The 56,220-nt window shown below is 68.3% G+C and carries 54 protein-coding genes and 1 tRNA gene (2 of these 55 running past the window's edge); 31 read left to right on the top strand and 24 right to left on the bottom strand.

Going from position 1 to position 56,220, the window contains the following annotated elements:
• Positions 1-721, top strand: the 3' end of a protein-coding gene (locus AC07U0_RS11735; RefSeq protein WP_494720178.1) for a sodium-translocating pyrophosphatase. Its footprint begins 1,427 nt before the window's first position; 721 of the gene's 2,148 nt are visible here — the last part of the coding sequence; its start codon lies off the left edge, out of view; the stop codon is at positions 719-721.
• Positions 722-778: 57 nt separating this feature from the next.
• Here the strand turns inward: AC07U0_RS11735 and AC07U0_RS11730 are convergent, their stop codons facing one another.
• Together AC07U0_RS11730 and bamE are read right to left on the bottom strand one after the other, a co-directional pair.
• Positions 779-2,212 carry an FAD-binding oxidoreductase gene (locus AC07U0_RS11730; RefSeq protein ID WP_494720177.1) on the bottom strand — a complete coding sequence of 478 codons (1,434 nt, stop codon included), beginning with the start codon at positions 2,210-2,212 and terminating at the stop codon, positions 779-781.
• A gap of 61 nt (positions 2,213-2,273) precedes the next feature.
• On the bottom strand, positions 2,274-2,753 hold the full coding sequence (bamE, locus tag AC07U0_RS11725; RefSeq protein ID WP_494720176.1) for an outer membrane protein assembly factor BamE domain-containing protein: 480 nt from the start codon (positions 2,751-2,753) through the stop codon (positions 2,274-2,276).
• Positions 2,754-2,841: 88 nt separating this feature from the next.
• Between bamE and AC07U0_RS11720 the strand changes: the two genes are divergently transcribed.
• The 7 genes from AC07U0_RS11720 to AC07U0_RS11690 all read left to right on the top strand — a co-directional run bounded on the left by AC07U0_RS11720 (position 2,842) and on the right by AC07U0_RS11690 (position 7,084).
• On the top strand, positions 2,842-3,381 hold the full coding sequence (locus AC07U0_RS11720; RefSeq protein ID WP_494720175.1) for a ubiquinol-cytochrome C chaperone family protein: 540 nt from the start codon (positions 2,842-2,844) through the stop codon (positions 3,379-3,381).
• Entirely contained in the window at positions 3,378-3,917 is a 540-nt protein-coding gene (locus AC07U0_RS11715) for a YceD family protein (RefSeq protein ID WP_494720174.1), read from the top strand. The genes AC07U0_RS11720 and AC07U0_RS11715 overlap by 4 nt, the downstream gene beginning before the upstream one ends.
• 139 nt (positions 3,918-4,056) lie before the next feature.
• Positions 4,057-5,124, top strand: a complete 1,068-nt coding sequence (gene plsX, locus AC07U0_RS11710) for a phosphate acyltransferase PlsX (protein WP_494720286.1) — start codon at positions 4,057-4,059, stop codon at positions 5,122-5,124.
• Positions 5,121-6,098 (top strand): beta-ketoacyl-ACP synthase III, encoded by a 978-nt coding sequence (locus AC07U0_RS11705; RefSeq protein ID WP_494720173.1) that lies wholly within the window; start codon positions 5,121-5,123, stop codon positions 6,096-6,098. Before plsX ends, AC07U0_RS11705 begins: the two co-directional genes overlap by 4 nt.
• 100 nt (positions 6,099-6,198) lie before the next feature.
• Entirely contained in the window at positions 6,199-6,498 is a 300-nt protein-coding gene (locus tag AC07U0_RS11700) for an integration host factor subunit alpha (protein ID WP_492948443.1), read from the top strand.
• A 5-nt stretch (positions 6,499-6,503) separates the two neighbouring features.
• Positions 6,504-6,947, top strand: a complete 444-nt coding sequence (locus AC07U0_RS11695; protein ID WP_494720172.1) for a MerR family transcriptional regulator — start codon at positions 6,504-6,506, stop codon at positions 6,945-6,947.
• A 60-nt stretch (positions 6,948-7,007) separates the two neighbouring features.
• Positions 7,008-7,084, top strand: a tRNA-Pro gene (locus tag AC07U0_RS11690).
• A gap of 80 nt (positions 7,085-7,164) precedes the next feature.
• On the opposite strand, the gene AC07U0_RS11685 is transcribed toward AC07U0_RS11690, so the two are convergent.
• Positions 7,165-7,365, bottom strand: a complete 201-nt coding sequence (locus AC07U0_RS11685; protein ID WP_494720171.1) for a DUF2842 domain-containing protein — start codon at positions 7,363-7,365, stop codon at positions 7,165-7,167.
• The gene (locus tag AC07U0_RS11680; RefSeq protein WP_494720170.1) at positions 7,365-7,616 is read right to left on the bottom strand and encodes a transglycosylase; all 252 of its coding nucleotides are present in this window, start codon (positions 7,614-7,616) and stop codon (positions 7,365-7,367) included. The genes AC07U0_RS11685 and AC07U0_RS11680 overlap by 1 nt, the downstream gene beginning before the upstream one ends.
• 145 nt (positions 7,617-7,761) lie before the next feature.
• On the opposite strand from AC07U0_RS11680, the gene AC07U0_RS11675 reads away from it, so the two are divergent.
• Entirely contained in the window at positions 7,762-8,823 is a 1,062-nt protein-coding gene (locus AC07U0_RS11675) for a COX15/CtaA family protein (RefSeq protein ID WP_494720169.1), read from the top strand.
• Here AC07U0_RS11675 and AC07U0_RS11670 read toward each other — a convergent pair.
• The gene (locus AC07U0_RS11670) at positions 8,803-9,270 is read right to left on the bottom strand and encodes a low molecular weight protein-tyrosine-phosphatase (protein WP_494720168.1); all 468 of its coding nucleotides are present in this window, start codon (positions 9,268-9,270) and stop codon (positions 8,803-8,805) included. The genes AC07U0_RS11675 and AC07U0_RS11670 overlap by 21 nt on opposite strands.
• Complete coding sequence (gene mutL, locus AC07U0_RS11665) at positions 9,270-11,138, bottom strand: DNA mismatch repair endonuclease MutL (protein WP_494720167.1); 1,869 nt, start codon at positions 11,136-11,138, stop codon at positions 9,270-9,272. Before mutL ends, AC07U0_RS11670 begins: the two co-directional genes overlap by 1 nt.
• A 69-nt stretch (positions 11,139-11,207) precedes the next feature.
• On the opposite strand from mutL, the gene AC07U0_RS11660 reads away from it, so the two are divergent.
• Complete coding sequence (locus tag AC07U0_RS11660) at positions 11,208-12,053, top strand: hypothetical protein (protein WP_494720166.1); 846 nt, start codon at positions 11,208-11,210, stop codon at positions 12,051-12,053.
• On the opposite strand, the gene AC07U0_RS11655 is transcribed toward AC07U0_RS11660, so the two are convergent.
• Positions 12,054-12,938: a LysR family transcriptional regulator gene (locus tag AC07U0_RS11655; RefSeq protein ID WP_494720165.1), complete on the bottom strand. Its 885-nt coding sequence runs from the start codon at positions 12,936-12,938 to the stop codon at positions 12,054-12,056. It abuts the gene before it with no gap.
• A 77-nt stretch (positions 12,939-13,015) separates the two neighbouring features.
• Between AC07U0_RS11655 and AC07U0_RS11650 the strand changes: the two genes are divergently transcribed.
• Positions 13,016-15,118, top strand: a complete 2,103-nt coding sequence (locus AC07U0_RS11650; RefSeq protein ID WP_494720164.1) for a malate synthase G — start codon at positions 13,016-13,018, stop codon at positions 15,116-15,118.
• An 8-nt stretch (positions 15,119-15,126) separates the two neighbouring features.
• On the opposite strand, the gene AC07U0_RS11645 is transcribed toward AC07U0_RS11650, so the two are convergent.
• From AC07U0_RS11645 to topA, 4 genes are all read right to left on the bottom strand, one after another.
• A complete protein-coding gene (locus AC07U0_RS11645) occupies positions 15,127-15,342 on the bottom strand; it encodes a hypothetical protein (RefSeq protein WP_494720163.1) in 216 nt (71 codons plus the stop codon).
• A gap of 56 nt (positions 15,343-15,398) precedes the next feature.
• A complete protein-coding gene (locus tag AC07U0_RS11640) occupies positions 15,399-16,487 on the bottom strand; it encodes a PA0069 family radical SAM protein (protein WP_494720162.1) in 1,089 nt (362 codons plus the stop codon).
• 119 nt (positions 16,488-16,606) lie between these two features.
• Positions 16,607-17,752, bottom strand: coding sequence for an MFS transporter (locus AC07U0_RS11635; RefSeq protein ID WP_494720161.1), 1,146 nt, complete (start codon positions 17,750-17,752; stop codon positions 16,607-16,609).
• A 63-nt stretch (positions 17,753-17,815) separates the two neighbouring features.
• Positions 17,816-20,488: a type I DNA topoisomerase gene (gene topA / locus AC07U0_RS11630; protein ID WP_494720160.1), complete on the bottom strand. Its 2,673-nt coding sequence runs from the start codon at positions 20,486-20,488 to the stop codon at positions 17,816-17,818.
• A 156-nt stretch (positions 20,489-20,644) separates the two neighbouring features.
• On the opposite strand from topA, the gene AC07U0_RS11625 reads away from it, so the two are divergent.
• Positions 20,645-20,899: a hypothetical protein gene (locus tag AC07U0_RS11625; protein ID WP_494720159.1), complete on the top strand. Its 255-nt coding sequence runs from the start codon at positions 20,645-20,647 to the stop codon at positions 20,897-20,899.
• A gap of 3 nt (positions 20,900-20,902) precedes the next feature.
• Here AC07U0_RS11625 and AC07U0_RS11620 read toward each other — a convergent pair whose 3' ends face one another.
• Genes AC07U0_RS11620 through AC07U0_RS11590 form a run of 7 tightly spaced genes read right to left on the bottom strand, consistent with a single transcriptional unit; the run spans position 20,903 to position 24,213 of the window.
• Positions 20,903-21,523, bottom strand: a complete 621-nt coding sequence (locus tag AC07U0_RS11620) for a dihydrofolate reductase family protein (protein WP_494720158.1) — start codon at positions 21,521-21,523, stop codon at positions 20,903-20,905.
• 12 nt (positions 21,524-21,535) lie between these two features.
• Positions 21,536-21,940, bottom strand: a complete 405-nt coding sequence (locus AC07U0_RS11615) for a DoxX family protein (protein ID WP_494720157.1) — start codon at positions 21,938-21,940, stop codon at positions 21,536-21,538.
• Positions 21,940-22,383: a VOC family protein gene (locus tag AC07U0_RS11610; protein ID WP_494720156.1), complete on the bottom strand. Its 444-nt coding sequence runs from the start codon at positions 22,381-22,383 to the stop codon at positions 21,940-21,942. The genes AC07U0_RS11615 and AC07U0_RS11610 overlap by 1 nt, the downstream gene beginning before the upstream one ends.
• 32 nt (positions 22,384-22,415) lie before the next feature.
• Positions 22,416-22,841, bottom strand: a complete 426-nt coding sequence (locus tag AC07U0_RS11605; RefSeq protein ID WP_494720155.1) for a VOC family protein — start codon at positions 22,839-22,841, stop codon at positions 22,416-22,418.
• Between the two features lie 23 nt (positions 22,842-22,864).
• The gene (locus AC07U0_RS11600) at positions 22,865-23,347 is read right to left on the bottom strand and encodes an SRPBCC family protein (RefSeq protein WP_494720154.1); all 483 of its coding nucleotides are present in this window, start codon (positions 23,345-23,347) and stop codon (positions 22,865-22,867) included.
• Positions 23,348-23,357: 10 nt separating this feature from the next.
• Complete coding sequence (locus AC07U0_RS11595) at positions 23,358-23,876, bottom strand: SRPBCC family protein (protein ID WP_494720153.1); 519 nt, start codon at positions 23,874-23,876, stop codon at positions 23,358-23,360.
• Positions 23,860-24,213, bottom strand: a complete 354-nt coding sequence (locus AC07U0_RS11590; RefSeq protein WP_494720152.1) for an ArsR/SmtB family transcription factor — start codon at positions 24,211-24,213, stop codon at positions 23,860-23,862. Before AC07U0_RS11590 ends, AC07U0_RS11595 begins: the two co-directional genes overlap by 17 nt.
• Positions 24,214-24,345: 132 nt before the next feature.
• On the opposite strand from AC07U0_RS11590, the gene AC07U0_RS11585 reads away from it, so the two are divergent.
• The 4 genes from AC07U0_RS11585 to parC all read left to right on the top strand — a co-directional run bounded on the left by AC07U0_RS11585 (position 24,346) and on the right by parC (position 28,893).
• Positions 24,346-24,957, top strand: a complete 612-nt coding sequence (locus tag AC07U0_RS11585; protein WP_494720151.1) for a flavodoxin family protein — start codon at positions 24,346-24,348, stop codon at positions 24,955-24,957.
• Between the two features lie 59 nt (positions 24,958-25,016).
• Positions 25,017-25,583, top strand: a complete 567-nt coding sequence (locus AC07U0_RS11580; protein WP_494720150.1) for a nuclear transport factor 2 family protein — start codon at positions 25,017-25,019, stop codon at positions 25,581-25,583.
• The gene (recO, locus tag AC07U0_RS11575) at positions 25,583-26,314 is read left to right on the top strand and encodes a DNA repair protein RecO (protein WP_494720149.1); all 732 of its coding nucleotides are present in this window, start codon (positions 25,583-25,585) and stop codon (positions 26,312-26,314) included. The genes AC07U0_RS11580 and recO overlap by 1 nt, the downstream gene beginning before the upstream one ends.
• Before the next feature lie 374 nt (positions 26,315-26,688).
• Positions 26,689-28,893: a DNA topoisomerase IV subunit A gene (gene parC / locus AC07U0_RS11570; RefSeq protein ID WP_494720148.1), complete on the top strand. Its 2,205-nt coding sequence runs from the start codon at positions 26,689-26,691 to the stop codon at positions 28,891-28,893.
• 442 nt (positions 28,894-29,335) lie between these two features.
• Here parC and AC07U0_RS11565 read toward each other — a convergent pair whose 3' ends face one another.
• Positions 29,336-30,787, bottom strand: a complete 1,452-nt coding sequence (locus AC07U0_RS11565; RefSeq protein ID WP_494720147.1) for a cryptochrome/photolyase family protein — start codon at positions 30,785-30,787, stop codon at positions 29,336-29,338.
• A 234-nt stretch (positions 30,788-31,021) separates the two neighbouring features.
• Here AC07U0_RS11565 and AC07U0_RS11560 point away from each other — a divergent pair, with 234 nt between their 5' ends.
• The 4 genes from AC07U0_RS11560 to AC07U0_RS11545 are packed head-to-tail and all read left to right on the top strand — an operon-like array spanning position 31,022 to position 35,725.
• On the top strand, positions 31,022-32,113 hold the full coding sequence (locus tag AC07U0_RS11560; protein ID WP_494720146.1) for a glycosyltransferase family 9 protein: 1,092 nt from the start codon (positions 31,022-31,024) through the stop codon (positions 32,111-32,113).
• Positions 32,114-32,145: 32 nt separating this feature from the next.
• Positions 32,146-33,621: a D-glycero-beta-D-manno-heptose 1-phosphate adenylyltransferase gene (gene rfaE2, locus AC07U0_RS11555; RefSeq protein ID WP_494720145.1), complete on the top strand. Its 1,476-nt coding sequence runs from the start codon at positions 32,146-32,148 to the stop codon at positions 33,619-33,621.
• Positions 33,618-34,619, top strand: a complete 1,002-nt coding sequence (rfaD, locus tag AC07U0_RS11550; RefSeq protein ID WP_494720144.1) for an ADP-glyceromanno-heptose 6-epimerase — start codon at positions 33,618-33,620, stop codon at positions 34,617-34,619. Before rfaE2 ends, rfaD begins: the two co-directional genes overlap by 4 nt.
• On the top strand, positions 34,616-35,725 hold the full coding sequence (locus AC07U0_RS11545; protein ID WP_494720143.1) for a DUF3089 domain-containing protein: 1,110 nt from the start codon (positions 34,616-34,618) through the stop codon (positions 35,723-35,725). Before rfaD ends, AC07U0_RS11545 begins: the two co-directional genes overlap by 4 nt.
• Here the strand turns inward: AC07U0_RS11545 and recG are convergent.
• Positions 35,722-37,803: an ATP-dependent DNA helicase RecG gene (gene recG / locus AC07U0_RS11540; protein WP_494720142.1), complete on the bottom strand. Its 2,082-nt coding sequence runs from the start codon at positions 37,801-37,803 to the stop codon at positions 35,722-35,724. The two genes, AC07U0_RS11545 and recG, sit on opposite strands and share 4 nt — an antisense overlap.
• A gap of 98 nt (positions 37,804-37,901) precedes the next feature.
• Between recG and AC07U0_RS11535 the strand changes: the two genes are divergently transcribed.
• The 3 genes from AC07U0_RS11535 (at position 37,902) to mfd (ending at position 42,408) form a co-directional block, all read left to right on the top strand.
• A complete protein-coding gene (locus tag AC07U0_RS11535) occupies positions 37,902-38,597 on the top strand; it encodes a hypothetical protein (protein ID WP_494720141.1) in 696 nt (231 codons plus the stop codon).
• 73 nt (positions 38,598-38,670) lie between these two features.
• Positions 38,671-38,970, top strand: a complete 300-nt coding sequence (locus AC07U0_RS11530) for an FAD assembly factor SdhE (RefSeq protein WP_494720140.1) — start codon at positions 38,671-38,673, stop codon at positions 38,968-38,970.
• Positions 38,971-42,408 (top strand): transcription-repair coupling factor, encoded by a 3,438-nt coding sequence (mfd, locus tag AC07U0_RS11525; protein ID WP_494720139.1) that lies wholly within the window; start codon positions 38,971-38,973, stop codon positions 42,406-42,408.
• 6 nt (positions 42,409-42,414) lie between these two features.
• On the opposite strand, the gene AC07U0_RS11520 is transcribed toward mfd, so the two are convergent.
• Positions 42,415-43,755, bottom strand: a complete 1,341-nt coding sequence (locus AC07U0_RS11520) for a diguanylate cyclase domain-containing protein (RefSeq protein ID WP_494720138.1) — start codon at positions 43,753-43,755, stop codon at positions 42,415-42,417.
• Between the two features lie 193 nt (positions 43,756-43,948).
• Between AC07U0_RS11520 and AC07U0_RS11515 the strand changes: the two genes are divergently transcribed.
• Positions 43,949-44,902: a YihY/virulence factor BrkB family protein gene (locus AC07U0_RS11515; RefSeq protein ID WP_494720137.1), complete on the top strand. Its 954-nt coding sequence runs from the start codon at positions 43,949-43,951 to the stop codon at positions 44,900-44,902.
• Here the strand turns inward: AC07U0_RS11515 and AC07U0_RS11510 are convergent.
• On the bottom strand, positions 44,868-45,113 hold the full coding sequence (locus tag AC07U0_RS11510; RefSeq protein ID WP_494720136.1) for a sulfurtransferase TusA family protein: 246 nt from the start codon (positions 45,111-45,113) through the stop codon (positions 44,868-44,870). The genes AC07U0_RS11515 and AC07U0_RS11510 overlap by 35 nt on opposite strands.
• On the bottom strand, positions 45,110-45,601 hold the full coding sequence (locus AC07U0_RS11505) for a CinA family protein (protein WP_494720135.1): 492 nt from the start codon (positions 45,599-45,601) through the stop codon (positions 45,110-45,112). Before AC07U0_RS11505 ends, AC07U0_RS11510 begins: the two co-directional genes overlap by 4 nt.
• An 85-nt stretch (positions 45,602-45,686) precedes the next feature.
• On the opposite strand from AC07U0_RS11505, the gene AC07U0_RS11500 reads away from it, so the two are divergent.
• The gene (locus AC07U0_RS11500; protein WP_494720134.1) at positions 45,687-48,014 is read left to right on the top strand and encodes a spermidine synthase; all 2,328 of its coding nucleotides are present in this window, start codon (positions 45,687-45,689) and stop codon (positions 48,012-48,014) included.
• Here the strand turns inward: AC07U0_RS11500 and AC07U0_RS11495 are convergent, their stop codons facing one another.
• A complete protein-coding gene (locus AC07U0_RS11495; protein WP_494720133.1) occupies positions 48,015-49,178 on the bottom strand; it encodes a bifunctional 2-C-methyl-D-erythritol 4-phosphate cytidylyltransferase/2-C-methyl-D-erythritol 2,4-cyclodiphosphate synthase in 1,164 nt (387 codons plus the stop codon). It abuts the gene before it with no gap.
• 63 nt (positions 49,179-49,241) lie between these two features.
• On the opposite strand from AC07U0_RS11495, the gene dusB reads away from it, so the two are divergent.
• The 6 genes from dusB to hflX form a co-directional block, all read left to right on the top strand.
• A complete protein-coding gene (gene dusB / locus AC07U0_RS11490) occupies positions 49,242-50,306 on the top strand; it encodes a tRNA dihydrouridine synthase DusB (RefSeq protein WP_494720132.1) in 1,065 nt (354 codons plus the stop codon).
• Positions 50,303-52,585, top strand: coding sequence for a sensor histidine kinase NtrY-like (locus AC07U0_RS11485; protein ID WP_494720131.1), 2,283 nt, complete (start codon positions 50,303-50,305; stop codon positions 52,583-52,585). Before dusB ends, AC07U0_RS11485 begins: the two co-directional genes overlap by 4 nt.
• A gap of 9 nt (positions 52,586-52,594) precedes the next feature.
• Complete coding sequence (ntrX, locus tag AC07U0_RS11480; RefSeq protein ID WP_494720130.1) at positions 52,595-54,004, top strand: nitrogen assimilation response regulator NtrX; 1,410 nt, start codon at positions 52,595-52,597, stop codon at positions 54,002-54,004.
• On the top strand, positions 54,004-54,867 hold the full coding sequence (locus AC07U0_RS11475; RefSeq protein ID WP_494720129.1) for a D-amino-acid transaminase: 864 nt from the start codon (positions 54,004-54,006) through the stop codon (positions 54,865-54,867). Before ntrX ends, AC07U0_RS11475 begins: the two co-directional genes overlap by 1 nt.
• Positions 54,868-54,998: 131 nt before the next feature.
• Positions 54,999-55,244, top strand: a complete 246-nt coding sequence (gene hfq, locus AC07U0_RS11470) for an RNA chaperone Hfq (protein WP_131249128.1) — start codon at positions 54,999-55,001, stop codon at positions 55,242-55,244.
• A gap of 154 nt (positions 55,245-55,398) precedes the next feature.
• A protein-coding gene (gene hflX, locus AC07U0_RS11465) for a GTPase HflX (protein WP_494720128.1) crosses the window boundary here: on the top strand, positions 55,399-56,220 show its 5' portion. It continues 504 nt past the right edge of the window; 822 of the gene's 1,326 nt are visible here — the first part of the coding sequence; it begins with the start codon at positions 55,399-55,401; the stop codon falls past the right edge of the window.

Genomic DNA, 56,220 nt, shown 5'->3' with positions numbered 1-56,220 from the left:
TTCGGCTGGCCTCGGCGCCCTGGTGCTGTTCGCGGCCTATACCTCGGACCTGAAGTACTTCTCGGCCAATCCGGCGGACTATCCGTTCTTCGCCGGGATGGGCGAGGTCGCTTTCGATCTGACCAACCCCTATGTCGTCGTCGGCCTGCTGTTCGGGGGGCTCCTGCCATTCCTGTTCGGCGGGATGTCGATGATGGCGGTCGGTCGAGCGGCCGAATCGGTCGTCGCCGAGGTGCGTCGCCAGTTCCGCGAGAACCCCGGCATCATGACCTATCAGGTGAAGCCGGAATACGGACGGGCCGTCGACATCCTGACGAAAGCGGCGATCCGCGAGATGATCGTGCCGTCGCTGCTGCCGGTGCTGTCGCCGATCGTCCTGTTCGTCGCCATCCTGTTCCTGGCGGACAAGGCCAACGCCTTCGCGGCCCTCGGCGCCATGCTCATGGGCGTGATCGTGACCGGTTTGTTCGTGGCCATCTCGATGACCTCGGGCGGTGGCGCCTGGGACAACGCCAAGAAGGTGATCGAGGAGGGCTTCACCGACAAGAACGGCGTCGTCCACGGCAAGGGCTCCGAAGCCCACAAGGCCGCGGTCACCGGCGATACGGTCGGAGATCCCTACAAGGACACCTCCGGCCCGGCGGTGAACCCGATGATCAAGATCACCAACATCGTCGCCCTGCTGCTCCTGGCGGTGCTGGCGAGCGGCAAGATCGTCTGATCGGACGGTATCCCTGAACGAGGGGCGGCGCCGGTGACGGCGCCGCCCCTTTTCGTTTCAAAGGCCCATCGAAACCCAGTGGTCCCACATCTGGTTGCGGAAGCGCAGGTCGGGATCGTGACGCCGCTTGAAGGCCATCACCTCTGGCAACCCCGCATAGGCCTTCAGCAACTGATCCTGCCGGGCGTGCAGGCGGTAGGGCAGGTAGAAGCTCCCGCCGACGTCGAGCGCGGCGTCGATCAGGTCGCGGGTCATGGCCTGCATATCCGCCTCGTCCGCCGCCGAGATGCGCTGGCTGAACAGCATGACCAGGGCGATCCGGGGCTCGGGTGCGAAGGTCAGGGCGCTGAGGCGATCGGCCTCCACCCATCTCAGGGTCAGGTTCAGCAGGTCCTGCCGCGAGGCCGGGATGATCCGGCGGCAGTCGCCGAGGAAGGCGTTCAGTGCCTCGGGCGGGACGAAATACTCGTGCAGGATGTCCGTACGACGCGCGTCATGGCCGGCGAAGATGGCGACCGGCAGGTTCATCAGGCTGTTGCGGGTCGCTGTTGCGTCATCCGGGACCAGCCGGGTCTCGGCCCACCAGCGAAACCGTTTGCCGGCCTCCGATCCGGTCTGGGCCCGGAAGACCTGACGGACGAGCCCACCACCCGCGACCGTGCCGGTCATCGGGGGCAGTGCGCCGGACTGTTCGTCGAGGGGACGATGGGTGGTCAGCACCGCGTGTTCCAGAAAGCCGTCCCGGGCGGGCGACAGCCGTCCGTAGGCCAGATTGGCGTCGGGCTGGTGGACTGCTTCGACAAAGCGGGCGGAGAAGTCCGAAGAGGGCAGGCGAATCCGCGACGACTTCAGCAACCGGTTTGGAACCGCCTCCATCTCCGCATCCAGGATCGCGCCGAACAGGCCGTATCCCCCGATCACATGGCGAAACAGCTCGGCGTTCTCCGTCGGCGAGCAGGTCCGGACCTCGCCGTCGGCGCCCAGCAGGCGCAGGCTCCGCACCGTGGACCCGACCGGTCCCCGCGGAACCGCCCAGCCATGCGCATTGACGCTGATCGCGCCGCCGAGGCTGAAATCGTTGTTGGACTGGGTTACGGCGGGCGACAGGCCGTGAGGATCCAGCGCCCGCAGCACGTCCCGCCAACGCGCGCCCGCGCCGGCGGTGTAGCGGCGCGCGGCGGTGTCGATAGCGATGGGCGCGTCCGTCAGCTCGATCGCGACCCCGTCCCGGGGAGGCAAGGACTGACCGCCCATGGAATGCCGCGCGCCGCCGATGCAGAGCGGCTTTCCGCAGACGGCAGCCCGGCCGATGGCCGAGGCCGTGTCAGTGGCGGCCAGCGACAGGTTCGAGGATACCCGGGTCGCGTTCAGGCGGCTGGCGTCATCGAGAAGCCCCGGATCGGCGGAGACCGGGGGCGGCGGCAGGGTCGTGCATCCGGACAGGGTCAGCCCCGCGCCTGCGATGAATGTCCTGCGCGTCGTTTCGAACATGCCGACGGGTCCCCCTCCGATCGGAGGGTGGCGTGCCGACCCGTCTTTGGAAAGGCCTTGGTTAGTCCGGACGGCGTTGGCCGGGGACATCCTCTTCGGTGCGGGGCAGCTGGCCGCGGGCGACGTTGCCCAGCAGCTGTTCCATGACGGTCAGCGAACGGCCGCGCGTCGGGGTCTCGCGACGCTCCATGGCGATCTTCTGACCATCTTCGAGGCCCAGGGTGCGGACCGAGGCGACCTTGGCGTCGTCCTTGTTGAAGGTGATCTCGGTGACGCTGCGCTGCGAGATCTGCGGGCGGTTGTAGGTGTAACGCTCGCTGGTCTGGCTGATGTAGTACCAGACCTGCTGCGGTTCGAAGGTCGAGGTCGTCGACGGCGTGCCCAGACGGGCCAGAACCGTTTCCTTGGTGTCCGTGCCGGCGACGATATCGGACGGCTTGGTGTCAACGACCTGGAAGCCGTGCAGACCCACCACGGGGGCGCAGGCGGCGGCCGAAAGCGCCAGGGCGGCGACGGCGACGAGAGGGGCGATACGAAGCATTTGCGGGCGCCTGCGACAGAACAAGGTCTTTGACCTAACCGGACACGGGCTCTAGTTCAACGGCGCGGCGGAAAAGGGGCCGTGAAACATGCTGAAGTCACTCTTCCGGAAACATTCCGCACCGAACCCCGGCGACGCCCTCTATGCGGCTGTCGCGGCCCAGGCGCGCCAGCCGGCCTTCTATACCGCCTTGGGGGTTGCCGACCGGATCGACGCGCGGTTCGAGCTCTACACCCTGCACGCCCTGCTGCTGATCCTGCGTCTGCGCGACGAGGATGCGGATGGGGCAGGCGAGGGAGTGGACTGCGCCCAGGCGCTGTTCGACGCCTATGTTTCGGCCCTCGACAATGTCCTGCGCGAACTGGGCGTCGGCGATGTGTCGATGGCCAAGAAGATGCGCACCCTGGGCGAGGCCCTCTATGGCCGCATGACCGCCTATGAGACGCCCCTGCGCACCGGCGACGCCGCGGCCCTGTCCGCCGGGCTGGCGCGCAATGTCTTCGAGAGCGAGGAGGCGGAACGCGGCGCCGCGCTCGCCCGCTATGCCCTTGCCGCGCGTGAAGGTCTGGTCGCCCAGCCCTTCGCCGCCGTTCTGAAACAGCCGTCCTGGCCTGAGATCACTGCATGACCGTCGTTCTTCCCTTCAGCGAAACCGTCCGCCTCAATGAGATCGGCGCCGGGCTTCAGCGCACGCTGGAGCCGGACGCGGCCGTGCGCGCGAAGATCGCTCGCGCGCTCGACCTCGCCTCGCTCGACGCCTTCGAGGCCGAGGTGGCGGTGGCGCCGAACCCGGACCTTGGTCCTGATCTCGGGACCGGCGGCTGGCGGCTGACCGGCCGGGTCAGGGCCAGCGCGGTCCAGACTTGCGGCATCACGCTTGAGCCCCTGCCGGTGGAGATCGACGAGCGATTCGCCGTCGATCTGGTCGAACAGGCTCCGGAACGGCCTGAGGACGAAGAGTTCGAAATCGGCGTCGACGACGAGATCGCCGATGTGATCGAGGACGGCCGAATCGACCTGGGCCAATACGCCGTCGAACAACTGGCCCTGAACCTCGATCCCTTCCCGAGGAAGCCTGGCGTCGAGTTCGTCCAGCCCGAGGAACCAAAGGAAATCTCGCCCTTTGCGGTCCTGAAACAGTTCAAGCCGAAGGACGAAGCCTGAAAATCTTGACCTAAGGTCGCCTGCCTTTGCATCGACCTGTTGCAGGTCTATCGTGAACAGCCCAGATGAGCGTCGCGTCAGACGACGCCCCGGAGAGCGTAGCCTTTTGCCCACCCCCGTCCTGATTTCGCTCGACGCCATGGGCGGCGACCACGGTCCTTCCGTCGTCGTGCCCGGCATTCGGGAATACATCCGCCGCCACGGCGGTGAGAACGTCCGCTTCCTGCTGCATGGCGACCAGACCGCCATCGCGGCCGAGATGGCGAAGTGCAAGCTGACCGCCGAGGTCTGCGAGATCCGTCACACCGACAAGGTCGTGGCCATGGACGAAAAGCCCGCCACCGCCATGCGCCGGGGCAAGGGCTCCAGCCTGTGGAATGCCGTCGAATCGGTGAAGTCGGGCGAGGCGGGAGCCGTCGTCTCCGCCGGCAACACCGGCGCCCTGATGGCCATTTCCAAGCTGATCCTGCGCATGTCGGCGCCGGGGCTGGAGCGTCCGGCCATCGTCGCCAGCTGGCCGACCCTGAAGGGCGTCACCGCCGTTCTGGACGTCGGCGCCAACATCGAGAGCGACGCCGAACAACTGATCGAATTCGCCATCATGGGCGAGGCCTTCCACGCCGCCGTTCACGGCGTGAAGAAGCCGACCATCGGCGTCCTCAACGTCGGCTCCGAGGACATGAAGGGGCATGAGGAGGTGCGCGAAGCGCACGCCATCCTGCGCGCCGGCGGCCTGGACCTGAACTACCACGGCTTCGTCGAGGGCGATGACATCGCCAAGGGCACGGTCGATGTCGTCGTCACCGACGGCTTCACCGGCAATATCGCCCTCAAGACCGCAGAGGGTACGGCCCGCTTCATCTCGACCCTGCTCAAAGGGGCGTTGTCCTCCAGTGTCCAGTCCAAGCTGGGCGCCCTGCTGGCCATGCCGGCGCTCAAGGCCATGGGCCAGAAGATCGATCCCAACGCCATCAACGGCGGCCCCCTGCTGGGCCTGAACGGCATTGTGGTGAAGAGCCACGGCGGCGCGACGGCCCAGGGCTTCGGCAACGCCATCCGCATCGGCGTCGACCTGGCCCGCAGCGACTATCTGACGACGGTCGGCTCCAAGCTGGGCCGACTGGACGACATCATGCACGCCCTGCCTTCCGCCACTGAGGCCGGAGAGGCGGCGGCGCCCGCACCCTCCGGAGAGATTCTGCAGTGAGCGTTATCCGCAGCGCCGTCACCGGCGTGGGTTCCTATCTGCCTGAGCAGGTCGTCACCAACGCCGACCTGGCCGAATTCGTCGACACCAGCGACGAGTGGATCCAGGAACGCACCGGCATCAAACAGCGTCACAAGGCGCGCGACGACGAGCCGACCAGCGACCTCGCCGTCGAGGCCGCCCGCCGCGCCCTGGCCGACGCCGGCAAGACGCCTGCAGACGTCGACCTGATCATCGTCGCCACCACGACGCCGGACATGACCTTTCCGGCGACCGCCACCATCGTCCAGCGCAAGCTGGGCTGCCCGGTCAATATCGCGTTCGACGTTCAGGCCGTCTGCTCGGGCTTCGTCTATGCGCTCAGCGTCGCCGACGGCTTCGTGGCGCGCGGTCACGCCAAATGCGCCCTGGTCATCGGCGCCGAGGAGATGACCCGGCTGATGGACTGGTCGGACCGCACCACCTGCGTCCTTTTCGGCGACGGCGCCGGCGCCTTCGTGGTCGAGCCGCGCGAAGGGCAGGGAACCAAGGCGGATCAGGGCCTGCTCGGCTTCGCCCTGCGCGCTGACGGCTCCAAGACGGAACTGCTCTATGTCGACGGCGGGCCCTCGACCACCGGAAGCGTGGGCAAGCTGCGCATGCTGGGCAATCAGGTCTTCCGCCATGCGGTCGTGAACATCGCCGAGGCCATCACCGCCTGCTGCAAGGCCGCGAACATCGAGATCGCCGACGTCGACTGGTTCGTGCCGCACCAGGCCAACCAGCGCATCATCAAGGGGGTCGGCGACCGTCTGGGCCTGGACGAAAACACGGTAATCACCACCGTCGCCCAGCACGCCAACACCTCGGCGGCCTCGATTCCCCTCGCCATGGACGCCGCCATCAAGGACGGGCGCATCAAGCGGGGCGATATGGTCCTGCTCGAAGCCATGGGCGGTGGTCTCACCTGGGGCGCCTGCGCTTTCCGATTCTAGTTCCCATTTATGGTCAAGCTTGCCACTTGGGGCTTTCGTTTTGCTGGGTTTTCGCCTTTTATGACGCGCCTGCATATTCTGGAGACGGACCTTGGCTGAAGTGAGCACCCTGACCCGCGCGGATCTGTGCGAGGCCGTCCACGAAGAAGTGGGCCTGTCGCGGCAGGAATGCTCGTCAATGGTCGAGCGCACCCTGGATCTGATCGTCGAGTCGCTCGAGCGCGGCGAGACGGTGAAACTGTCCGGCTTTGGCGTCTTCCAGGTTCGTGAAAAGCGCGCTCGCATGGGCCGTAATCCCAAGACGGGTGAGCCGGCCGCGATCAACCCGCGCCGGGTGATCAGCTTCCGGGCCTCCCAGATCATGAAGTCCAAGGTCCACGACGCCGCCGTCGAGGCCTGATCGGAGTGGCCAAAAGCCCTCAGGCCTTTCGCACCATCTCCGAAGCGGCGGAGGCCGTCGGCGCGCCCCAGCATGTGCTGCGCTTCTGGGAAACCAAATTCACATTCATCGACCCGGTGAAACGGGCCGGCGGGCGCCGCTTCTACCGTCCCCAGGACGTGGTGGTGCTGAAAGCCGTGCGCCGCCTGCTCCATGACGAAGGTCTGACCATCAAGGGCGTCCAGCGCCTCTACAAGGACCAGGGCATCGCCCGGCTGGCCGCCTATGGCGATCCCGACGCCGCCTTCGCCATGGACGCCGATTCGGCTCTGGCGACCGACACGGCCCCGGACGCCGCCGCAAACGTTCCCACTGGTACTCCGAGCCCCGTTTCGACCGTCCGCCTGCGCCAGCTTCTGGTCGAGATCGAGAGCGCGCGGGCCCGTCTGGACGCCGTTCTGGCCGGTTGATCATAAAAGCGCGTTTTTGCGTTTGCGGCGGGCGGGTCGCCCCGCTATACGACCGCCTCTCGGAGCGTGGCGCAGCCTGGTAGCGCACTTGACTGGGGGTCAAGGGGTCGCAGGTTCGAATCCTGTCGCTCCGACCATCTTCCTCATCGAAGACGGTTGGTTGAAGGGGTCGCTTTCGGGCGGCCCCTTTGCAATTCCGCTTCAGACTGACGTCTGGCTACTTCGGCTTCTTCTCGGCCCAGCTCAGCAGGGGCAGAAGGGGGAAGCCCCAGGCGATGCCGGAAATGCCGTAGAACAACAGATGCACCAGCGGATGATCGGGCAGCATCGCCCCGATCGTGATCACCGCCCAGACGTAGAAGATCAGGAAGGCGCAGACGCCCAGCGCGGCGATGGCTCGACGCGTACGGGGACCCATCAGCGCTTGTTCCGGAACAGATAGTAGGCGACCAGGCTCAGGGCCGCGCCGCACAGGGCCCAAGCGACCCACAGCCAGCTGTCCATGGTGGTGTTGGCGAACACCCGGATCGGCAGGAACCAGCCGCACACCGCGCCCACGCCGGCGACGAGCAGGGCGGCGAAATAGCCGCGCTTGCCGCTCAGCAGATCGGCGATCCAGGCCACGGCCAGCACGCCCAGAACGGCGACGACGATATCGGCGTATTGCAAGCCCTTGTTCCTCCAACCGTGTTCGATTTTCGCGCCGCGACGGGCTGCGAAATCGTCTTTGATCTTGTCGCCCCGGGCGGGCATACCGCCACGGTCCGGGGTCCTTCTCGACCCCTAGCATAGCCGTCAGGACATCGGGCGTCGAATGAACCGTTTCGCGTACCGCGACCAGAGCCGTTCGGTCGCCATCTGGCTGTTTGTCTGCGCCGCCATGGTCTTCGCCATGGTCGTGATCGGGGGCGTCACCCGCCTGACCGGCTCCGGCCTGTCGATCACCGAGTGGAAGCCGATCATGGGCGCCATCCCGCCGATGGGCGACGCCGCCTGGGCCGACGCCTTCCAGAAGTACAAGGCCATCCCCCAGTACGCCCAGATCAACGCCGGCATGAGCCTGTCCGAGTTCCAGGGCATCTTCTGGTGGGAGTGGCTGCACCGGCTGGTCGGACGACTGGTCGGGGTCGTCTTCTTCGTGCCCTTTATCGTCTTCGTGGTCATCAAGCGCATTCCGCGCCGGCTGATCTGGCGCTGCCTGATCCTGTTGGCCATGGGAGGGCTGCAGGGGCTGATCGGCTGGTGGATGGTGACGAGCGGCCTGTCGGTCCGCGTCGACGTCGCGCCGGAGCGGCTGACCATCCATCTGGGCCTCGCCCTGCTGATCTTCATGGGCCTGATCTGGACCGGGCTGGAGGCCTGGGCGGGGCAGGAGCATTCGCGGTCACCCGAGGGCTGGAGCCGGGGCGCCACGGCGCTTCTGGTCGCCGTCTTCATCCAGTGCCTGCTGGGCGGCCTCGTCGCCGGGGCCAAGGCCGGTTTCGTCTATACCGACTGGCCGCTGATGAACGGCGGGTTCTTCCCGCCCGTCGAATGGGGCAAGGGAGCGATCGCCTTCCTGCATGACCAGGCGCTGGTTCAGTTCGATCACCGCATCTGGGCCTACGCCCTGCTGATCGGCGGCACGGCCTATGCCATCCAGGCCTGGCGCTGGCGGCTGGCCGAGGGGCTCGGCTTCTCCGCCATGCTGGTCGCGGGCGCCCTCTGGCTTCAGGCCCTGCTGGGAATCGTCACCCTGATCAACGCCGTGCCCCTGTGGCTGGGCGGGCTGCATCAGGCGGGCGCCGCCGTCGTCCTGCTGCTCGCCACCGCCAACCTCTGGCTGGTCCGCCGGTCACAACCGCGCCTGTTCATGTCAGGGCCGAGACGGCGCTAGTTCGTTCGCCAGCCCGGCCGCGCCCGCTGAAACCTCGCGCCAAGTGACCTCGAACCCGGCGTCATCGCCATAGTAGGGATCGGCCACCGACTGCCCCGGCCGCCCGGCGTGATCCAGCAGCAGGCTCAGAGACGCCGTCCCGTCCTTCGGCTGCAGCCGCTTCAGATTGGCCAGATTGTCGGCGTCCAGCGCCACGATATGGCTGAAATGACGGAAGTCCTCCGCCTTCACCTGCCGCCCGCGATAGCCGGAGATATCGACCCCGTGCCGCCGCGCCGTCGCCTGCGCTCGCGGATCCGGCGGATCGCCGACATGCCAGCCGCCGGTGCCCGCCGACTCGATCTCGATATCGAGCCCCACCCGCTCAGCCTCCGCCTTCATCGCCGCCTCGGCCAACGGCGAGCGACAGATGTTGCCAAGGCAGACGAACAGTACGGACGGGCTCATCACCGCCGCCCGAACAGCTTCTCGAGATCGCCCAGCTTCAGCTCGACATAGGTCGGGCGGCCGTGGTTGCACTGGCCGGAGTGGGGCGTCGCCTCCATCTGGCGGAGCAGGGCGTTCATCTCGGGTGCCGACAGGACCCGGCCGGCGCGGACCGAGCCGTGGCAGGCCATGGTGCCGCAGACGTCGCCGAGACGCTCGGTCAGGGCCAGGGCCGCCCCATGTTCGGACAGATCGTCGGCGATGTCGCGGATCAGCCCCTGCACATCGGTGTCGCCCAGCAGGGCCGGGGTCTCGCGCACCAGAACCGCGCCCGCCCCGAAGGCCTCGACGATCAGGCCCAGCTCGGCCAGCTCATCGGCCTTGGCCACGACCCGGTCGGCCTCGGATGGATCCAGCTCGACCACCTCGGGCGTCAGCAGGGCCTGCCGCGTCACCGATCCGGCGGCCATCTGGACCTTCATCTTCTCATAGACGAGCCGTTCGTGGGCCGCGTGCTGGTCCACCACCACGATGCCGTCCCGCGTCTGGGCGACGATGTATGTTCCGTGGACCTGGGCCCGGGCGGCGCCCAGCGGATGATCGACATAGTCGGGCGCGGCGCCGGATCCGGCCTGACTGGGCCATGAGGCGAAGCCCGGCGAAGCCTGTTCGACGCGCGCCGACTGTTCGTTCAATCCGGGCAGGACGCCGGTCGTGGGTCGCGCGGGCGGAGCCTCCCAGCCCTGCCAGCCGCTGAAGCTCGTCGCCGAGGGCGTCGAAGGGCTCCACGCGGGATAGTTCGGAGACGGCGCCCCCGTATGGGTCGTGAATCCCGCCAGAGCATCGGCCGCCACGGTCGTCGAGGCCCGGTGTCCCGCCGCCGCCAGCGCATGCCTCAGGCCGCCCACGATCAGGCCGCGCACCAGCGCCGGGTCGCGGAACCGCACCTCCGCCTTGGCCGGGTGGACGTTGACGTCGACGTACAGCGGATCGACCTCAAGGAAGAGCACCGCCGCCGGGTGGCGATCTCTCGCGAGGAAGTCGGCATAGGCACCGCGCAGCGCCCCCTGCAACAGCCGGTCGCGCACCGGGCGGCCGTTGACGAACAGATACTGGTGCGCCGCATTGCCCCGCGAATAGGTCGGCAGGCCCGCGTAGCCGCTGAGCCGGACGCCGTCCCGCTCCTGATCGATCAGCAGGGCGTTGGCCTCGAAATCGCGGCCCAGCAGGGCGGCCAGACGCTTCAGCCGGCCTTCGTCGCCCGGATGTTCGGCGGGCAGGCGCAGCACCGTCTTGCCGTCGAGATCCAGGGTGAAGGCGACGCTCTCATGCGCCATGGCCTGACGCTTGATTTCGTCGGAGATGGCCATGGCCTCGGCCCGTTCCGACTTCATGAACTTCAGCCGCGCCGGGGTGGCGTAGAACAGGTCGCGCACCTCGACCCGGGCGCCGTGCGGGCCGGGGAAGCCGGCGGGCGCCACCGCCTTCTGATCCCCGCCCTCGACGTGGATCATATGGGCGTCGCCGCCTTCCTTCGGGCGGCTGGTGATCGTCAGCCGGGCCACCGATCCGATTGAGGGCAGGGCCTCGCCGCGGAAGCCCAGGGTGTTGATCCGCAGCAGGTCGACGTCGCCGGCGTCGTCGGGCTCCAGCTTGGACGTCGCATGGCGTTCGACCGCCAGGGCCAGCTGGTCCGCCGCCATCCCGTGCCCGTCGTCGGCGATCAGGATGCGCGCCAGCCCGCCGCCGTCCGCCTGGACCTCGACCCGCCGCGCGCCCGCATCGAGCGCGTTCTCGACCAGCTCCTTGATGGCGCTGGCCGGCCGCTCGACCACCTCGCCGGCGGCGATGCGGTTGACGGTCTCGGGCGGAAGGCGGCGGATGGGCATACGGTGACGGTTCTGGCGCGGGAGGGGGCGAAGCACTAGCTATAGCCCAGATGGGGAAGGGCGACCTCGATGACCAGAATCCTGCTGCAGACGACGATCGGACCGGTCGAGGACGACTGGAATATCGGCCGATTCTCTCGCCTGACCGCCTTTCTCTCGGGCCTGCCGGGTGTTGAGGTCACGGCCCGCGACCGCGCCACGCCCGCCGGTGAGACCGACCCTGTGCTGGCCGGTCTGGCCGACGGCGACTTCGATCAGCTCTGGCTCTTCGCCGTCGATGTCGGCGACGGCCTGAACCCCGAGGAATGCGCCGCCATCAACGCCTTTCACGCGCGCGGCGGCGGCCTTCTGATCACCCGCGACCACATGGATCTGGGCTGTTCGGTCTGCACCCTCGGCGGCGTCGGCGAGGCGCACCATTTCCACACCCACAATATGGAGGCGGATACGGCGCGTCAGGTCATCGACGACGCCGTGACGACCTACATCTCCTGGCCCAACTATCACTCCGGCGCCAACGGCGACTGGCAGACGGTTACGGTCGAGGGCGAGGCCCATCCGCTGCTGCGTGACCCGGAGGGCGGGGTGCTGGATCGTCTGCCGGCCCATCCGCACGAGGGCGCGGTCTCGGCGCCGGCGGACCGCCCCGACGCCCGGGTCATCGCCACGGGCCGCAGCAAGGCCACCGATCGCCCGTTCAACATCGCGGTCGCCTTCGAGGGCGAGCTCGACGGGGAGGGCCGTGGTCTGGCCCAGTCCACCTTCCACCATTTCGCCGACTACAACTGGGACCCGCGCTCGGGCTGCCCGAGCTTCGTCGACGAGGCGCCCGGTGACGCCATGGTCCGCGATCCGGAGGGCCTGAGGCAGACGCAGGCGTGGATGGCCAATATCGCCGGCTGGCTCAGCCGCTGATCATTCCCACGGCGCGGGCGCGTACAGCCCGGCGATGAAGTCGGTCAGGGCGGCGACGGCGGCCGAGGGCTCGCCACGCGGCCGCACCGCATGGATGCCGACGTCGGCGGCGCCCTCGACCTCCGGCAGGACGCGGACCAGCCGCCCGGAGGCCAGTTCCTCGCTCACATCCCACAGGGACCGCAGGGCGACGCCCAGCCCCGATAGCGCCAGTTCGCGCACGACCTCTGAGGAGTTGGTGCGCACATGGCTGACGCCGGCGACCTCGATCTGGCGCTTGCCCGTCGTCAGCCGCCAGGGCAGCTGACCCTCGGCCGCCAGAAGCCGATGGTTGGGCAGGTCGCTCAGGCTCACCGGCGCGCCATGGGCCTCCAGATAGGCCGGGGCGGCGCACAGGATGCGGCGGCTGGTCGCCAGCCTGCGCGCGTCCAGCCCCGGCGCGACGCCGGACGAAATCCGGATCGCCAGATCGATCTTCTCGGCGATCAGATCGGAGAAGCCGTCCGACAGGTCGAGCGTCAGCTGGAGGCCCGGATGCCGGTCCAGAAACGGCTTCAGATGCGGGGCCAGATGCATCCGCCCGAAGGAGGTCGGCGCCGACAGTCTGAGCGGGCCCGACAGGCCGTCGCCGGGTCCGCGCAGCCGCGCTTCGGCTGCCTCGACCGCCGCCAGAATACCCAGGACGTCACGATGGAAACCCTCGCCATGTTCGGTCAGGGCGAGGCGCCGCGTGGTCCGGTGGATCAGCCGGGCGCCCAGCCGCGCCTCCAGCCGCGCCATCCGCTTGGAGGCCATGGCGGGGGATATGCCCATGTCGCGCGCCGCCGCCGACAGGCTTCCGGCGGCGACCACACGGGCGAACAGGGCGTAGTCCGGATCCAGCATATCTGTTCTTCTGAAGAACGACTGTCTTTCGTTTTATGTCTCTACCGCGCATATCGGGGGCGGTCTATCCTGCGGTCATGGAACAGATGATCGACAAGGCCGGCCTCAAGGTCGCCCAATCCCTGACCGCCTTCATCGAAGGCGAGGCCCTGCCCGGAACCGGCCTCGACGCGACCGCCTTCTGGACGGGCGTCGCGGACATCTTCGCCCGCTTCGCGCCTGAGAACGCGACCCTGCTGGCGAAGCGCGACGACCTGCAGGCGAAGATCGACGCCTGGCATCTGGCCCAACCCGGTCAGCCCGATCCGGCCGCCTATGAGGCCTTCCTGCGCCAGATCGGCTATCTGGTCGACGAACCCGCGCCCTTCGCCATCGCGCCCACCAAGGTCGACGCCGAGGTCGCGACCATGGCCGGCGCCCAGCTGGTCGTGCCGATCCTCAACGCCCGCTTCCTGCTCAACGCCGCCAACGCCCGCTGGGGGAGCCTGTACGATGCTCTCTATGGCACGGACGCCATTCCGGGCGCGGCGGCGGGCAAGGGCTATGACCCCGAACGCGGCGCCCTCGTCATCGCCTGGGCCAAGGGCTTCCTCGACGAGGCCGTGCCTCTGGCGAGTGGCTTATGGACCGACTTTGCGGGCGGCGACCCGGTCCTGGCCGACCCGGCCCAGTTCGTCGGCCGCGCCGGCGACAACCTGCTGTTCCGTCACAACGGCCTGCATATCGAGGTCGTCATCGACCGCGCCCATCCGATCGGTGCCACCGACCCGGCGGGCATCGCCGACGTGGTTCTGGAAGCCGCCCTGACCACCATCGCCGACCTCGAGGACTCCGTCGCCGCCGTCGATGCGGAGGACAAGGTCGCGGCCTATGCCAACTGGCTGGGGCTGATGAAGGGTGACCTTCAGGCCGGTTTCGACAAGGGTGGACGGTCGATGGTCCGTACACTGAATAATGGCCGGATCTATGCGGGGCCGGACGGCTCCGAGCTGATCCTGCCGGGCCGCAGCCTGATGTTCGTGCGCAATGTCGGGCATCTGATGACGACCCCGGCGGTGCGTCTGGCGAACGGCGCAGAGGCCCCGGAAGGCATCCTCGACGCCATCGTCACCAGCCTGATCGGCCTGCACGACCTCAAGGGGGAAGGACGGTTCCGCAACAGCCGCGCCGGCTCGATCTATATCGTCAAACCCAAGATGCACGGGCCGGAGGAGGCAGGTTTCACCAACCGGCTGTTCGATGCCGTCGAGGATTTGCTGGGGCTGGAACGGCACACGATCAAGGTCGGGGTTATGGACGAGGAGCGCCGCACCTCGGCCAACCTCGCGGCCTGCATCCATGCCGTGAAGGACCGGATCGTCTTCATCAACACCGGCTTCCTCGACCGCACCGGCGACGAGATGCACACCTCGATGCGGGCCGGCGCCATGGTCCGCAAGGCCGAGATGAAGGCTTCGGACTGGATCTCGGCCTATGAGGATCGCAACGTCCAGATCGGTCTGGCCTGCGGCCTGTCGGGCAAGGCCCAGATCGGCAAGGGCATGTGGGCCGCGCCGGACCGGATGGCCGACATGCTGGAGCAGAAGGTCGGCCACCCGCGCTCCGGCGCCAATACCGCCTGGGTGCCGTCGCCGACGGCCGCGGTGCTGCACGCCACCCACTATCACCGCGTCGACGTCTTCGCGCGGCAGGCCGAGCGCAAGGCCGAGCCGGTCGCCGCCCTGTCGCGCCTGCTGACGATCCCGCTGGCCGCCGGCAAGAACTGGTCGCCTGAGGAGGTTCGCGCAGAGCTGGACAACAACGCCCAGGGCATCCTCGGCTATGTCGTGCGCTGGATCGATCAGGGCGTCGGCTGCTCCAAGGTGCCCGACATCCATGACATCGGCCTGATGGAGGATCGTGCGACCCTGCGCATCTCGTCCCAGCACATGGCCAACTGGCGGCTGCACGGCGTCTGTACGGACGAGGAGATCGACGCCGCCTTCGCGCGGATGGCGGTCAAGGTCGACGCCCAGAACGCCGACGATCCCCTCTACCAGCCCCTGTCCGGCCGCGAAGCCGACAGCCTGGCCTATCAGGCGGCGCGGGCGCTGGTCTTCGAAGGTGTCGAACAGCCGAGCGGCTATACCGAACCCCTGCTGCACCTGTTCCGCAGGCGGGCCAAGGGCGAGGCGGTCTAGGGGGTGCCCTAGCCCGGCGAGCCCGGCTTCGACGTCCCGGGCACGGCCTCCTGCAACGGCGCGACGCCGTCGCCCCGCACGGGATCGGGCGTCTTGGTCTCCTGATGGCCCAGGGCGAGGACATAGGCCGCCACCGCGAGGACGGCGATCAGGCCCAGGATGATGGCGAAGGCCTTGCGGGCGCGACCCGGGCTTTTGATGGCGGGGGGCTTTTCGTGTTCCATGGCTTCTGAAACCGCGACCCACGAAACGGTTGCGCTTGTCTCCATCCGGGGACGTCTCAAAAGTCGAACAACTCCATCTGCGGCCGGGCATCTCTGGGGACCCGGAATTTCGTGATGTCGAGCACATGGCGCTCCTGGTCGAGGCCATAGCGTTTGATGGCGGCCTTGAACCGTGTGGCGATCAGTTCGGCGACCGGGCCCGTCCCCTTCATCCGCTGGGCCCAGTCGGCGTCATAGTCCTTGCCGCCGCGCGTCTGGCGGATCAGGGACATGACCCGGGCGGCGCGGTCGGGCCGGACGTCGGCCAGCCATTCGCGGAACAGGTCCTTGATCTCCAGCGGCAGGCGCAGGGTGACGTACATGGCCGTCTGGGCGCCTGCCTTGGCCGCCGCCTCCAGCACCGATTCCATCTCGTGGTCGTTGAGGCCGGGAATGACCGGGGCGAAGCCGACCCCGACGGGCACGCCCGCATCCGCCAGGGCCTTCACCGCATCCAGCCGCCGCTGCGGCGTCGAGGCCCGCGGCTCCATCGCCCGCGCCAGACCCCGGTCCAGGGTCGTGATCGAGACGAAGGCCGTCGCCAGTCCCTCGCGCCCCATGGGGCCGAGGATATCGACGTCGCGGGTGATCAGGTTCGACTTGGTGATGATCGAGAACGGCTGGTTGAACCGCTGCATGACCTCGAGGATCGACCGCGTCGATTTCAGCTCGCGCTCCACCGGCTGATAGGGGTCGGTGTTGCCGCCTATGTGGATACGTTTGCAGACGTATTTCCGGGCTGAGAGCTCCTGTTCCAGGAGACGCGCTCCCTCGGGCTTGAAGAAGATCCGGCTCTCGAAATCCAGGCCCGGGGATAGGCCCATCCAGGCATGGGACGGGCGGGCATAACAGTAGATGCATCCATGTTCGCAGCCTTTGTACGGGTTGATGGAGCGGTCGAAACCGACGTCCGGGGACGTGTTCTTGGCGATGATGGTGCGGGCGTGCTCGGGCGTGAGCGTGGTTCGCAGCGGTGCAGGGGCCTCGTCTTCCGGCGTCCAGCCGTCGTCGAAGGCTTCATGGACGACCGGTTCGTACCGGCCGGAGGCGTTGGTGCGGGCGCCGCGTCCTTTCGTCTGCAATGGCTTCGTCGCCGGGATGGACATGAGGAGACGATAACATTGAAACAGAACAAATCAAGAACATTGAGAACGTGGGGCGTTCCGCAGAACGACTGGGTTGTCGCCCGCTGATGCGTCGAATTCGGTCGTAAGGTTCGACCGGCCTACAGCTTCAGGAACCGGCTGCTCATCGCTACGCCTGCCAGCAACACCCCCACCACCCCGAAGGCCAGCGGCAGGCTGGAGGCGTGGGCGATCCAGCCGATTCCCGCCGGACCGGCGAGAATCCCCGCATAGCCGACCGTCGTCACCGCCGGCACGGCGATATGTTCCGGCATGTCGGTCTGGCGGCCGATGGCGCTGAACAGGACCGGCACGAGGTTGGAGCAGCCGGCCCCGAGCAGGGCGTAACCGACCAGCGCCGCCGGCCAGAGGGGAACCAACACCGCGACGAGCATCCCCGCCGCCGCCAGCAAGCCGCCGAACAGCAGCACCCGCGCCCCGCCCAGCCGTTCGACGATCCGGTCCCCGATCAGCCGCCCCGCCGTCATCGTCAGGCTGAAGGCCGCAAAGCCGAGCCCCGCCATGGCCGGCTCCATCCCGTGCACGGAGGTGAGGAAGACCGCGCTCCAGTCCAGCGCCGCGCCCTCGGCGAGGAAGACCACGAAGCACAGGGCGGCGATGAAGACGACGATCCCGTGCGGCACGGCGAAGGCGGGACCGTTGCCCTCCGCCGCATAGGGCAGCAGCCCCGGCCGCGCCCACAGCAGCAGGCCGGCGGTCACGGCAATGACGATCATTGCCACCACCAGAGGTGCGACGCCAAGCGTCAGCAGCGCCGCCGACCCACCTGCGCCCACGAGGCCGCCCAGGCTGTAGAAGCCGTGAAAGCCGGACATCAGCGTCTTGCCGCTGGCCCGTTCGACGATCACCGCCTGGATGTTAGCCACGCAGTCCATCGAGCCGATGCCGGCCCCGAAGACGAACAGGGCGAGCGCCAGCACCGGCACGCTGTCAGAGGTCGCCAGCAGCGGCAGCATCAGGACGGCGGCGATGGCCGCGACCGTGATCACCGTCCGGCACCCGGCCTTCCGCGCCCAGGCGCCCGACAGCGGCATGGCCAGAATCGACCCCAGACCCAGACAGAGCAAGAGCAGGCCCAGCGCCCCCTCATCCAGTCCGGCCCGCGCCTTCACGAACGGCACCAGCGGAGCCCAGGCGGAAATGATCACGCCCGGAATGAACAGGGCGAGCCGCGTCGCGCCTTGCTCGCGCAGGCCGGGCGTCTGGGAAGGAGAGAGGTCGGTCATCCCGCGCGGGGATGGCCGGTCGGGCTCACGGGGTCAACTGCGACACCGCTGCCCGACCGGATATCAGTCCTCGGCGGCGGTCTTGGCGGCCGGCTTCTTCGCCGGAGCCTTTTTCGCCGGAGCCTTTTTGGCCGCGGGCTTCTTCGCAGCCGCCTTCTTGGCCGCGGGCTTCTTGTCAGCCGCAGCCTTGGGAGCAGCCTTCTTCGCCGGCGCCTTCTTGCCCTTGGCGGGGGCGGCGGCGGCGCGGGCGGCCAGAAGCGGCAGGGCGACTTCCAGCGTCAGATCCTCGGGCGCCGTGCCCTTGGGCAGGGTGGCGTTGATCTTGCCCGACTTCACATAGGGGCCGAAGCGACCGGCCATGACGTGGATCGGCTCGCCCGTCTCCGGGTGGGCGCCGAGGTCCTTGAGCGGAGCCACGGCCGCGCCGCGACCCGCGAACTTGCCTGCCCGCTTCTCGGCCAGAAGCACCACGGCGCGGTTCAGCCCGATCTCGAACACCTCGTCGATGTCCGCGACATTGGCATAGGTCCCGGCGTGCAGGACGAAGGGCCCATAGCGGCCCAGACCCGCCGAGATCGGCTTGCCGTCCTCTGGGTGCATGCCGACCTCGCGTGGCAGGGCCAGCAGGCGCAGGGCCTGGTCCAGCGTCAGGGACGCCGGGCTCCAGCCCTTGGGCAGGGACGAGCGTTTCGGCTTGTCCGCTTCAGGCGGTGTGGTTTCGACATAGGGGCCGAAGCGGCCGATCTTGAGGTGGACCGGCTGGTTGGTCTCCGGGTCCAGACCCAGCTCGCGATCACCGCCGTCCGCCGCAGCTTCGGAGTCCGGAGACGCCACGGGGCGGGTGTATTTGCAGTCCGGATAGCGCGAACAGCCGACGAAGGCGCCGAAGCGGCTGGTCTTCAGGCTGAGCTGGCCGATGCCGCAGGTCGGGCAGGCGCGCGGATCCGAGCCGTCCTCCTTCTGCGGGAAGATGTGCGGGCCGAGCGACTCGTTCAGGGCGTCCAGAATGGCCGTGGTGCGCAGTTCGCCCGCGGCCTGGGTCGCGACGTGGAAGTCGGACCAGAACTCGCGCAGCAGCACCTTCCAGTTCAGATCGCCGGCCGACACCTCATCGAGCCGGGTCTCCAGCGCCGCGGTGAAGTCATACTCGACCCATTTGCGGAAGAACTCTTCCAGGAAGGCCGTGACCAGCCGTCCCTTGTCCTCGGGATAGAAGCGGTTCTTGTCGGTGCGGACGTATTCGCGGTCGCGCAGGGTCGTCAGGATCGAGGCATAGGTCGAGGGACGGCCGATGCCGAGCTCTTCCAGCTTCTTGACCAGGGTGGCTTCCGAGAAGCGCGGCGGCGGCTCGGTGAAATGCTGTTCGGTGCGGATGGCCTCGACCTTGGCCTTGGCGCCTTCCTTCAGCGTCGGCAGGCGGGTCGAATCGTCGTCCTCGTCCTCGGCGCCCTTCTGCTTCTCGTCGCGGCCTTCCTCATAGACGGCCAGGAAGCCGTCAAAGGTCACAACCTGGCCGGTGGCGCGCAGGCCGGTCTGGCCGTCCGGGGTCTCGACGTCGACCGTGGTCCGGTCCAGACGCGCGGCTTCCATCTGCGAGGCGACCATCCGCTTCCAGATCAGCTCATAGAGCCGCTGCAGGTCGCCATCGAGACGCAGGGAATCGGGGTGGCGCGCGATATTGGTCGGGCGGATGGCCTCGTGCGCTTCCTGGGCGTTCTTGGCCTTGGTCTTGTAGTAGCGCGGCTCGGCGGGGACGAAGGCGGCGCCGAACTGGCCGGCGATGACCTCGCGGGCCTGGGCGATGCCTTCGGGCGTCGTCTGGACGCCGTCGGTCCGCATATAGGTGATCAGGCCGCCGGTCTCGTCGACGCCCTCATACAGCTTCTGGGCCGCCTGCATGGTGCGCTGGGCGTTGAAGCCGAGCTTGCGCGACGCTTCCTGCTGCAGGGTGGAGGTGGTGAAGGGCGGGGAGGGGAAGCGACGGACCGGCTTCTTCTCGATCGACTTGATGGTGAAGTCGCCGGAGTTGATGGCGTCGCGGGCTGCGAACGCAACAGACTCCGATGGGATGTCCAGCCGCTGGATCCGCTTGCCGGCGTGCTTGACCAGACGGGTCGTGAAGGGCGGGCTGTCGGCGGCCAGATCGGCCTCGACGGACCAGTATTCCTGCGGCTTGAACCGCTCGATCTCCATCTCGCGGTCGACGACGATCCGCAGGGCGACCGACTGCACCCGACCGGCCGAACGGGCGCCGGGGAGCTTGCGCCACAGCACGGGCGACAGGGTGAAGCCCACCAGATAGTCGAGGGCGCGGCGGGCCAGATAGGCCTCGACCAGCTCCATGTCGATCTGGCGCGGCGCAGCCATGGCGTCGAGCACGGCGGTCTTGGTGATGGCGTTGAAAGTCACGCGCTCGACGTGGGTGTCCTTGAGCGCCTTCTTCTTGTTCAGAACCTCGAGCACGTGCCAGCTGATCGCTTCCCCTTCGCGGTCGGGGTCGGTCGCGAGGATGACGCGGTCGGCGCGCTTGGCGGCCTCGGCGATTTCAGACATGCGCTTGGCCCCGCGGGCGTCGACCTCCCATTCCATGGCGAAGTCGTCGTCCGGCTTGACCGATCCGTCCTTGGACGGGAGGTCGCGGATATGGCCGTAGGAGGCGAGCACCTCGTAGTCGGACCCGAGGTATTTATTGATGGTCTTGGCCTTGGCCGGGCTCTCGACGATGACGAGGTTCATTACAGCGCAGTCTGTTGGGGAGGGCGCGAACGTGGTTGGCGCCGGGGGCCGTGTCAATCAGCAGAGGTTGATGCGACACAACTTCCCGGAAAGGTTGCATTCTTACCTGAAGTTGTGTTCCCTTGCGTCATTAACCGCGATTCACAGGATCCGCCCATGTCGCGCGACGCCTCCCGGGTCGAACAGGCCAGCAGCACACCCCGTCCGGAGCCGTCGGGCGCGGCGGCCGCGAAGGAGTATCCCGTGCGAGAATATATCGGAGCGATGTGTCTCGAGCTGGCCCAGATGGCCCGCTGGGACGGGGACGAGCGCCTGGCCGTGCTTTTGGAGGCGGCGTCCGGGCGGGCGAACGAGCCCGCTCCGGTCCGCGAGGTGCTGGAGACGATCGACCGGATCGTCCGCTCGGCCTAGGGGTCAGCTCTCGCCGACCGTCCCCGTCTTCACCTCGCCCGAGCGGCGATACAGGGTCGAGATCACACCCGAACTGGTGGTTTCGTTCTTCTCCAGAACGAAGCCGCCCGGCTTTGACAGGCCGTCGAACCAGCGCTTGCCACCGCCCAGAACCAGCGGGAAGACCATCAGCCGCAGCTCATCGACCAGATCGTGGGCCAGAAGGGCGTGCAGCAGAACGCTGGATCCTTGCGTCAGCAGGTCGGGCCCGTCGCCCTGTTTCAGCTCGGCGACGCGGGCGGGGACGTCACCCGTCAGCGCTACAGAGTTCATCCACTCCAGACTGTCGGGCGACGAGGTGGCCACATATTTGGTCACCCGGTTGAACAGCGGTCCGATCGGATGTTCCTGATGCACCGGCCAGTAGCCGGCGAAGATGTCATAGGTCTTCCGGCCCAGCAGCAGGTCGAAAGGCTCCGTCTCGGTCTTGCCGAACACGCCCATGAAGGGGTCGGCGTCCTCGGTCCAGAAGGGGGCGGTCCAGCCGCCCCAGGCGAAGCCGCCGTCCGGATCCTCGCCCGGCCCGCCGGGGGCCTGCATGACGCCATCGAGGCTGACGAAGGCGGCGCCGATCAGCTTTCTCATCGGGGTATCTCCTCAGATCGCCGGGGTGCGGCGGAACGGGAACAGGGTGCTGAGCGCGGGGTCGCGCAACCACAGACCGCCCCACATGAACAGGCCGAGGTAGACCCCGAACAGGGTGAAGCCGAGCAGGGGGTTATCGACCCTCAGGTTGGTCGCGATGGCCCCGCCGAGGTAGGCCGTCATCAGCACCGCGCCGAAGATGGCCGTGCGCGGGATCAGATAGAGCACAAGGCAACTGAGCTCGATGATCCCGAGAAGCAGCACCTTGTCGGCATGCCAGCCGGTAGAGACCATGCTCTCGGCTGCGATGGCGGGCATGAAGAATTTCGGCGTGATCGATGCGCCCAGCATGAACAGGGCGAACAGACCGGTCAGCACGCGACCGGTCCACACCATCGGGGAAGCTTTCAGCGTCATCAGCCTGCTTGCCCCGGCTTCCAGTCCGCGGACGGATTGGTGTTTATCATCCACGGGATGCCGAACTTGTCGGTGAAGGAGCCGTAGCCCGGCGACCAGAAGGTCTCGCCAAAGGCCATGCCGACCTTGCCGCCGGCCGACAGGCCGTCGAACACCCGCTTCGCTTCGGCGGCGTCATCGGTGTGGAATGTGACGTCGAAGCCGTTCTTGGGCTTGTCGATATTGGGGGCGAACTCGGGCGGCATGTCGGCGCCCATCAGGGCCTGACCGTCGATTTCCAGCCAGCCGTGCATCAGCCAGTCCTTGTACTTGGCGTCGATCGGCATGTCAGGCGGGCCGTCGCCGAACGGGAAGGCCTTGATCTCTCCGCCCAGGACCGACTGATAGAATTCGAAGGCCTGGCGGCATTCGCCCTGGAAGCTCAGGCTGGTGACCAGTTTCATGACGGCGTCTCCTCTTCTTTGTTGTGGTTGGATCAGGCGTTCTGTGTGGGCGCGACGACATTGGTCATCCACGGCACCCCGAACCGGTCGGTGAAGCCGCCGAAGCCGGGCGCGCAATCGTTGATCCCGAAGGGCATCTCGATCTGGCCGCCGTCCGACAGGTCCTCGAAGACGCGCCGCGCCTCCTCGACCGTGTCGAAATGCAGGGTGATGTCGAAGCCGTCCTTGGGCTTGTGCATGTCCGGCGCATGGTCCGGGTGCATGTCCGAGCCCAGGATCGCCTGGTCCCCGACCTGCAGCCAGCAGTACATCAGCTTGTCCGCGATCTCGGGCGGCCCGTCGGGGAAGGCCTCGCCATAGGCAATGGCGGTGGTGATCTCCCCGCCCAGAACCTTCGCATAGAAGTCGAAGGCCTCGCGGCAGGTGCCGGGCAGGCTTACGCTGGTCACGATCTTCATCAGGGCGTCTCCCGTAGGGTATGTCAGTCGGGGTTGGCGGCCAGCCAGGCCTCCAGACGGTCGGCGGTCGAGGTCCAGCCGTGTTTGTGGCCGGTCAGGCTCTGTTCGGACTTCAGACCTTCGTGGGTGAAGTCCATGACGGTCTTGCCGTCGGCGGTCTCATCGAAGTCGACGGTGACCTGGGTGTCGACGGGCGGCCCGTCCTCGTGGCTCTCGTCCCATTTGAAGGTGAAGGCCAGGCGGCGCGGGGCGTCGATCTCGGTATAGATTCCGCCCTGCCACAGGTTCTCGCCGGTCGCGGGTGAGCGCAGGCAGATGCGCCAGGCGCCCCCGACCCGGAAGTCGCACGTCGCCGACACCGCCGGCCACTCCACCGGCCCCATCCACAGGACCAGGATCTCCGGGTTGGACCAGGCCCGCCACACCAGATCGCGCGGCGCGTCAAAGGTGCGCTGCATCTTCAGGGTCGGGCGGGTGGCCGGGGCGACGGCTTCGACGACGGTCATCGGCCTGACCTCAGAGCGTCTTCACGAGTTCGGCCAGTTGGTCGGCGACCTGGCCCCAGCCTTCGTGGAAGCCCATCTGCTCGTGCTGCTTCATGGTGGCTTCGTTCCAGTGGCTGGCCGTCGCCTTGTATCTGGTCTTGCCGTCGGCCGTGGGCTCCATCTCGATCCGCGCGGTCATGAAGGGCTGGCCGGCGGGCTTCCACTCGGGGGTGAAGGCGTCGGTGGTGATCAGGCGGCGGTTCGGCACGACCTCCAGGAAAATCCCCGAGTTCGGGAACACCTCGCCGTTCGGCCCGTGCATGGTGAAGTTGAAGCGGCCGCCGGCGCGCGGCTCGACCACAGCGTCGGTGATCGTCCAGGGCTTGGGCGAGAACCACTGCGCCAGGATCGTCGCGTCCGTATAGGCCTTGAAGACCTTCTCCGGCGGGGCGTCCAGAACCCGTTCCAGCACCAGGTCGAAGGCGTGAGCCGCGCCGCTGGTGTCGCACGGATTGTCGTTGGGGTGTTGGGCCTCAGTTTCGTTTGCCATCGTCGTTTCCCTTCTGAATTTTGCGCAGATAGTCGTCGAGACGATCGAACGACTTGTCCCAATAGCGGCGGTAGTGCTCAAGCCATTCGGCGATGCCCTTCATCCCCATGGGCTCCAGCCGGGCAGGGCGCCACTGGGCTTCCTTGCCGCGGGAGATCAGCCCGGCCTTCTCCAGCACCTTCAGATGTTTCGACACCGCCGGCAGGCTCATGTCGAACGGCTCCGCCAGTTCGTTGACGCTGGCCTCGCCCTCGGTCAGCCGCGCCAGGATCGCCCGACGGGTCGGGTCGGCCAGGGCCGCGAACTTCGCATCCAGAGGATCGGGGATAGGGGTCATCGTCCGTCTTTAAATCTAACCTGTCAGTTAAATGCGCCACGCCGGGGCGGTTGTCAACCGATCGGTTAAATTAACGCCGCGGAACGCGAAGCGCCTGTGATTGTTGGTCTTCCCACACCGATGGAGCGACCGATGAAGGCCCTGATCCTCAACTGCACCCTCAAGCCCTCGCCACAAACCTCCAGCACCGAGGCCCTGGCCAGGGTCGTCATCGCCGAGCTGGAGAAGGGTGGGGCCGAGGTCGAGCTCGTCCGGCTGGTCGATCTGGACATCAAGCCCGGCGTCACCGGCGACGAGGGCGAGGGCGACGACTGGCCCGCCCTGAACGCGAAGCTCAAGGCTGCGAACATCGTCGTCTTCGCCACCCCGACCTGGCTGGGCCAGATGTCCAGCGTGGCCATGCGGGCTCTCGAACGGATGGACGCCTGGTTCGAGGATACGGACGACACGGGTCGTCCCGTCGCCTTCGGCAAGGTCGCGGGCATCGTGATCACCGGCAATGAGGACGGCGCCCACCATATCGTGGCGACCATCAGTCAGGGGCTGATCGACATGGGCTTCACCATCCCCGCCCAGAGCTGGACCTACTGGCACCTCGGCCCGGGACCCGGCCCCGACTATGTCGAGACGGACAGGGGGCACGACTACTCCGACCGCGTCGGCCGCAACGCCGCCCGCAACCTGCTGGCGCTCGCCAAGGTGCTGAAGCCCGAGACCTATCCGGTTCCGGAGAGCGGCGAGTAGGGTTTGCCGTCCGGCCCGGCGACGCCTAGGAAGGTGCGTACAAACCGGGAACTGCCGCCATGTCCGTCATCGCCCTCGCGCTCGCCATCGCCCTGCAGGTCGGGCCGCCCGACGCCGCCATGGTCCCGGCGCCGCCGACTGCGGCCGACTTCCAGCGCGATCAGGCGACCCTGGCCGAGGTCAATGGGGTCATCGACGCCATGCATGCGGCGGCGTCGCGCGCCGACGGCCCGACCTACTTCGCCCAGTTCGCCCCCTACGCCCGCTTCATCGGCACCGACGCCGGCGAGCACTGGACGCTGGAGCAGTTCCGCGCCTATGCCGAGCCCTGGTTCGCCCAAGGCAAGGGCTGGACCTATCACCCGCACGACCGAACGGTGATGTCGGTCGGCGACGTCTTCTTCTTCGACGAGAAGCTGACCAACGACAGCTACGGCGAGCTGCGCGGCTCGGGCGTCCTGCTGCGCGACACGGACGGCCGGTTCAGGATCCAGCAGTACGTCCTCAGCTTCACCGTTCCCAACGACGCCTCCAAGGACGTGGTCGCGGTCATTGCGGAGCATGAGGCGGCCGCGGCGACGGCGCGGGATGCAGCGGCGGTCGCGGATCAGGCCAAGCGCGACTGATGGAGTTCCACGAGGAGGCCTTCGTCCTGTCGGCGCGGGCGCATGGCGACACCGGCGTCGTCGTCGACCTGCTGACCGAGACCCACGGCCGGCACGCGGCCTATGTGGCGGGCGGGGCGTCCCGGAAGATGAAGCCCTTCCTGCAGCCGGGCTCGCGCGTCATCGCCGACTACCGGGCCCGCACCTCGGACCATCTGGGCTCGGCCCGGCTGGAGGCTGTGGGCGAGGGGGCCTCGGCGCTGTTCGACGACCCGCTGGCTCTGACGGGTCTCGCCGCCGCGACCGCGGTGACGCAGGGCGCTTTGCCGGAACGCGAGGCCCATCCCGGCGCCTTCCTGGCCTTCGAGGCCCTGATGGGCGCCTTCCAGATTCCCGAGGTCTGGCCCGCCATCTTTGTCCGCTTCGAGGCCGGGCTGCTGGAGGACCTCGGCTTCGGCCTCGACCTGTCCAGATGCGCCGCCACGGGGACCATGGACGACCTGATCTGGGTCAGTCCCCGCACGGGCCGCGCCGTCAGCCGCGAGGCCGGCGCCCCCTATGCCGACAAGATGCTCAAGCTGCCGCCTTTCATGCTCGGCGCCCAGGCGGGGCTCGGCGAAGGCGACGTCGGGGCGGGCCTCGACCTGACCGGCCACTTCCTCGAACAGTTCGTCTTCCACCCCCAGAACAAGCCCCTGCCGCCCGCGCGCGACTGGATGGTGGGCAAGCTGAGGGAGCAGGGGCGGCTTTAGTTCAAACCCTCCCTAGCGAAATGCTCTCAGAGCAACGCCGGGGAAGCCACCGACCGGTGTGGCCAATCTTTGCTGTATATCCTTCAGCACTGTGCCGATGACCTCCAGGTCAAAGACCTGATGATCGAAGTCAGCGTATCGTTTCGGCGTCGTCATCTGGGATGCTGCGTCCAATAACGCGGGTTCACAGATAGAACCGTTCCCTCAACCAGAAGTTCCGTTTCTTGGGTCGCGGTACGACTTTGGCGCAGATGGTGGCCTGAATGGCGATCTTGAGCCGGACGCGGTGGTTTGCACTCCCTGTCCCCCGTTCGGTCCCTGTCCCGGTCAATCCCGGCTAGACTTCGCGATCCGCCTGAGTGATTCGATCCCGCATGACCATCCACGCCCCTCCGCCCGAAGGCGGCCGTATCATCGACGAGCCCATGGAGACGGCGCTGAGCCGCCGCTATCTGGCCTACGCCCTGTCGACGATCACCAATCGCGCCCTGCCGGACGTGCGCGACGGCTTCAAGCCGGTGCACCGCCGCATCATGTACACGATGCACCAGATGCGCCTGAACCCGCAGGCCGCGGCGCGGAAGTGCGCCAAGGTCGTGGGCGACGTCATGGGCACCTATCACCCGCATGGCGACGCCTCGATCTATGACGCCCTGGTGCGTCTGGCCCAGGACTTCTCCCAGCGCTATCCGCTGGTCGACGGGCAGGGCAACTTCGGCAACATCGACGGCGATAACGCCGCCGCCATGCGCTACACCGAATGCAAGCTGACCCCGGCCGCCGTCATCCTGATGGAGGGCATCGACCAGGACGCGGTCGACTTCCGCCCCACCTATGACGACCAGGGCGAGGAGCCCATGGTCCTGCCGGCGGGCTTCCCCAACCTGCTGGCCAACGGCTCGTCGGGCATCGCCGTGGGCATGGCGACCTCGATCCCGCCGCACAATGTCGGCGAGCTGATCGACGCCTGCCAGTTGCTGCTGGACCGCCCCGACGCCACCACCGCCGAGCTGGCCGAGATCGTGCCCGGGCCGGACTTCCCGACCGGCGGCGTCGCCGTCGAGGGCCATGCCTCCATCCTCGACGCCTATGAGACCGGCCGCGGCGGGGTGCGTCTGCGCGCCCGCTGGGAGACCGAGGATCTGGGCCGCGGCGTGTGGCGCATCATCGTCACCGAGATGCCGTACCAGGTCCAGAAGTCCAAGCTGATCGAGGGTCTGGCCGAGCTGATCGAGCAGAAGAAGGCCCCGCTGCTGGGCGACGTCCGCGACGAGTCCGCCGAGGACATCCGTCTGGTCATCGAGCCCAAGAACCGGACCATCGAGCCCGAGGTCCTGATGGAGAGCCTGTTCAAGCTCTCCGACCTTGAGGTCCGCTTCCCAATCAATATGAACGTCCTGGACGCCACGGGCACGCCCCGCGTCATGGGGCTGAAGGCCTGTCTGCAGGCCTTCCTCGACCACCGCCGCGACGTCCTGATCCGGCGGGCCCAATGGCGGATCGAGCGCGTCGAGAAGCGCCTGCACCTGTTGGAAGGCCTGCGGATCGTCTTCCTCAACCTCGACGAGGTCATCCGCATCGTGCGCGAGGAGGAACAGCCCAAGGCCGTCCTGATCGCCCGCTTCGGCCTGACCGAGCTGCAGGCCGACTACATCCTCGACACCCGGCTGCGCCAACTGGCGCGGATCGAGGAGATGGCCATCGAGAACGAGCACAAGGAACTGGCCGAGGAACTGGCCATGCTCCAGGCCCTGTCCTCCTCGCCGGCCAAGCAGTGGAAGAAGGTCGGTCAGGACCTGGCCGCCGTGCGCAAGGTGATGATCTCGCCACGCCGCACGACCATCGCCGAAGCGGTCGACACCTCCGCCTTCGTCGCGCCCGAGGCCTATATCCCGCGCGAGGCCATCACCGTCATCCTGTCGGAACGCGGCTGGATCCGCGCCGCCAAGGGCAAGGTGGAGGACCCGTCGGAGCTCAAGTTCAAGGAGGGCGACGCGCTTGCCTACCTCGTCCCGGCCTTCACCACGGACAAGATCCTGGTCGCCGCCTCGGACGGCCGGGTCTTCACCATCGGCGCCGACAAGCTGGCCGGTGGTCGTGGCCACGGCGAGCCCCTGCGTCTGATGATCGAGCTGGAGGAGAAGGCCGACATCGTCGCCGTCCTCGCCCACCAGCCGGGCTCCAAGCTGCTGGTGGCCTCGAAGGCCGGCTACGGCTTCATCGCCCCCGAGGACGACATGCTGGCCCAGAAGCGGGGCGGCAAGCAGGTCCTGAACGGGGAGCTGCTGGCCATCCTGCGCTTCGGCGCCGCCGACCACGTCGCGACCATCGGCGAGAACCTCAAGACCCTGATCTTCAAGGCGGAAGAGCTGCCCGAGATGGGGCGCGGCAAGGGGGTCAAGCTCCAGTCCTACAAACAGGGGGGGCTGCAGGACATCACCGTCTTCAATGGCGAGATCGGACCCGAATGGGCCGACGGCGGCGGCCGCCGCCGCAACTGGCCCGACTGGAAGGACTGGCTCGGCAAGCGCGCCGGCGCCGGCCGGATGGGGCCGCGGGGGCTGCGGAAGTTCCGGTGATCTTCCTTCTCCCCTTGTGGGAGAAGGTGGCTCGCGAAGCGCGACGGATGAGGGGTCACGCCGACGTTTGACGTTGCGTGTGAGAACCCTCACCGTCTTCGACGGCACGACCCCTCATCCGCCCCTCCGGGGCACCTTCTCCCGCAAGGGGAGAAGGGGGTTTTGCACTCCGGAAAAAAACGTTGCACTCGAGTGCAGCGGCGGATGTTCGTCGTGAATGTCGGCGTTCAATCCTCTGATTAAAAAGCTTTTTCTGATTCCGAAATTGCGGCTCCGGCTTTGCACTCAAGTGCAAAGGCGTGCAGGTGCGTCGCGAATGTCAAAGACGGAACGCAGCATTCTACGGCCGTTCCGGACGGCGCCGGACCGATTGGCGGGGCGGATCGGGAGGGCCTTGATCGGCAAGGGTTTCGCCAGTCGGCGGATGCGAGGCTGAGCGGCCTCAGTCTTCATACTTCGAACGGGCGATGGCCTTGAGGGCCTCCAGCGCCCGGTCGCGGGCCTCGCCGTGATCCACGATGGGCTTGGGATAGTCGGTCCCGAGGCGGACCCTGGCCTTGGCCAACACCTCCTCGGGTGCGGTCCAGGGGGCGTGGATCCATTTGGCAGGGAGGGTGGCCAGTTCCGGGACCCAGCGGCGGACGTAGTCGCCGTCGGCGTCGAACCGCTGGCCCTGGGCGGTCGGGTTGAAGATGCGAAAGAAGGGGGAGGCGTCGGCGCCTGAGCCCGCGACCCACTGCCAGTTCTGGACGTTGTTGCCGAGGTCAGCGTCCACCAGCGTGTCCCAGAACCAGGCCTCGCCCTTGCGCCAGTCGACCAGCAGGTCCTTCACGAGGAAGGAGGCGACGATCATCCGGACCCGGTTATGCATCCAGCCCGTGGTCCACAGCTGGCGCATGCCCGCGTCGACGATCGGATAGCCGGTCTGGCCGCGCGTCCACGCCTTGAGGCCCTTCGTGTCCGTTCGCCAGGGGAAGGCGTCGTATTCTGGCCGGAACGACCGCTCGACGATCTGCGGGAAAGCGTGGAGCAGATGGGCCGAGAACTCGCGCCAGGCGATCTCGGCGACGAACTTGTCCGCCTCGGCCTGGGGCGCGCGGCCGTCGGCGGCGGCCTTCCGCACCGCCTCGATCACCCGCCAGGGATGGACCTCGCCCCAGTGCAGATGCGGCGACAGTCGGCTGCCACCGACCTCGGCTGGATGATCGCGGCCGGTCGAATAGGTCTTCAGCGCCTCGCCTGTGAAGGCGTGCAGGGCCTCGACGGCGGCGGTCTCGCCGGGCGTCCAGTCGAAGCCGGTGGACCAGTCGGGCTTTGACGGTGTCAGGCCCCAGTCGTCGATGGCGTCGCTGTCCAGCCCCTTCACGGGCGTCAGGGTGCGGGGACCGGTCGTGTGCGGGGGCGCTTCCGCCTTCGCCAGCAGCGCATTCTTGAACGGGGTAAAGACCTTGTAGGGGCCGCCCGAGCCGGTCAGAACCGAGCCCGGTCTGGCCATCAGGGAGCCGTTGAAGCCCCGACATTCGACGCCGTCGTCCTTGAGCCCGTGGGCGATGTCGGCGTCGCGGGTCCAGGCCTCGGGCTCGAACAGCCGGTTCATGAAGACGGTGTCGGCGCCGGTCTCCTCGATCAGCCGCCTCAGTTCACTCTCGGCATGGCCACGCCTCAGGATCAGCGGCGGGCCCCGGGCCGTCAGGCTTTCGGCCAGCGCCCGCAACGACCCATCCAGCCACCACAGCGACGCCGCGCCCCACGGCCGCCCGTCACCGGCGCTGTCGAGGATGAAGACGGGGACCACCGGTCGACCGGTCTCCGCCGCCGCGTTCAGGGCGGGGTTGTCGGCCAGCCGCAGGTCGCGTCGGAACCACAGGATCACAGGCGGGGCGTCGGCGCTCAAACGGTCAGTCTCCGGGCGAGAAACGGGGGGCGTGAATCGGCGGGCAGGACGCCATTGGCGATCCAAGTCCTTCAACGCACAAGACATCCCGCTCGCCAAGGTTTCCCGCGTCAGAGGTCACGTCTTGTCACAGCTGTCTGCTGCAGCGCAGCATTCACGTGGATTTCATGGTTCTGTTGATCTATGCCTCCCGAGGGATCGGAGGGGATCCTGGAGAAGGCGGAACAGTTGGCAGTGACGAACCCCGATACAGATCCCGAGCCCGGCGCTGCGGGTTCTGCGGACGCCCCCTCCGTCATTATCTTTCGCCTCGGCAGCCTGGGCGACACGGTCGCAGCCCTGCCGTGCTTCCACGCCATCGCTCGCCGCTTTCCCGACCACCGCCGCCTCGTCCTTACCAATGTGCCGGTCGCCTCGAACGCCGCGCCCTTGCTGGGCGTGCTGGGCGACGAGGCCCTGGTGCAGGGGGCGATCGCCTATCCGGTGCGGCTTCGGAGTCTCATGGGCCTTCTGGATCTTCGCCGGCTGCTGAAGGCGCAGAAGGCCGACACCCTCGTGTATCTGGCCCCGGCGCGCACCGCCCCGGCTGTCCTGCGCGACTGGCTGTTCTTCAAATTCTGCGGCTTCCGCTCGGTGCTCGGCGTGCCCTGGACCGGTGACCTGCGCGAGGTCCGGGTCGATCCGGACAGCGGAATCGTCGAGCGCGAGGCTTCTCGCCTGGCGCGCAACATGGCCGTTGATGTCGGGGTCGCCGACCTCGACGATCCTCGCGACTGGAGCCTGCTCCTTTCGGACAAGGAGCATGCGACGGCCGACCGTGTGCTTGCGCCGCTGAAAGGCGCGCCTTTCGTCGCGGTCAACATGGGCGGCAAGGCGGTAGAGAAGGACTGGGGCGTGGCCAACTGGGACGCCCTGCTGCGCGACCTGTCGGCGGTCGCTCCCGGTCATGCGCTGGTCGTGATCGGCGCGCCGTCGGACGGTCCCCGCGCCGACGACCTGTCCGCCGCGTGGGCCGGGCAGACCCTCAATCTCTGCGGCGATCTCTCACCCCGCGAGAGCGCGGCGGTGCTGGAACAGGCCGCCCTGTTCATCGGCCATGACTCGGGACCGCTGCACCTGTCGGCGGTCGGCGGGGCCCCGACGATCGGCCTGTTCGGCGATTACAACCGCCCCATGCACTGGCATCCGGTCGGCGATCATGTCCGCATCATCCACCGCATGACCGGGCTGGATCAGATCACCGTCGCCGAGGTCGTCTCCGCCGCGCGGGATATGATCCGTCAGGCTCCGACAGAAGGCGTCCGCTCGGCCGCCGAAATGGTTTAAGTCGTTCACCGCCAAATGAAGACGTCTCACGCATGACCGATCAGACCGCCTCCACTCCGCCCCTCGACCTGGGCCAGCTGCAGATCCTGCTCGACAAGGTCGCGGGGCTTGAGATCGCCTGCGTCGGCGACCTGATGCTGGACCGGTTCGTCTATGGGGAGGTGACGCGTGTCTCGCCCGAGGCGCCCATCCCCGTGCTCAAGACCGGTCGGACCGTCTCCATGCCGGGCGGCGTAGGCAATGTCGCGCGCAACGTCGCGGCCCTGGGCGGCGAATCCCGGCTGGGCGCGGTCATCGGGCGGGACCCGGCCGGCGATGAACTGGTGGCCCTGATCGCCGCCGAGGACCGGATGGGTGATTTCGTCGAACGGCCCGAGACCGCCTCGACCATCGTCAAGACCCGCTTTGTCGCCGCCGGCCAGCAGCTGCTGCGTCTGGACGAGGAGGAGAAGGCGAAGGCCGCCTTCGGGCGCGAGGAGGTCTTCACCGGGGCCTCCGCCATCCTGCTGTCCGACTATGACAAGGGGGTGGTCACCAACGCCCTGATCCAGTCGGCGCTGGCGGCCTCGGCAGCGTCGGGCGCCCCGGTCGTGGTCGATCCCAAGGGCCGCGATTTCGCCCGCTATGGCGCGGTCGATGTGATCAAGCCCAACGCCTCCGAACTGGCCGGCGCCACCGGCATGGCGGTCGGGACCGACGCCGAGGTCGAGGCCGCTCTGGCCTATCTTCTGTCCATCACGACGGCGAAAGCCATCGTCGTCACCCGCGCCGGCAAGGGGATGTCCATCGCCAAACGCGGCGAGCCGATCGTCCATCTGCCGGGCCGTGCGCGCGAGGTCTTCGACGTCTCGGGCGCCGGCGACACCTGTATGGCGTCGCTGGGTCTGGCGCTGGGCGCCGGAGCCTCGCTGGAGCGGGCCGTGGAGTTCGCCATCCTCGCCTCGGGGGTGGTCGTGGGTAAGAGCGGCACCGCCGTCGTCACCCCGGCCGAGCTGATCGAGGCCGAGATGAGCCAGCACGCCTCGCTCGCCCAGGCCAAGGTCACCCCGGTCGAGGAACTGGCCGGCCGGGTCGAGACCTGGCGCCGTCAGGGCCTGCGCGTCGGCTTCACCAACGGCTGTTTCGACATCCTGCACCGCGGCCACGTGGCCTATCTGGCGCAGGCGCGCAGCTGGTGCGACCGGCTGATCGTGGCGCTGAATACGGACGAGTCCGTGCGTCGGCTGAAGGGGGACGGCCGTCCGGTCAACGATCTGGACAGCCGCGCCGCGGTCATCGGCGGCCTGGCCAGCGTCGATGGCGTGACCGCCTTCGACGATCCGACGCCCCTGGCCCTGATCGAGCGGCTGCGCCCCGACGTCCTGATCAAGGGCGCGGACTATACGCGTGAGGGCGTCGTCGGCGGCGATCTCGTCGAGAGCTGGGGCGGCGAGGTCAAGCTGGCCCAGTTCCAGAACGGCTATTCGACCACCCGAACCATCGAGAAGCTTCAGGGAGATGCGGCATGAGCCGTCGGATGATCGTCGTGACCGGAGGGGCCGGCTTCATCGGCTCCAACATCGTCGCCCGGCTGACGGGCGAGGACCGCTACGACGTCGTTGTCTGCGACCGCATGGAGACCGCCGACCTGGCCAAGTGGAAGAACCTGGCCAAGCATCCGATCGCCGACTTCTGGGAGCCCGAGGACCTGTTCGAACAGCTCGAGCGCCATGCGGAAGCGATCGAGGCCGTGGTCCATATGGGCGCCATCTCGGCGACGACGGAGCAGGACGCCGACCTGATCATGCGGACCAACTTCATCCTGTCGCGCGACCTGTGGGACTGGTGCTCGATCCGCGACGCCCGCTTCATCTACGCCTCCTCGGCCGCCACCTACGGCGACGGTGACGGCGGCTTCGAGGATGACGACAGCCTCGAGGGCCTGACCGCCCTGCGTCCGCTGAACGCCTATGGCTATTCCAAGATGCTGTTCGACCAGTATGCGGCGCGCCAATCGGACCGCGGCCAGTCGCCCGGCCAGTGGGCGGGGCTGAAGTTCTTCAACGTCTATGGCCCCAACGAGGGCCACAAGGGCACGATGAAGTCGGTCGTGGCGCAGATCTGGCCCAAGGTCGCGGCCGGTGAGACGGTCACCCTGTTCCGGTCGCACAATCCGAACTATCCGGACGGCGGCCAGATGCGGGACTTCGTCTTCGTCGACGATGTGGTCGACATCATCGCCTGGCTGCTGGACGCGCCGCATGTCTCGGGCGTGTTCAACGCCGGATCGGGCCAGGCGCGGTCCTTCCTCGATCTGGCCAACGCCACCTTCGCCGCGGCGGGCAAGACCCCGGCCATCGACTATGTCGACACGCCCGTCTCGATCCGCGACCGCTACCAGTACTTCACCGAGGCCCGGATGGAGCGCATCCGCGCCGCCGGCTACCCCGGCCAGTCGACCCCGCTGGAAGAGGGCGTGCGCCGCTACGTCCAGGACTTCCTGTCCCAGGCGGATCAGTACCGGTGACGCGCCGTCGGCTGACCTTGCGCCAGTGGGTCGGCTGGTTCGGTTTCGCGGTCGTCTTCCTGATCGCGGCGGCGACGGCCGTCTGGCGCGGCGACATCCTGCGCGCCGGTTTGGATCCCCAGGTGCCGTTCCAGACCTATACGCCGCCCGCGGCGCCCGACTATGCCCAGGCGTCGAGTTGGGCTCTTCTCGACGCCCGGACCGTCGGGTCGGGCGCGGCGTCGGTCTTCTTCGTCCACTCCACCACCTATGACGGCGGGCGCGAGTGGAACGGGCCGATCGGCGACAAGGAGGCGGACGCCTATCTGCGCCGGGTCGTGATCCCCAACTACGCCGGGCCGTTCGAGCGGGCGGGGGCGATCAGCATTCCGCGCTACCGTCAGGCCAGCCTCTATACTCGCCTGACCCTGCGCACCGACGCGCGCGACGCCCGGGCCTTCGCCTATCGCGACGTCGCGGCGGCCTTCGAGGTCTGGCTGGCGCGCCATCCGACCGGACCGATCGTCATCGCGGGCGTGGAGCAGGGCGCCGACCTGCTGGACCGGCTGATCCGCGTCCGGATCGCCCCTGATCCCGCCCTGCGGCGCAGGCTGGTCGGCGCCTGGCTGGTCGACACCATTCTGGCGGTGGACAACCTGAGCCCCGACGTCCCCGGCTGCGCCTCGCGCAAGCAGACCGGCTGCATCGTCGCCTGGTCCCAGGTCGGGGAGGGCGACGAGGGCGCCGCCGAGCGGCGACTGCGCCGGGCCCTGGTCTGGAACGCTCGCGGCCGACTGGTCAATCTGGACGGCCGCAAGACCCTGTGCGTCAATCCGGTCAGCGGGGCGGCCGACGAACAGCCCGTGCCCGCGCGCCGCCATCTGGGCGCCGCCAACGCCACGGGGCTGGAATGGGGCGTGCGTCCGGCCTTCCTCGACCGGCTGGTCGCCACCCAGTGCCGCGGCGGCCTGCTGCGCCACACCATGCCGGACTCCGAGGCCTTCAAGGAGGTCGGCGACTGGGCGGATCGCCGAAAGGCGCGGCAGTACAATCTGTTCTACGCCGATATTGAGGCCGACGTTCAGGCACGTCTGGTCGCCTGGAAGGCCGCCAATCCGGGCGGCTAGTCCAGACCCGTCCTGTCGTTCCGCCAGTCGAACAGGGCCTCCAGCGTCTTCACCGCCTCGCCGCGCGGGCTGAGCAGGTCCGGGTCGCGGCCGAGGATCAGCCGGGCGTCGTCGGCGGCGGCCAGCATCAGGCTGCGGTGCCGGATCGGGTCGGCGAAGCGATAGGCGGGGAAGCCGCTCTGTTTCAGCCCAAGAGGATCGCCGCCGCCGCGCAGGCGGAAGTCCTCCTCGGCGATCTCGAAGCCGTCCTCGGTGCGGCGCAGGGTCTCCAGCCGCTCCTTGGCCGTCTCTCCCAGCGTATCGCCGTACAGCAGAATGCAGGCGCTGGCCTTGGCCCCGCGCCCGACGCGGCCGCGCAGCTGGTGCAACTGGGCCAGGCCGAAGCGGTCGGCGTGTTCGATGACCATGATGGAGGCGTTGGGCACGTCGACCCCGACCTCCACGACCGTCGTGGCGACCAGGATCGGGATGCGGCCGTCGGCGAAGTCGGCCATGACCGCCTCACGCTGGGCGCCCGGCATCTGGCCGTGGGCGAGGCCGACCTCGACCTGCAGGATGCGGCGCAGATCTTCCGCGCGGGCCTCGGCGGCGGCGAGGTCGGTGGCCTCGCTCTCGGCGACGAGGGGGCAGATCCAGTAGGCCTGGGCGCCGCCTTCGATGGCCGCCTTGAGCCGTTTCGCGACCTCGCCGATGCGCGAGCCGGGCAGGACGGCGGTGGCGACGGGCGTGCGACCGGGCGGCTTCTCCATCAGCCGGCTGACCTCCAACTCGCCGTACTGGGTCAGCTCGAGCGTGCGCGGGATGGGCGTCGCGGACATGGTCAGCAGATGGACGCCGCCGACGCGCGGATCGCCCTTGGCCTGCAGCCGCTGGCGCTCATTGACCCCGAACCGGTGCTGCTCGTCGATGACCGCCAGACCCAGACGGTCGAAGCGCACCGCGTCCTGGAACAGGGCGTGGGTGCCGATGGCGACCTGGGCCCGGCCGGTGGCGAGGGCGTCCAGCCGCTCGCGCCGTTCGCCGGTCGTGTCGCGGCCGGTCAGCAGGACCGAGGCGATGCCCGCCTGCTCCAGCATCGGCGACAGGCGCTGATAGTGCTGGCGAGCGAGGATCTCGGTCGGCGCCATCAGGGCCGCCTGGAAGCCGCTAGAGGCCGCATCGGCCATGGCGATCGCCGCGACCGCCGTCTTGCCCGAACCGACGTCGCCCTGCAGCAGCCGGCCCATCTGTTCGCCGCCCGCGAGATCGGCGCGGATCTCCGCGACCGCCTGCGCCTGGGCCCCGGTCAGGGTGAAGGGCAGGGCGGCCAGCAGGGCGGTTGAAGCCTCACCCGGGCGGATCACCGGCGCAGGCGTGATCTGGCGCGCGCGACGGCGGCGGGCCAAGGCCAGCTGATGGGCGAACAGCTCGTCATAGGCCAGCCGCTGCCGCACCGGGGCGTCAGGCTCCAGATCGCGCTCTCCGGCCGGGGCGTGCAGGGCCTCCAGCGCCGACCGCCAGCCGGGCCAGTTCTGTTTCGCCAACCAGGCAGCGTCCTGCCATTCGGCCAGTTCGGGCGCCGCCGTCAGGGCCTGTAGCGCCAGCTTGCGCACCACGCGTGAGGTCAAGCCCGCCGTCGCCGGATAGACGGGCTCGACCGTCGGGATCTCCTCGCCCTTGTCCAGCGGCACGATCCAGTCGGGGTGCAGGATCTGCACCTCGCCGTTGAACCGCTCGACCTTGCCCGAGACCAGCCGCCGCTCGCCGCGCGGCAGCTGGCGGTCGATATGCTGGGGCGAGCCGCCGAACCAGACCATGTGGATATAGCCGGTGTCGTCCGAGGCCCGGACCTTGAGCGGCGCTCCCGGCCGCGAGGGCACGAACAGCCGGTCGACGACCACGTCGAACACCCCGACCTCGCCGTCGACAGCCTCGGCGGCGTTGGTGCGGCGGCGGGTGATCACGCCTGACGGGCTCAGGAACAGGACGTCGCGCACCAGAGGCCCGGCCAGCTTCTGGATCAGGGGCGCGACCTTGGCCCCCACGCCTTTCAGGCTGGTGGCCTCCGCGAAGAGGGGGAAGAGGACGGGCGGGCGCATGTCAGGCGAAACCGTTTCCCGAAGACGCGCAAAGATTGCAAACGATGTTATGCGAGCGCAAAATCGTAGGCGTCAGGACAGCATGAAGGGAACGGTCCATGTCGGTTTCGATTCTGCAGCAAAATCTCATCGACAAGGGCTACGACGTCGGCATCGTGGACGGCAAGCTGGGCGCCCTGACCTTTCAGGGATTGGCGGAATATGTGAGCAGCAATGTCGCGCCCGACGGGACCGGCGACCTGCTGGCTCTGGTGCTGCCCAAGGCCATGAGCCAGAGGCTGGAATACATCCATTTCTTCGCCCAGGTGACCCATGAGAGCGGGTTCAAGCCGCAGTCGGAGAACCTCAACTATTCGGCGGCGGGGCTGCGGGCGACCTTTTCCAAGGCCCGGATCACGGACGCCCAGTGCCAGAAGTTCGGGCGCAGCGCGACCCAGGCGGCGGACAAGGTCTCCATCGGCAACACCATCTACGGCGGGACCTGGGGGGCGAAGAATCTCGGTAACACCCAGCCGGGGGATGGCTACAAATATCGCGGGCGGGGTTTGATCCAGCTGACCGGGCGGGCCAACTATCATGCCCTGGGCACGGCCTATGAGGTCAATCCCGACCTGCTGCTGACCCCCGCCGGGTCGATCGCCGGGGCGGTCGATTTCTGGACCTCGAAGGGGCTCAATGCGCTCGCCCAGACGGACAGCGTCTCCAAGGTCACCCTGCGCATCAATGGCGGGGACAAGGGTCTGGCCGAGCGCAAGGCCCTGACCGACAAGATCAAGGCGATCTGGCCCGCGTGATGGCAACAGGCGTCCGTTCCTGACGCCGGTACGGCTGGCGGCGCGGCGCGGGTCTCGCTATATCCCGCGCCTCATGACCGATGACCGTGACCAGAACCGCCTGTCTCGCGCGCGTTTTCGCGCCTGGCGTAGAGGCTTCCGTGAAGCCGACATGGTGCTGGGCCCGTTCGTCGAACAGGTCGGGCCCGAACTGACCGACGCCGAGATGACCGAGTTCGAGGGCCTGCTGATGCAGGACAATGACCACGAGCTCTACAGCTGGATCATCGAGACGGCGCCGACGCCGGCCGAGCACGACACCCCCCTGATGGCCCGCATCCGCGCCTTCGTGAAGGAACACGTCTCCCACGCCGTCCAGCAGGGGATCGGCTGAGTGGCGCGTCAGGATATCGAACTCGGGGGCGCCCCCGAGGGGCTCGACGCCCTGACCGTCGCCGAACGGCTGCAAAAGTCCGGCGGGACTGCTGTCTTCATCGCCCGCGACTACCAGCGCGCCGGCAATTTCGCCCAGGCCTTCCGCTTCTTCGCGAAAGACGTTGAGGTCCTTGAGTTTCCGGCCTGGGACTGTCTGCCCTATGACCGTCTGAGCCCGACGTCGGCGGTCTCGGCCGAGCGGATGGCGGCCCTGACCGAACTGGCCGGGCGGCCCGCGCGGTCGCCCAAACCCCTGCTGGTCGTCACCACCATCGCCGCCGCCATGCAGCGCACCCCGCCGCAGGAGGTCACCGCTTCCGCCGGCTTCGACGCCGCCGTGGGCCGCGACCTCGACCAGACGGTGCTCGAGAAATATTTCACCACCAACGGCTATATGCGCGCCTCGACCGTCAACGAGCGCGGCGAATACGCCGTGCGCGGCGGGGTCATCGACGTCTTCCCGCCGGGGTTCGAGGAGCCGGTCCGTCTGGACATGTTCGGCTCGGAGCTGGAATCGATCCGCACCTTCGATCCGGCGACCCAGCGCTCGACCGGTCAGCGCAAGAAGATCTCCCTGTCGCCGGTGTCCGAGGCCCTGCTGGACGCCGAGACTATTTCGCGCTTCCGCACCGGCTATCTGGGCCTGTTCGGCGCCGGCGGGGACGACCCCCTCTATGTCGCCGTCTCCGAGGGCGCGCGCCGTCAGGGGATGGAGCACTGGCTGCCGCTGCTCTATCCGAATCTCGAGACCCTGTTCGACTATCTGCCCGATGATGCGGCCGTCTTCCTGGACAACCAGGCCGAGGCGGCGCGCGGCGAACGCTGGGCCCTGGCCAAGGACGCCTATGAGGCCCGGCGCGAGGCGTCGCTGGCCAAGGGCGGCGCGGCCAACCGCGCCCTGCCGCCGGACCGGCTCTATCTGCCGGAGAGTGACTGGAACAGCGCCCTGGCGGGCCGCGATGTCCGCCGCCTGACGCCGTTCGACACCGCTGGCGAAGACGCCGGCGGCCGTCTGGGCCGCACCTTCGCGGCGGAACGGGCCCAGGACAGCGTCAATCTGTTCGAGGCCGTCGCCCATCACGCCGAGGCTCTGAAGGGGCAGGGCAAGCGCGTCCTGTTCGCTTCCGGGACCGAGGGCTCGTCCGAACGTCTGTCGGTCATGCTGGCCGATCACGGGCTCGACCACGTCGTCGCCGTGCGCGACTGGGCCGATGTCCAGTCGGCGCCCAAGGACCTGTATCTGCGCGCCGTCCTGCCGGTGGAGCACGGCTTCACCACGGACAGCCTCGCGGTCATCTCCGAGACCGACATGCTGGGCGACCGGCTGGCGCGCCCCAAGCGCAAGCGCCGCGCGTCCAACTTCCTCGCCGAGGCCTCGGCCCTGACGACCGGCGACCTCGTCGTCCACCTCGACCACGGCATCGGCCGCTACGAGGGGCTGAAGACGCTGGAGATCCAGGACGCGCCGCACGACTGCCTGGAGCTGCAGTATGCGGGGGATTCCAAGCTGTTCCTGCCGGTCGAGAACATCGACCTCCTGACCCGCTACGGCACGGATTCCGAGGACGTCCAGCTGGACCGTCTGGGCGGCGCCGCCTGGCAGGGGCGCAAGGCCAAGGCCAAGGCCCGCCTGCGCGAAATGGCCGAGGGGCTCATCGCCCTGGCCGCCAAGCGCGCGCTGCGGGTCTCGGACGCCATCACTCCGCCGCAGGGGCTGTTCGACGAGTTCTGCGCCCGCTTCCCCTACGAAGAGACGGACGACCAGCTCAACGCCATCGGCGATGTGCTGGAAGATCTGGGCAAGGGCACGCCGATGGATCGCCTGATCTGCGGCGACGTCGGCTTCGGCAAGACTGAGGTGGCCCTGCGCGCCGCCTTCGTCGTGGCCATGAGCGGTCAGCAGGTCGCCGTCGTCTGTCCGACGACCCTGCTGGCGCGCCAACATTTCAAGACCTTCTCCGAACGCTTCGCCGGCTGGCCGATCACCGTCCGTCACCTGTCGCGCATGGTCACGGCCAAGGACGCCGCCGAGAGCCGCGCGGGCCTCAAGGACGGCTCGTTCGAGATCGTGGTCGGCACCCACGCCGTCCTGGCCGAACAGGTCGGCTTCAAGGACCTGGGCCTCGTCATCGTTGACGAGGAGCAGCACTTTGGCGTCAAGCACAAGGAGAAGCTCAAGAGCCTGCGCGCCGATGTGCACCTGCTGACCCTGACCGCGACTCCCATTCCGCGCACCCTGCAGATGGCCCTGTCGGGCATTCGCGAGATGTCGATCATCGCCACGCCGCCGGTCGATCGTCTGGCCGTCCGGACCTATGTCACGCCCTGGGATCAGGTGCTGATCCGCGAGGCCCTGCTGCGCGAGAAATATCGCGGCGGTCAGGCCTTCTACGTCTGTCCGCGCCTGTCGGACCTGCCGGACATCGAGAAATTCCTGCGCGAGCAGGTGCCCGAGATCAAGTTCGTGGTCGGTCACGGCCAGATGTCCCCGACCCAGCTCGAAGACGTGATGAGCGCCTTCTACGACGGCGAATACGACCTGCTGGTCTCGACCACCATCGTCGAGAGCGGCATCGACATTCCGACCGCCAACACCCTGATCGTGCACAGGGCCGACATGTTCGGCCTGGCCCAACTGCACCAGATCCGCGGCCGGATCGGGCGGTCCAAGGCGCGCGCCTTCGCCTATCTGACCACCGACCCGAAGCGGCCCCTGACCCTTTCGGCCGAGCGGCGTCTGCAGGTGCTGCAGTCGCTGGACAACCTCGGCGCCGGCTTCCAGCTGGCCTCGCACGATCTGGACCAGCGCGGGGGCGGCAATCTGCTGGGCGACGAGCAGTCGGGCCACATCCGCGAGGTCGGTGTCGAGCTCTATCAGCAGATGCTGGAAGACGCGGTCGCCAGCCTGCGTGAGGCCGGCGAGGAAGTCGTCGACCGCGGCTGGTCTCCGGCCATCAATGTCGGCGCGGCCGTACTGATTCCAGAGAATTACGTGCCGGACCTCAACGTCCGTCTGAGCCTCTATCGCCGCCTGTCGGACGCCGAACGCACCGAGGAGCGCGAGGCCCTGGCCGCCGAGCTGATCGACCGGTTCGGCCCGCTGCCGGACGAGGCGAAGCAGTTGCTGCGCATTGTCGGGATCAAGGCCAACTGCAAGACGGCCTGTATCGAACGCATCGACATCGGGCCCAAGGGCTGCGTGCTGACGCTGCGGAACAACAGCTTCCCCAACCCGATGGGGCTGGTCGGGCTGATCCAGAAGAACCACGCCTTCTGGAAGATCCGTCCGGATCAGAAGATCGTTGTCATGGGCGACTGGCCGACGCCGGAGGACCGGCTGAAGGTCGCCGAACGCATCACCGCCGATCTGGCGCGTGTGGCGGGGGCAGCGGCCTAGTTCAGGTCAGGAGTGGGCGGCCGCTGCCGCCCGCGCCGCTTCATGCTTGCGGCGCGACAGGTCGGCGGAGGCGCGTTCGAGGACGGAGGCGGGGCTTTCGCCGGGCGAGACTTCGGCCGAGCCGACATCGAACTCGACCACGAAGGGCGAACGTTCCGGACCGGCGTCGAAGGCGGTGCAGCCGACCACGGCGGCGATGCGCTCGGCGGCCAGCCGTCCGGCCGCGCCGGGAGTGGCGGGCAGGGCGAGGGCGAAAACTTCGGGCGCCAGCAGGGCGGCGGTGTCCTCGACCCGCACCAGACGCGAGACCATGGCGCCGATCTGGGGCATGGCGCGGTCCAGCCAGCCACCCGCCCGGGCATGGGCCAGGCTGTCGCTGTCGGCGACACGCAGCACGCAGACCGACAGGGCCCGGCGGCGCGACTTCGCCCCCTCGGCCAGACGCGCGAGGTGGGAGGCGAACAGTTCGCGGGTGAACAGGCCGGTCGAGGAATCCATCAGGCCGGACCCGCGCGCAGTCTCCAGCGCCTTGCGAATCGCCTGATGGCGACGGTGCGAGGCGGCGAGGCCGAGGACGCGCGAGGCGGTCTCGGCTTCGGGCGTATCGGCGGCGGCGATGTCGGCGAAGCCCCGGTTGTAGAGCTCGGCCAGATTGATCTCGCCGGCGCTGCGCAGATAGAGGATCAGAGGGATGTGATAGAGGCGGGTGTTGCGCTTCATCCCGGCCGCGATCGACAGGGCCGGCGCATGGTCGGGCGCGCCCCACAGGACCGCGGCGTCGAAAGCCGCCTCATGCAGATAGTCGAAGGCCGTATAGGGCGTCGGCGCGGCCACAACCTCGGCGCCCGCCGCCGTCAGGGCGTTGGACAGGGCGATGAAGCGCGGGTCGGCGCCGCCGGCGACCAGGATCTTGAGCGGGGCGGGATCGGGGGTATCGGCGGTCAAGGTCGCGCCCTGCAGGGCGAAGGTCGCCTGACGCAAGCGGAACTCTTCCTCAGCGATGGCGGCGCGCATCAGGTGCTCGATGCGCAGCGCGGCCTGGGCCGGGTGCGGCGGCTCGGACATGGCCAGGTCGACGCCCGGCGCGTCCGCCGTCTTGCCGATGGCGATGATCGACAGGCGCCGGTCGCCGGCGGCCTCGCGCAGCAGCTGGGCGATCTCGGGGAAGCCGGGATGGTTGGCGTCCAGAACGGCGGCTTCGAGGGTGAAGTCGTCGAGGGCCGCGATGGCGGCGGGCGCCGAGCGCGCGGTCAGGGTCCGCCAGCCGAGGGCGTCGAGGCCGCGGCACAGGGGCCCGACCAGATCGTCCGTCTCAGCGACGACCAGAACGCGAGGATCGGGGCCCAATTAGTCGTCTCCTAAGCCTCGCAAAATCCCGGGTTTAAACCCCGCGCGAAGTCGGCGGACCATAACGACGGCCGCCCCGCCGACGCAACGGCAATGCAGAGCTGCCGGGGGAAAAGTTTGTCTGACTTTCGTATGCTTCCCTCACCGGGATTTTTCGCTAGACTCGCCTGCTTGGTAGCGCGGTGGGGCCGGCTTGAGCGGACAGACGACAGACGTCCAGACCGAAGGTCATCAGGGCAGGCTTTCTCCGCTGTTCTGGGGCCGTCTGGCGGTTCGGGCCTTCACGCGCAGCTGGGGCCGCGACGTGATGCTCTACACGGGCGGGGTCTCCTTCTTCGCCCTGCTGGCGGTGTTTCCGGCGATCGCCATCCTGATCGGCTTCTACAAGGCCGTGCTGTCGATCAGCCAGGTCAGCGAACAGGCCGTCGCCCTGGCCGACATGCTGCCCCACGCCGCCCGCGCCATCTTCCAGCAGGAGGTCGAGCGGCTGGCCAGCGTAGGGGCCCGCACCGTCTCGGCCCAGAGCGCCTTCGCCCTCTTCATCGGCGCCTATGCGGCGCACCGTGGATTCAAGGCCTTGCTGGCCGGACTTAACCTGATCCACGACGAGACCGAGCCGCACGGCTTCTTCAAATTCAATCTGCTGGCCTTCTTCGTGGCCCTGTTCGCCTTCGTCCTGTTCACCGTGGTGTCGGGCGCGGTCGTGACCTCGCGGCTGATGGAGCACACCTCCGAGCAGGTCAGGGGTCATTCCCTGCCGCTGGACGGTATCTGGCCTGCCCTCGGCCTCGCGCTTGGCCTGTCGCTGCTCTACCGCTACGCCATGTCGCACCGGGCCAAGGTGGCCTGGGCGCCGTCGATCACCGGCGGGGTGGTGGCGACAGTCATGTCGATGATCTCGTCCTGGCTCTGCGCCATCTATGTCGAACAGGTCGCGTCGCTTGGCGCGACCTATGGCTCGGTCGGCGCCGTGGTGGTGCTGCTGATCTGGCTGTCGTGGAACATCAACGCCATCTTCTACGGCGGCGCCTTCGCCACCGAGATGGAGATCGCCTGGCGCACGCGCGGCAAGCCCGACGCCCAGCCCGAGGGCGGCGATAGCGCCCGCGTCGTCAGCCTGTCGGAACGGCGCCAGTCCCGCCGCTAGACGTCTCGACCACCAGCGTCAGGACGCCCTCGGCCTCCGTCGTCTCCACCACCCAACCGCCCAGCTCGCTCATCAGGAAAGGGACGTCGATCCGCGCCATGGGATCGGTGGCCAGAAGGGTCGCGCGGGTTCCGGGCGCGGCGCCCGCGAGCGCCTTCCTCAGCCGCAGCGACGGCACCGGACAGCGATGGCCGCGCGCGTCGATGATCATGCGGTCAGCCGCGACAGCAGCATCGTCAGGGCGACCCTGACGCTCTCCAGCCGCACCGCCTCGCGGCCGAGATCGCCGAAACGGTGTTCCTGATGCACGACTTCCTCGCCATGGGCTGCGGCGAAATGCACCAGGCCGACCGGCTTGTCCGCCGAGCCGCCGCCCGGGCCGGCGATGCCTGTGATAGAGACCGCCAGCGAGGCGCGCGAATGGGCTACCGCTCCGGCGGCCATGGCGCGGGCGACCGGTTCGGATACGGCCCCGTGGGCGATGATGAGGTCCATCGGGACGCCCAGCATCTGGGTCTTGGCCTCGTTCGAATAGGTGACGAAGCCCCGATCGACGACGGCCGAGGACCCGGCGATGGCGGTCAGGGCGCCGGCGACCAGGCCGCCGGTGCAGCTCTCGGCCGTGGCGATCATCACCTCGTTCTCGAGCGCGGCGGTGATCACCGCCCGGGCGAGGGCTTCGACATCTTCAGGAAACATTGTCCTATCCGCAGCACAAACGAGTCGGCCTAGGGTGGCGACAGACCGCCTGTCTGTCGACCGGCCGGACCGTGACGGAGCGCCCATGACCGACGCCGACACCCACATCGACAGCAGCGCGGCCGCCCCGCCGCGCGACCCGGCGGTCCCCGTCCTGTTCGCCATAGCCATCTTCACCTCGGCGGCCCTGGTCTTTGTGGTCCAGCCGATGGTGGCCAAGCTGGTGCTGCCGATGCTGGGCGGGTCGCCGTCGGTGTGGAACACCTCCATGGTCTTCTTCCAGACGGCGCTGCTGGCCGGCTATGCCTATGCCCACGCCCTGCAGCGGCTGAAGGCGGTGCGGTCCCAGCTGGCCATCCACCTGACGCTGCTGCTGCTGGCCGGACTGTTCCTGCCGCTGAAGGTGAACGGCCTGCTGGGCGAGCCGAACCCGGCGGCGCCGATCGGCTGGCTGCTGGCCACCCTGACCTTGTCCGTCGGGGCGCCCTTCGCGGTGCTGTCGGCGACCGCGCCCCTGCTGCAGGCCTGGTATGCCCGGGTCCGCGCCGGCCATGCCGACGGCCAGAACCCCTATGTCCTCTATGCCGCTTCCAACCTCGGGAGCTTCCTGGCCCTGCTGTCCTATCCGGTCGTGATCGAGCCCCTGATGTCCCTGTCAGGCCAGAGGGCGAGCTGGAGCGGCGGTTATGCGATCTTCATGCTGCTGGTCGTGGCCCTGGCCTATGTGGTCTGGCGTCGGCGTCTGGACGACGCAGCCGTGGGCGAACCCGCGATCCTGCCGGTCAGCCCGCCCATCGCCTGGCGTGAGAAGGCGGTGCTGGTGCTTCTGGCTGCGGGTCCGTCCAGCCTGATGCTGGGGGTGACAGCCCATCTGTCGACCGACGTCGCCTCGGCGCCCTTCCTGTGGGTGATCCCGCTGGCGCTCTATCTGCTGACCTTCGTCATCGCCTTCCAGAACAAGCCCGTCATTCCTCTGCAGATCACGCTGATGGTCGCGGCGGCGGTGGGCGTGGTCTGCATCGCCTTCACCGCCTCGCGCTCGGGCAACTGGGCGATGATGTTCGGCCTGCACCTGACGGCCTTCTTCTTCCTGGCCCTGATGTGCCATCAGCGGCTGGCGGCCCGACGTCCGGCGCCGGACCGACTGACGGAGTTCTATCTGCTGATGTCGCTGGGCGGGGTGGTCGGCGGCGCCTTCACGGCCCTGCTGGCGCCGGTGATCTTCAGGACGGTGCTGGAGTATCCGCTGGTGCTGGTCCTGGTCGGGCTGGCGCGGCCGAACAGCAAGGCGCCGATCCGCAAATGGGAGATCTATGCCTTCGTTGCGGCCATCCTGATCTGCCTGGCGCCGGTCGTGCTCAAGGGGGTGTTCGACGCCCGGTGGGATCTGGCCTGGGCCTGGAGCCGCAACGTCAGCGCCTCGTTCGAGCAGACGACCCAGCTGATCCTGCTGTTCGCGATGATCGCCGCCTTCCTGATCCGCGACCGGATGCCGGCCTTTGTGATCATCAGCGCCCTGATCGCCATCGTCACCCTGTCCATCGGGCGGGGCTATGACTGGGCCCTGACGGAGCGCAGCTTCTTCGGCGTCATGCGGGTCGCTGACCGGAGCGACGACCGGATGGGCGGCAAGGTGCATGTGCTGATGCACGGCACGACCCTGCACGGGGGGCAGGCGCGCGATCCGGCGTTCGCCTGTACGCCGACGCTCTACTATGCGCCGCCGGGCCCCATCGGCCAGGTCACCCAGGCCGTGCAGAACCGCGCCTGGGGCGTGCGCATAGGGGTAGTGGGCCAGGGCTCCGGCGCCATGGCAGGCTACAAACGCGCCGAGGACCGGCTGACCTTCTTCGAGATCGACCCGATGGTCGACCGGCTGTCGCGGGATCCGAAGTGGTTCACCTTCATCAACGGCTGCGCCAAACAGAACGGGCCGGGCGGCCCCATCGACACAGTGCTGGGCGATGCGCGGCTGTCGCTGGTTAAGCAGCCGGCGGGGACCTACGACCTGCTGCTGATCGACGCCTTCTCATCGGACTCGGTCCCGACCCATCTGCTGACGGAAGAGGCCATCGCCGGCTATCTGAAGCTGCTCAAGCCGACGGGCGTCGTCATCCTGCACCTGTCGAACCGCAATCTGGACATCACCGGACCGGCCGAGGCGGCGGCGCGGGCGCTGAAGGTTCCGCACCTGCACCAGCTCTATGCGGAGAACCCGGACACGCCGGACCTGGCCGAGGCCTCGACCGAGGTGCTGATCCTGTCGCCGACGCCGGAGGGGTTGGCCGAGTTCGTGGCGGACAAGCGCTGGGAAAATCTGCCCGACCCGAAAGTCCGGCCGTGGACCGATGACTATGTGAACCTGTTCGGCGCGCTGTGGCGGCACCTCAAGACCCATTGGGCCCGGGAGTAGTCAGGACGCGGGAAGCTCGATCGTCGCCACGGCCTGGGCGGCCAGGCCCTCGCCGCGGCCGGTGAAGCCCATGGCCTCGGTCGTGGTGGCCTTCACGCTGACGGCGTTGAGCGGCAGGGACAGGATGCCGGCGATCCGTTCGCGCATGGCCTGACGGTGCGGCTTCACCTTGGGGCGTTCGCAGATCAGGGTGACATCGACATGGACCATGCGGCCGCCGCGCGCCGCGACCTTCTGCGCCGCGTATTCGAGGAAGCGGTCCGAGGACGCACCTTTCCACTTGGGATCGGTGGGCGGGAAGTGGTCGCCGATGTCGCCGTCACAGAGGGCGCCGAGGATGGCGTCGGTCAGGGCGTGCAGGCCTGCGTCGGCGTCCGAATGGCCGATCAGGGTCTGGTCGTGGGGGATCTCCACGCCGCACAGCCAGACCGAACCGCCCGGACCCCAGCGGTGGGCGTCGAAGCCGGAGCCGACGCGGGTCTGCATGCGGGTTTCAGCGGCGATCAGGGCCTCGGCCATGGCGAAATCCTCGGGGAAGGTGAGTTTCATCAGTCGGGCGTCGCCTTCGACGACCACGACCTTGCCGCCGTCGGCCTCGACCACGGCGCAGTCGTCGGTGGGGCTCTCGGCGGAGGACCAGTTGGCCCAGGCGGCTTCAAGGCGATCGCGGCGGAAGGCCTGGGGCGTCTGGGCGCGCCAGAGGTGGTCGCGGTCGACCGTGCCGGTGATCTTTTCAGCGGACGTCTTCTTGAGCGTATCGGCGACAGGCAGGGCGGGCAGGGCGCCGTCGGCAGTCTCCAGCGCGGTCAGCAGCCGCTGGATCATCGGCTCGCTCAAAAGGGGGCGGGCGGCGTCGTGGATCAGGACGATCTGGTCGGCAGGGCCGGTCAGGCTGGCCAGACCCGCACAAACCGACTCGGCCCGGGTCGCGCCGCCGGTGACGGAGCGCCAGCCGTTGAGGCCGGTGAGCGCCGTCGCGGCCGCTTCATGCCCGTCTTCGGAAACCACGACTGCCACGTCTTCCGCCCCCGCCGTCAGCAAGGCCTCGACGGACCAGCGCAGCACGGGCTTGCCGCCCAGCGTCCGCCACTGTTTCGCGATACCGGCTTGGTCAGCGGCTCTGGAGCCGGTTCCGGCGGCGACGACGATGGCGGCGAATGTCATGGCGGCCTTCTAATCGCCCCGGTTCCGCTTGACGAGAGGGGCTGAAGACGGCGGAAAGGGCCGATGACGGACAGTTCGCGCAACAGTTTGAAGATCGGGGACGTCGAGATCGCCGGCCGGGTGCTGATGGCGCCGATGACCGGGGTCACCGACCTGCCGTTCCGTTTGCTCGCCTCGAAGCTGGGCGCGGCCTATGTGGCGACCGAGATGGTGGCCTCGGCCGAGCTGGCGCGCGGACGGCCCGACGTGGTCCGGCGCGCGGCCGTGGGCGGCGGCCTGCCCCTGACGGTGATCCAGCTCGTCGGTCGCGATCCCGGCGCGATGGCCGAGGGCGCGCGCATGGCCGAGGCCGCCGGCGCCGACATCATCGACCTGAATTTCGGCTGTCCGGCCAAGGAGGTCACGGGCGCGGCCTCGGGTTCGGCCCTGATGCGGACCCCTAACCTTGCCGCGCGCCTGATCGCCGCTGCAGTGGGCGCCGTCAGCCGGCCGGTGACCGTCAAGATGCGCCTCGGCTGGGACGACGACAGCAGGAACGCCGCCTGGTTGGCCAGAAGGGCTGAGGAACTGGGCGTCGCCGCCGTCACCGTCCATGGCCGCACGCGACAGCAGTTCTACACGGGCATGGCCGACTGGGACGCGGTGGGGGAGGTCAAGGCCGCCGTCGCCATCCCCGTCATCGTCAACGGCGACATCATCACCGCCGGTCAGGCGCGCGAGGCCCTGGACCGTTCGGGCGCCGACGCCCTGATGCTGGGGCGCGGGGTCTACGGGCGGCCCTGGCTGGCGGCCCATCTGGACCGCGCTCTGGCCGACGGGACCGAGCTGGAAGAGCCCGGGCCGGAGGAGCGGCTGGCCATCGTCGCCGAGCATCTGGCCGCCTCCATCGCCTTCTATGAGGGGCCCGTGGGGCTGAAGATGTTCCGCAAACATCTGGGCTGGTACGTCGAACAGGCGCCCTGGCCCGCCGATCCGATGGAGCGGCGCGCGGCCAAGTCACGGCTGTGCCGTCTGGACGATCCCGAGGCGATCGTTCGGGAGCTGAAAAACCTTTGGTTACCAATGGCTCATTTCGGCAACTCTCCTGTTGAGTTTTCGCCACAGCTGGTTGAAGCTGATGCGGCATGACGGACACACCCGCCTCCCTGCCGGGCGCCGATAATGAAGCCCTGACGGCGACCGAGACCGAGCCCAGCCTCTGGGCGCGGTTCGCGGCCGGACGAGCACGCGCCCTGTTCGGCGCGGCCTATGGCGTCGCGGTCATAGTGGCGGCGGCGGCGATCTGGCTGGTGGCGGTCGCGCCCGGGGCCGGCGTCGACGGCGGAGCCCGCGCGGTCGCCGGTCAGGCGGTCCTTTATATCCTTCTGGCCAATCTGATCCTGATCGGCGGTCTTGCGGTTATCATCGGGACCCAGGTGATGCGTCTGGCGCGAGCCCGGCGCAGCGATCCCGGCGCCCGACTGCACCTGCGCTTCGTCGCCCTGTTCTCGTTGGTGGCGGTCGTGCCCGCCATCCTGATCGCCCTGGTGTTCGGGGTGCTGGTCAACCGCGGCGTGGACCAGTGGTTCAGCAAGAACGTGCAGGACGCGGTCGATAACGGCGCCCTGATCGGAAAAGCCTATATCGGCGACGTCGGCGAGGGCATGACCCGGGATCTCGGCGCCATGTCCAATGAGCTGGGCGGCGTGCGTCAGGTGTTCGACAACCGTATCCAGTTCACCGGCGCCCTGACCCAGATCGCCGACTTCTTCGGCTATCCGGCCGTCTATATCGTGAACGGCGATGGCGAGGTGCTGGCCCGGGGCGAGCTGCCCGAGGCGCCACCCTATGTCGCTCCGCCGCGCTCGGCGCTGGAGATCGCGGCCGAGGGCCAGGACGCCCCGGTCTCGGTGACCGAAAACCCCGACACCGTGCGGGCCCTCTATCCCCTGCCGGGCTATGGCGACGCCTATCTCTATGTCGTGCGACCGCTGGCGCCGGGCCTGGTGGCCCAGATGCGATCGGCGACCCAGTCCATCCAGGGCTATCGCGAGGCCGAGGAAAGCCGCGCCCGCATCCAGTCGGCCTTCGCCCTCAGCTATCTGGAAACGGCCCTGCTGGTTCTGGTCGGGGCGGTGTGGCTGGGCATGTCGGCGGCCAGCGCCATCTCCGGGCCCATCGGACGGCTGATCAAGGCGGCGGATCAGGTGGCGGCCGGCGACCTGAGCGCACGCGTCGACAACCAGGGCGCCCCCGGCGAGATCGCGGACCTGTCCGAGGCCTTCAACCGCATGACCGGCGACCTGGAGCATCAGCAGGCGGCGCTCAAGACCGCCAGCGACGACGCCCAGTCCCGGACCCTGTTCATCGAGACCGTCCTGTCCGGCGTCAGCGCCGGCGTCATCGGTCTGGACCGCCGCGGCCGGGTCTCGGCCATCAACGACAGCGCCCTGCAACTGCTGTCGATCGACGAGGCCGACGTCCACGGCAAGCCGCTGGCCCAGGTGGCGCCGGAACTGTCGGAACTGGTCAGTCGGGTCGAGGCCCATATCGAAGAGGACATCGACGTCGCGCGCGAGGGCGAGACCCGGCGGCTGCGCGTTCGTATTGAGGGCGGGCAGGGCGGCGAGATGGTCCTGACCTTCGACGACATCACCCGTCTGGTCACCGCCCAACGGAACGCCGCCTGGCGCGACGTGGCCCGCCGCATCGCCCATGAAATCAAGAACCCCCTGACCCCGATCCAGCTGTCGGCCGAACGGCTGCGGCGCAAGTACAGGGCGCGCATCGGCGATGATGTCGAGGTCTTCGACCGCTGCACCGACACCATCATCCGTCAGGTGGGCGACATCGGCCGGATGGTCGATGAATTCTCCTCTTTCGCCCGGATGCCGACGCCGCGCTTCACGAGCGAGAACCCGGCCGAGCTGCTGCGCGAAGCCGTCTTCGCCCAGCGGGTCGCGGCGCCCGATATCGCCGTCGAACTGGTCGAGCCCCTGCCCAGTGTGAAGTTCCAGGCGGACGGTCGCATGGTCGGACAGGCCCTGGCCAACATTCTCAAGAACGCCGGCGAGGCTGTGGCGGCCCGTCGGCTCGGCGCGTCCGACGTTGACGAGAGCGCGCCCGCCATCATCGCAAAACTCACGGTCGAGAACGGGATCGCCACCTTCGCCATCGAGGACGACGGCAAGGGTCTGCCGGTCCGCGACCGTGACCGCCTGACCGAACCCTATGTCACCACCCGCGAAAAGGGCACCGGTCTCGGTCTCGCCATCGTCAAACGCATCTGCGAGGACCATGGCGGCGAGCTGAAGCTTGCCGACGCGGAGACCCTGCATGGCGCGCGGGTCTGTCTGATCTTCCCCCTGAAACCCCATCCCAAGACTGCCGACGACGCCCGCGCGTCCGGTGTGGTCGCGGCCGAATAGCGAGGCGATATGCGTTCCACTGGCGCTGACATCCTGATCGTCGATGACGAGGCGGACATTCGCGAACTGGTCTCGGGCCTGCTCGAGGACGAGGGCCACGGCGTGCGCGTCGCCTCCAACGCCGAGGAGGCCCTGGCGGGCATCCGCGCGCGCAAGCCCACGCTCCTGGTGCTCGACATCTGGATGCAGGGCGGGGGCATGGACGGGCTGGAGCTGCTCGACATGGTCAAGGAGCTGGACGCCGACCTGCCGGTCGTCATGATCTCGGGCCACGGCAATATCGAAACCGCGGTCAGCGCCCTGAAGCGCGGCGCCTATGACTTCATCGAGAAGCCGTTCAAGTCGGACCGGCTGGTGGTGGTCATCGAGCGCGCGCTGGAGGCCGCCAGCCTGAAGCGCGAGAACCGCCGCCTGCGCGCCCAGGCTTCGGTGCCGACCGGCCTGATCGGGCGTTCGGCGGCCGCCCAGGCCCTGCGCTCGACCATCTCCAAGGTGGCCCCGGCCAACAGCCGTGTGCTGATCTCGGGTCCGCCCGGATCGGGCAAGGAGCTGGTCGCGCGCCAGATCCACGAGGCCAGCCCGCGTGGCCGCGGTGAGTTCGTCGCCATCTCCGCCGCCGGCATGACCCCCGAACGCCTCGACGTCGAACTTTTCGGCGAGGAGGGCGCCGACGGCCGCCCGCGCAAGATCGGCGTGTTCGAGCGCGCCCATAACGGCACCCTGTATCTGGACGACGTCGGCGACATGCCGCGCGAAAGCCAGAGCCGCATCCTGCGCGTCCTCGTCGATCAGCGCTTCCGCCGGGTCGGCGGCGAACAGGACGTCCAGGTCGATGTCCGCGTCGTCACCTCGACCTCGCGCGACCTGAAGGTCGAGATCACCGAGGGCCGGTTCCGCGAGGACCTGTTCCACCGCCTGAACGTGGTGCCGATCCGCGTCCCGCCGCTGTCCGAACGCCGCGAGGACATCTCGGAATTGGTCGACTATTTCATCGACACCCTGTCGAGCTCGCAGGGTCTGCCGCGCCGGCGCATGGGTGACGACGCCGTCGCCGTGCTGCAGGTCCATCCCTGGCCGGGCAACGTCCGCCAGTTGAGGAACAACGTCGAGCGGCTGCTGATCCTGGCAACCGGCGATCTCAACGATCCGATCAGCGCCGAGATGCTGCCGCAGGAGGTGGCCTCGTCCAACTCCGGCGCCTCCATGGGGGCGGAGCGCACCATCGCCCTGCCGCTGCGCGAGGCGCGTGAGGTGTTCGAACGCGAATACCTGGCCGCCCAGATCATGCGCTTCGGCGGCAATATCTCGCGCACCGCCGCCTTCATCGGGATGGAGCGGTCGGCCCTGCACAGGAAGCTGAAGTCGCTCGGCGTCTCGCCGTCGCGCGGCGGTGAGGACGACGAAGGAAGTCTGGACTGATGTCACGCGTCGCCTACGTCAGCGGCCAGTACCAGCCGCTCGGTCAGGCCACGGTCCATATCGAGGATCGCGGCTTCCAGTTCGCCGACGGCGTCTATGAGGTCTGGGCCGTGTTCGACGGGCGGCTGGCCGACTACGACGGCCATATGACCCGGCTGGGCCGCAGCCTCTCGGAGCTGCGCATCGCCGCGCCGATGACGAAGGAGGCCCTGACCCGGGTTCTGCGCGAGACCATCCGGAGGAACCGGGTGCGCGACGGCCTGGTGTATCTGCAGATCACGCGCGGCACGGCCCGGCGCGACCACGCCTTCCCCGAGGAAGGCACGCCGCCCAGCGTCATCGTCACCGCGAAGAACCTGAATTATCCCCGCTCGGAGGCTTTGGCCGCGAAGGGCGTAGCCGTCGTCACCCAGCCGGACATCCGCTGGGGCCGTTGCGACATCAAGACCGTGGGCCTTCTGCCCAATGTTCTCGCCAAACAGGCGGCGAAGGAGCGCGGCGCCGCCGAGGCCTGGTTCGTCGACGACATGGGTCTGGTCACCGAGGGCTCATCGACCAACGCCTGGATCGTCGATCAGGACGGCAAGCTGCGGACCCGGGACACCCAGGCCAACATCCTGCGCGGGATTACGCGCGCCGCCGTGCTCGACATCCTCGCCTCCGAGGGCTTCGAACTGGACGAACGGCCGTTCAGCGTCGACGAGGCCAGGGCCGCGAAAGAGGCCTTCTACACCTCAGCCAGCGGCTTCGTGACGCCCGCGATCTCCATCGACGGGGCGAAGATCGGCGACGGCAAGCCGGGTCCGGTCGCGACCAGACTCAGGGCGCGGTATATTGAAGCGGCGCGGCGCGACGCCATTTAAGCGACTGATTAAGCTACTCTGGCGGTTGCGGCGGCGGTTCGCTGGCGTCTAAGGTGGCTGGGCCGGGCGCTTCGATCCGGTCCCCGTCCTCCCCCGACGGGCGTAACAAGCAAGAACAGGAACAACCTGCCATGTCGCAAGACAAGCGTCAGAACCTTCAGGACACCTTCCTCAACTCGGTCCGCAAGACCAAGACCCCGCTGACGATCTTCCTCGTCAACGGCGTCAAGCTGCAGGGCATTGTGACCTGGTTTGACAACTTCTGCGTGCTGCTGCGCCGCGACGGCCAGTCGCAGCTGGTCTACAAGCACGCGATCTCGACCATCATGCCCTCGGCTCCGGTCCAGCTCTACGAGCCCGACGCCGACGAGGACTGATCGGGGACTGGTCCTCGCGGATCACCGACGGCGCATACGAAACCTGTCCTTTCGGAACGAGGGGACGCGCACTACATTGCGTCACCGGACCCCCCTACGGGGATGACGGCGTGCGCCTGTGCCGCCGTCGCAGAACCCAAAAGACAGAGACCCTTTGACTTCAAAACTGATCGACCATTCCGTTCCCCTGATCCGCGCGATCGTCATCCATCCGGACGGGCGTAGCGAAAGCTCCCGACTGGCGGAGGAACGGCTGGAAGAGGCGGCAGGCCTGGCCCGCGCGCTGGACCTCGACGTGCGCGCCGAGGAGATCGTGCGCCTCCGCAAGACGACGCCCGCCACCCTGTTCGGCGCCGGCAAGGTCGAGGAGCTGGCGGCCCTGGTCCGCGCGGCCGAGGCCGAGGCGGTGGTTATCGACGACCAACTGACGCCCGTCCAGCAACGCAATCTGGAGAAGGCCTGGGAGTGCAAGGTCATCGACCGGACCGGCCTGATCCTCGAGATCTTCGGGCGCCGTGCGCGGACCAAGGAAGGCCGGCTGCAGGTCGAACTGGCCCGGCTGGACTATGAGCGTTCGCGCCTCGTCCGCACCTGGACCCACCTTGAGCGCCAGCGGGGCGGCACCGGCTCGACCGGCGGCCCCGGCGAAACCCAGATCGAGCTCGATAGACGCCTGATCGCCGACCGCATCGTCCGTCTGAAGGGCGAGCTGGAGGAGGTGCGTCGCACGCGCGGCCTGCACCGCAAGCAACGGCAGAAGGCGCCGTTCCCGACCATCGCCCTGGTCGGCTACACCAACGCCGGCAAGTCGACGCTGTTCAATCGCCTCACCGGTTCCGAGGTCCTGGCCAAGGACCTGCTGTTCGCCACCCTGGACACCACCCAGCGGACCATCCGTCTGCCGCAGGGCCGGCCGGCCATCGTCGCGGACACCGTCGGCTTCATCTCCGACCTGCCGCACGAACTGGTCGAGAGC

It is taken from the genome of Brevundimonas sp. GW821-FHT02A10 (genome assembly GCF_059422025.1).
This window is presented reverse-complemented; position numbering and strand designations above follow the sequence as displayed.

Bases quoted from the DNA above. Each gene is read 5' to 3' on its own strand.
- AC07U0_RS11715 (WP_494720174.1), top strand. From the start codon at position 3,378: ATGACCGTCGTTCTTCCCTTCAGCGAAACCGTCCGCCTCAATGAGATC.
- dusB (WP_494720132.1), top strand. From the start codon at position 49,242: ATGACGGACAGTTCGCGCAACAGTTTGAAGATCGGGGACGTCGAGATC.
- AC07U0_RS11485 (WP_494720131.1), top strand. From the start codon at position 50,303: ATGACGGACACACCCGCCTCCCTGCCGGGCGCCGATAATGAAGCCCTG.
- AC07U0_RS11640 (WP_494720162.1), bottom strand. From the start codon at position 16,487: ATGTCCATCCCGGCGACGAAGCCATTGCAGACGAAAGGACGCGGCGCC.
- AC07U0_RS11650 (WP_494720164.1), top strand. From the start codon at position 13,016: ATGGAACAGATGATCGACAAGGCCGGCCTCAAGGTCGCCCAATCCCTG.
- AC07U0_RS11605 (WP_494720155.1), bottom strand. From the start codon at position 22,841: ATGAAGATCGTGACCAGCGTAAGCCTGCCCGGCACCTGCCGCGAGGCC.
- AC07U0_RS11600 (WP_494720154.1), bottom strand. From the start codon at position 23,347: ATGACCGTCGTCGAAGCCGTCGCCCCGGCCACCCGCCCGACCCTGAAG.
- AC07U0_RS11580 (WP_494720150.1), top strand. From the start codon at position 25,017: ATGTCCGTCATCGCCCTCGCGCTCGCCATCGCCCTGCAGGTCGGGCCG.
- AC07U0_RS11615 (WP_494720157.1), bottom strand. From the start codon at position 21,940: ATGACGCTGAAAGCTTCCCCGATGGTGTGGACCGGTCGCGTGCTGACC.
- topA (WP_494720160.1), bottom strand. From the start codon at position 20,488: ATGAACCTCGTCATCGTCGAGAGCCCGGCCAAGGCCAAGACCATCAAT.
- parC (WP_494720148.1), top strand. From the start codon at position 26,689: ATGACCATCCACGCCCCTCCGCCCGAAGGCGGCCGTATCATCGACGAG.
- AC07U0_RS11610 (WP_494720156.1), bottom strand. From the start codon at position 22,383: ATGAAACTGGTCACCAGCCTGAGCTTCCAGGGCGAATGCCGCCAGGCC.
- AC07U0_RS11595 (WP_494720153.1), bottom strand. From the start codon at position 23,876: ATGGCAAACGAAACTGAGGCCCAACACCCCAACGACAATCCGTGCGAC.
- AC07U0_RS11675 (WP_494720169.1), top strand. From the start codon at position 7,762: ATGAACCGTTTCGCGTACCGCGACCAGAGCCGTTCGGTCGCCATCTGG.
- AC07U0_RS11510 (WP_494720136.1), bottom strand. From the start codon at position 45,113: ATGATCATCGACGCGCGCGGCCATCGCTGTCCGGTGCCGTCGCTGCGG.
- AC07U0_RS11625 (WP_494720159.1), top strand. From the start codon at position 20,645: ATGTCGCGCGACGCCTCCCGGGTCGAACAGGCCAGCAGCACACCCCGT.
- AC07U0_RS11535 (WP_494720141.1), top strand. From the start codon at position 37,902: ATGTCGGTTTCGATTCTGCAGCAAAATCTCATCGACAAGGGCTACGAC.
- AC07U0_RS11720 (WP_494720175.1), top strand. From the start codon at position 2,842: ATGCTGAAGTCACTCTTCCGGAAACATTCCGCACCGAACCCCGGCGAC.
- rfaD (WP_494720144.1), top strand. From the start codon at position 33,618: ATGAGCCGTCGGATGATCGTCGTGACCGGAGGGGCCGGCTTCATCGGC.
- AC07U0_RS11635 (WP_494720161.1), bottom strand. From the start codon at position 17,752: ATGACCGACCTCTCTCCTTCCCAGACGCCCGGCCTGCGCGAGCAAGGC.
- hfq (WP_131249128.1), top strand. From the start codon at position 54,999: ATGTCGCAAGACAAGCGTCAGAACCTTCAGGACACCTTCCTCAACTCG.
- AC07U0_RS11620 (WP_494720158.1), bottom strand. From the start codon at position 21,523: ATGAGAAAGCTGATCGGCGCCGCCTTCGTCAGCCTCGATGGCGTCATG.
- ntrX (WP_494720130.1), top strand. From the start codon at position 52,595: ATGCGTTCCACTGGCGCTGACATCCTGATCGTCGATGACGAGGCGGAC.
- plsX (WP_494720286.1), top strand. From the start codon at position 4,057: ATGGGCGGCGACCACGGTCCTTCCGTCGTCGTGCCCGGCATTCGGGAA.
- AC07U0_RS11585 (WP_494720151.1), top strand. From the start codon at position 24,346: ATGAAGGCCCTGATCCTCAACTGCACCCTCAAGCCCTCGCCACAAACC.
- AC07U0_RS11475 (WP_494720129.1), top strand. From the start codon at position 54,004: ATGTCACGCGTCGCCTACGTCAGCGGCCAGTACCAGCCGCTCGGTCAG.
- AC07U0_RS11645 (WP_494720163.1), bottom strand. From the start codon at position 15,342: ATGGAACACGAAAAGCCCCCCGCCATCAAAAGCCCGGGTCGCGCCCGC.
- bamE (WP_494720176.1), bottom strand. From the start codon at position 2,753: ATGCTTCGTATCGCCCCTCTCGTCGCCGTCGCCGCCCTGGCGCTTTCG.
- AC07U0_RS11685 (WP_494720171.1), bottom strand. From the start codon at position 7,365: ATGGGTCCCCGTACGCGTCGAGCCATCGCCGCGCTGGGCGTCTGCGCC.
- AC07U0_RS11500 (WP_494720134.1), top strand. From the start codon at position 45,687: ATGACCGACGCCGACACCCACATCGACAGCAGCGCGGCCGCCCCGCCG.
- AC07U0_RS11660 (WP_494720166.1), top strand. From the start codon at position 11,208: ATGACCAGAATCCTGCTGCAGACGACGATCGGACCGGTCGAGGACGAC.
- AC07U0_RS11670 (WP_494720168.1), bottom strand. From the start codon at position 9,270: ATGAGCCCGTCCGTACTGTTCGTCTGCCTTGGCAACATCTGTCGCTCG.
- rfaE2 (WP_494720145.1), top strand. From the start codon at position 32,146: ATGACCGATCAGACCGCCTCCACTCCGCCCCTCGACCTGGGCCAGCTG.
- AC07U0_RS11505 (WP_494720135.1), bottom strand. From the start codon at position 45,601: ATGTTTCCTGAAGATGTCGAAGCCCTCGCCCGGGCGGTGATCACCGCC.
- AC07U0_RS11590 (WP_494720152.1), bottom strand. From the start codon at position 24,213: ATGACCCCTATCCCCGATCCTCTGGATGCGAAGTTCGCGGCCCTGGCC.
- AC07U0_RS11655 (WP_494720165.1), bottom strand. From the start codon at position 12,938: ATGCTGGATCCGGACTACGCCCTGTTCGCCCGTGTGGTCGCCGCCGGA.
- AC07U0_RS11495 (WP_494720133.1), bottom strand. From the start codon at position 49,178: ATGACATTCGCCGCCATCGTCGTCGCCGCCGGAACCGGCTCCAGAGCC.
- recG (WP_494720142.1), bottom strand. From the start codon at position 37,803: ATGCGCCCGCCCGTCCTCTTCCCCCTCTTCGCGGAGGCCACCAGCCTG.
- mutL (WP_494720167.1), bottom strand. From the start codon at position 11,138: ATGCCCATCCGCCGCCTTCCGCCCGAGACCGTCAACCGCATCGCCGCC.
- recO (WP_494720149.1), top strand. From the start codon at position 25,583: ATGGAGTTCCACGAGGAGGCCTTCGTCCTGTCGGCGCGGGCGCATGGC.
- AC07U0_RS11730 (WP_494720177.1), bottom strand. From the start codon at position 2,212: ATGTTCGAAACGACGCGCAGGACATTCATCGCAGGCGCGGGGCTGACC.
- AC07U0_RS11530 (WP_494720140.1), top strand. From the start codon at position 38,671: ATGACCGATGACCGTGACCAGAACCGCCTGTCTCGCGCGCGTTTTCGC.